This is a genomic window from Candidatus Magnetominusculus dajiuhuensis (assembly GCF_046044395.1).
Classification (GTDB): Bacteria; Nitrospirota; Thermodesulfovibrionia; order Thermodesulfovibrionales; family Magnetobacteriaceae; genus Magnetominusculus; species Magnetominusculus dajiuhuensis.
On the sequence record NZ_JBJUSG010000010.1, the window covers coordinates 1 to 48723 of the forward strand.

43 protein-coding genes and 1 pseudogene are annotated in these 48723 nt (G+C 48.5%); 28 read left to right on the top strand and 16 right to left on the bottom strand.

Annotated elements, in window-relative coordinates:
- Nucleotides 1–152 precede the first annotated feature (152 nt).
- Nucleotides 153–1424 carry a phosphoribosylamine--glycine ligase gene (gene purD, locus AB7D94_RS02680; protein ID WP_420264178.1) on the top strand — a complete coding sequence of 424 codons (1272 nt, stop codon included), beginning with the start codon at nucleotides 153–155 and terminating at the stop codon, nucleotides 1422–1424.
- Nucleotides 1425–1475: 51 nt separating this feature from the next.
- Here purD and AB7D94_RS02685 read toward each other — a convergent pair whose 3' ends face one another.
- Nucleotides 1476–2096, bottom strand: coding sequence for a hypothetical protein (locus tag AB7D94_RS02685; protein WP_420264179.1), 621 nt, complete (start codon nucleotides 2094–2096; stop codon nucleotides 1476–1478).
- A gap of 254 nt (nucleotides 2097–2350) precedes the next feature.
- Here AB7D94_RS02685 and AB7D94_RS02690 point away from each other — a divergent pair, with 254 nt between their 5' ends.
- On the top strand, nucleotides 2351–4639 hold the full coding sequence (locus AB7D94_RS02690) for an InlB B-repeat-containing protein (RefSeq protein WP_420264180.1): 2289 nt from the start codon (nucleotides 2351–2353) through the stop codon (nucleotides 4637–4639).
- 69 nt (nucleotides 4640–4708) lie between these two features.
- On the opposite strand, the gene AB7D94_RS02695 is transcribed toward AB7D94_RS02690, so the two are convergent.
- Both AB7D94_RS02695 and AB7D94_RS02700 read right to left on the bottom strand, forming a co-directional pair.
- Nucleotides 4709–5968 (bottom strand): glutamate-5-semialdehyde dehydrogenase, encoded by a 1260-nt coding sequence (locus AB7D94_RS02695; protein ID WP_420264181.1) that lies wholly within the window; start codon nucleotides 5966–5968, stop codon nucleotides 4709–4711.
- Between the two features lie 10 nt (nucleotides 5969–5978).
- Nucleotides 5979–7082, bottom strand: a complete 1104-nt coding sequence (locus tag AB7D94_RS02700; RefSeq protein ID WP_420264182.1) for a glycosyltransferase — start codon at nucleotides 7080–7082, stop codon at nucleotides 5979–5981.
- A 154-nt stretch (nucleotides 7083–7236) separates the two neighbouring features.
- Between AB7D94_RS02700 and atpB the strand changes: the two genes are divergently transcribed.
- The 19 genes and pseudogenes from atpB (at nucleotide 7237) to AB7D94_RS02795 (ending at nucleotide 28062) form a co-directional block, all read left to right on the top strand.
- Nucleotides 7237–7911 (top strand): F0F1 ATP synthase subunit A, encoded by a 675-nt coding sequence (gene atpB, locus AB7D94_RS02705; protein WP_420264183.1) that lies wholly within the window; start codon nucleotides 7237–7239, stop codon nucleotides 7909–7911.
- A gap of 31 nt (nucleotides 7912–7942) precedes the next feature.
- The gene (gene atpE, locus AB7D94_RS02710) at nucleotides 7943–8281 is read left to right on the top strand and encodes an ATP synthase F0 subunit C (RefSeq protein WP_420264184.1); all 339 of its coding nucleotides are present in this window, start codon (nucleotides 7943–7945) and stop codon (nucleotides 8279–8281) included.
- Between the two features lie 56 nt (nucleotides 8282–8337).
- Nucleotides 8338–8955 carry an MBL fold metallo-hydrolase gene (locus AB7D94_RS02715; protein ID WP_420264185.1) on the top strand — a complete coding sequence of 206 codons (618 nt, stop codon included), beginning with the start codon at nucleotides 8338–8340 and terminating at the stop codon, nucleotides 8953–8955.
- A 67-nt stretch (nucleotides 8956–9022) separates the two neighbouring features.
- On the top strand, nucleotides 9023–9970 hold the full coding sequence (locus AB7D94_RS02720; protein ID WP_420264186.1) for a bifunctional 5,10-methylenetetrahydrofolate dehydrogenase/5,10-methenyltetrahydrofolate cyclohydrolase: 948 nt from the start codon (nucleotides 9023–9025) through the stop codon (nucleotides 9968–9970).
- Between the two features lie 1049 nt (nucleotides 9971–11019).
- Complete coding sequence (locus AB7D94_RS02725; protein WP_420264187.1) at nucleotides 11020–11553, top strand: hypothetical protein; 534 nt, start codon at nucleotides 11020–11022, stop codon at nucleotides 11551–11553.
- A 31-nt stretch (nucleotides 11554–11584) separates the two neighbouring features.
- Nucleotides 11585–11920, top strand: coding sequence for a two-CW domain-containing protein (locus AB7D94_RS02730; protein ID WP_420264188.1), 336 nt, complete (start codon nucleotides 11585–11587; stop codon nucleotides 11918–11920).
- Between the two features lie 49 nt (nucleotides 11921–11969).
- The gene (locus tag AB7D94_RS02735) at nucleotides 11970–13694 is read left to right on the top strand and encodes a 2-oxoacid:acceptor oxidoreductase subunit alpha (RefSeq protein WP_420264189.1); all 1725 of its coding nucleotides are present in this window, start codon (nucleotides 11970–11972) and stop codon (nucleotides 13692–13694) included.
- Nucleotides 13678–14529 (top strand): 2-oxoacid:ferredoxin oxidoreductase subunit beta, encoded by an 852-nt coding sequence (locus AB7D94_RS02740; RefSeq protein WP_420264190.1) that lies wholly within the window; start codon nucleotides 13678–13680, stop codon nucleotides 14527–14529. Before AB7D94_RS02735 ends, AB7D94_RS02740 begins: the two co-directional genes overlap by 17 nt.
- 122 nt (nucleotides 14530–14651) lie before the next feature.
- Nucleotides 14652–15125 (top strand): bacterioferritin, encoded by a 474-nt coding sequence (gene bfr / locus AB7D94_RS02745; protein WP_420264191.1) that lies wholly within the window; start codon nucleotides 14652–14654, stop codon nucleotides 15123–15125.
- Between the two features lie 87 nt (nucleotides 15126–15212).
- Nucleotides 15213–15743, top strand: a complete 531-nt coding sequence (locus AB7D94_RS02750; RefSeq protein ID WP_420264192.1) for a ferritin-like domain-containing protein — start codon at nucleotides 15213–15215, stop codon at nucleotides 15741–15743.
- Between the two features lie 72 nt (nucleotides 15744–15815).
- The gene (locus AB7D94_RS02755) at nucleotides 15816–16865 is read left to right on the top strand and encodes an FG-GAP repeat domain-containing protein (RefSeq protein ID WP_420264193.1); all 1050 of its coding nucleotides are present in this window, start codon (nucleotides 15816–15818) and stop codon (nucleotides 16863–16865) included.
- Nucleotides 16866–16995: 130 nt separating this feature from the next.
- On the top strand, nucleotides 16996–19542 hold the full coding sequence (locus tag AB7D94_RS02760; RefSeq protein WP_420264194.1) for a PAS domain S-box protein: 2547 nt from the start codon (nucleotides 16996–16998) through the stop codon (nucleotides 19540–19542).
- A 35-nt stretch (nucleotides 19543–19577) separates the two neighbouring features.
- Nucleotides 19578–21722, top strand: coding sequence for a CHASE domain-containing protein (locus tag AB7D94_RS02765; RefSeq protein WP_420264195.1), 2145 nt, complete (start codon nucleotides 19578–19580; stop codon nucleotides 21720–21722).
- Between the two features lie 13 nt (nucleotides 21723–21735).
- A complete protein-coding gene (locus AB7D94_RS02770) occupies nucleotides 21736–23040 on the top strand; it encodes a diguanylate cyclase domain-containing protein (protein ID WP_420264196.1) in 1305 nt (434 codons plus the stop codon).
- Between the two features lie 35 nt (nucleotides 23041–23075).
- Nucleotides 23076–24140 (top strand): CopD family protein, encoded by a 1065-nt coding sequence (locus AB7D94_RS02775; RefSeq protein WP_420264197.1) that lies wholly within the window; start codon nucleotides 23076–23078, stop codon nucleotides 24138–24140.
- Nucleotides 24141–24450: 310 nt separating this feature from the next.
- The gene (locus tag AB7D94_RS02780) at nucleotides 24451–25911 is read left to right on the top strand and encodes a catalase (protein ID WP_420264199.1); all 1461 of its coding nucleotides are present in this window, start codon (nucleotides 24451–24453) and stop codon (nucleotides 25909–25911) included.
- 97 nt (nucleotides 25912–26008) lie between these two features.
- Complete coding sequence (locus tag AB7D94_RS02785; protein ID WP_420264200.1) at nucleotides 26009–26137, top strand: hypothetical protein; 129 nt, start codon at nucleotides 26009–26011, stop codon at nucleotides 26135–26137.
- A gap of 12 nt (nucleotides 26138–26149) precedes the next feature.
- Nucleotides 26150–26551 (top strand): annotated as a pseudogene (locus tag AB7D94_RS02790) (AhpC/TSA family protein); the annotation flags it as partial.
- Nucleotides 26548–28062 (top strand): phytoene desaturase family protein, encoded by a 1515-nt coding sequence (locus AB7D94_RS02795; RefSeq protein WP_420264201.1) that lies wholly within the window; start codon nucleotides 26548–26550, stop codon nucleotides 28060–28062. The pseudogene AB7D94_RS02790 and the gene AB7D94_RS02795, both read left to right, overlap by 4 nt.
- A 144-nt stretch (nucleotides 28063–28206) precedes the next feature.
- On the opposite strand, the gene AB7D94_RS02800 is transcribed toward AB7D94_RS02795, so the two are convergent.
- Nucleotides 28207–29457: an Nramp family divalent metal transporter gene (locus tag AB7D94_RS02800; protein WP_420264202.1), complete on the bottom strand. Its 1251-nt coding sequence runs from the start codon at nucleotides 29455–29457 to the stop codon at nucleotides 28207–28209.
- A gap of 425 nt (nucleotides 29458–29882) precedes the next feature.
- Between AB7D94_RS02800 and AB7D94_RS02805 the strand changes: the two genes are divergently transcribed.
- The 4 genes from AB7D94_RS02805 to AB7D94_RS02820 all read left to right on the top strand — a co-directional run bounded on the left by AB7D94_RS02805 (nucleotide 29883) and on the right by AB7D94_RS02820 (nucleotide 33565).
- A complete protein-coding gene (locus AB7D94_RS02805; protein WP_420264203.1) occupies nucleotides 29883–31475 on the top strand; it encodes a B12-binding domain-containing radical SAM protein in 1593 nt (530 codons plus the stop codon).
- Nucleotides 31476–31669: 194 nt separating this feature from the next.
- The gene (locus AB7D94_RS02810; RefSeq protein WP_420264204.1) at nucleotides 31670–31894 is read left to right on the top strand and encodes a hypothetical protein; all 225 of its coding nucleotides are present in this window, start codon (nucleotides 31670–31672) and stop codon (nucleotides 31892–31894) included.
- Nucleotides 31895–31919: 25 nt separating this feature from the next.
- The gene (locus tag AB7D94_RS02815; RefSeq protein ID WP_420264206.1) at nucleotides 31920–33302 is read left to right on the top strand and encodes a B12-binding domain-containing radical SAM protein; all 1383 of its coding nucleotides are present in this window, start codon (nucleotides 31920–31922) and stop codon (nucleotides 33300–33302) included.
- Between the two features lie 47 nt (nucleotides 33303–33349).
- Nucleotides 33350–33565 (top strand): type II toxin-antitoxin system HicB family antitoxin, encoded by a 216-nt coding sequence (locus AB7D94_RS02820; RefSeq protein WP_420264207.1) that lies wholly within the window; start codon nucleotides 33350–33352, stop codon nucleotides 33563–33565.
- Nucleotides 33566–33630: 65 nt separating this feature from the next.
- Here the strand turns inward: AB7D94_RS02820 and AB7D94_RS02825 are convergent, their stop codons facing one another.
- The 6 genes from AB7D94_RS02825 to AB7D94_RS02850 form a co-directional block, all read right to left on the bottom strand.
- A complete protein-coding gene (locus AB7D94_RS02825; RefSeq protein WP_420264223.1) occupies nucleotides 33631–33864 on the bottom strand; it encodes a type II toxin-antitoxin system PemK/MazF family toxin in 234 nt (77 codons plus the stop codon).
- A 94-nt stretch (nucleotides 33865–33958) separates the two neighbouring features.
- Complete coding sequence (locus AB7D94_RS02830; protein ID WP_420264208.1) at nucleotides 33959–34165, bottom strand: hypothetical protein; 207 nt, start codon at nucleotides 34163–34165, stop codon at nucleotides 33959–33961.
- 95 nt (nucleotides 34166–34260) lie between these two features.
- A complete protein-coding gene (locus tag AB7D94_RS02835; RefSeq protein ID WP_420264209.1) occupies nucleotides 34261–36486 on the bottom strand; it encodes a transglycosylase domain-containing protein in 2226 nt (741 codons plus the stop codon).
- A gap of 7 nt (nucleotides 36487–36493) precedes the next feature.
- On the bottom strand, nucleotides 36494–37567 hold the full coding sequence (locus AB7D94_RS02840) for a disk-shape morphogenesis protein volactin (protein ID WP_420264210.1): 1074 nt from the start codon (nucleotides 37565–37567) through the stop codon (nucleotides 36494–36496).
- 220 nt (nucleotides 37568–37787) lie between these two features.
- Nucleotides 37788–37955, bottom strand: coding sequence for a rubredoxin (locus AB7D94_RS02845; RefSeq protein WP_420264211.1), 168 nt, complete (start codon nucleotides 37953–37955; stop codon nucleotides 37788–37790).
- A 47-nt stretch (nucleotides 37956–38002) separates the two neighbouring features.
- Entirely contained in the window at nucleotides 38003–38548 is a 546-nt protein-coding gene (locus AB7D94_RS02850) for a hypothetical protein (RefSeq protein ID WP_420264212.1), read from the bottom strand.
- A 250-nt stretch (nucleotides 38549–38798) separates the two neighbouring features.
- Between AB7D94_RS02850 and lysA the strand changes: the two genes are divergently transcribed.
- Genes lysA through dapA form a run of 3 tightly spaced genes read left to right on the top strand, consistent with a single transcriptional unit; the run spans nucleotide 38799 to nucleotide 41781 of the window.
- A complete protein-coding gene (gene lysA / locus AB7D94_RS02855; RefSeq protein WP_420264213.1) occupies nucleotides 38799–40055 on the top strand; it encodes a diaminopimelate decarboxylase in 1257 nt (418 codons plus the stop codon).
- Nucleotides 40052–40888: a diaminopimelate epimerase gene (dapF, locus tag AB7D94_RS02860; protein WP_420264215.1), complete on the top strand. Its 837-nt coding sequence runs from the start codon at nucleotides 40052–40054 to the stop codon at nucleotides 40886–40888. Before lysA ends, dapF begins: the two co-directional genes overlap by 4 nt.
- 20 nt (nucleotides 40889–40908) lie before the next feature.
- The gene (dapA, locus tag AB7D94_RS02865; RefSeq protein WP_420264216.1) at nucleotides 40909–41781 is read left to right on the top strand and encodes a 4-hydroxy-tetrahydrodipicolinate synthase; all 873 of its coding nucleotides are present in this window, start codon (nucleotides 40909–40911) and stop codon (nucleotides 41779–41781) included.
- A gap of 106 nt (nucleotides 41782–41887) precedes the next feature.
- Here dapA and AB7D94_RS02870 read toward each other — a convergent pair whose 3' ends face one another.
- The 6 genes from AB7D94_RS02870 to AB7D94_RS02895 all read right to left on the bottom strand — a co-directional run bounded on the left by AB7D94_RS02870 (nucleotide 41888) and on the right by AB7D94_RS02895 (nucleotide 48513).
- Nucleotides 41888–42094: a type II toxin-antitoxin system HicB family antitoxin gene (locus AB7D94_RS02870; RefSeq protein WP_420264217.1), complete on the bottom strand. Its 207-nt coding sequence runs from the start codon at nucleotides 42092–42094 to the stop codon at nucleotides 41888–41890.
- A 147-nt stretch (nucleotides 42095–42241) separates the two neighbouring features.
- The gene (locus AB7D94_RS02875) at nucleotides 42242–42766 is read right to left on the bottom strand and encodes a GNAT family N-acetyltransferase (RefSeq protein WP_420264218.1); all 525 of its coding nucleotides are present in this window, start codon (nucleotides 42764–42766) and stop codon (nucleotides 42242–42244) included.
- Between the two features lies 1 nt (nucleotide 42767).
- Nucleotides 42768–43055 (bottom strand): type II toxin-antitoxin system TacA family antitoxin, encoded by a 288-nt coding sequence (locus AB7D94_RS02880; protein WP_420264219.1) that lies wholly within the window; start codon nucleotides 43053–43055, stop codon nucleotides 42768–42770.
- Between the two features lie 77 nt (nucleotides 43056–43132).
- Complete coding sequence (locus AB7D94_RS02885; protein ID WP_420264220.1) at nucleotides 43133–45970, bottom strand: Hsp70 family protein; 2838 nt, start codon at nucleotides 45968–45970, stop codon at nucleotides 43133–43135.
- Nucleotides 45970–47790, bottom strand: a complete 1821-nt coding sequence (locus AB7D94_RS02890; protein WP_420264221.1) for an Hsp70 family protein — start codon at nucleotides 47788–47790, stop codon at nucleotides 45970–45972. The genes AB7D94_RS02885 and AB7D94_RS02890 overlap by 1 nt, the downstream gene beginning before the upstream one ends.
- An 81-nt stretch (nucleotides 47791–47871) precedes the next feature.
- Nucleotides 47872–48513 carry a DUF2760 domain-containing protein gene (locus AB7D94_RS02895; RefSeq protein WP_420264222.1) on the bottom strand — a complete coding sequence of 214 codons (642 nt, stop codon included), beginning with the start codon at nucleotides 48511–48513 and terminating at the stop codon, nucleotides 47872–47874.
- Nucleotides 48514–48723 lie beyond the last annotated feature (210 nt).

The following is a 48723-nucleotide window of genomic DNA, read 5'->3' on the forward strand; positions in this document are numbered from 1 at the left end:
TAGGGATGCCCTCGCAGGGAAATCAACGGGTGTAGTTATTTAGACGCTTACAAAGTTCGGTTAGAAATGTCGTGGGGTGAGATGCCTATTGGAAAAACCACTGCCGTTGCTATATACTACGTCAAAAATATGTCAACAGAAGAGGTAATCGTATGAAGGTTCTTGTAATAGGTGGCGGAGGCAGGGAACACGCCCTTGTGTGGGCGCTGAGGAAATGTAAACGCGTGGACAAGGTGTACTGCTGCCCCGGCAACGCGGGGATTGCAGGGCTGGCCGAATGTATAAACAATACTGACCCATACAACATAAAGGCCCTTGTTGACCTTGTAAAGTGCGAATGGATAGACTTGACCATTGTCGGGCCTGAGGTGCCGCTTGGACTAGGGATTGTTGATTTGTTTGAGCGCGAGGGCCTTAAGATATTCGGGCCGAACCAAAAGGCCGCCGCCCTTGAGACCAGCAAGGTTTTTGCCAAGGATTTTATGCGACGGCATGGACTTCCAACCTCCCGGTATAAGGTGTTTTCGTCATATCCTGAAGCGGAGGATTATATCCACTTAATGGGTGCCCCTATCGTCATCAAGGCGGACGGCCTCGCCGCTGGCAAGGGTGTTATCGTCGCCCCGACATATGAGGAGGCAGAGGGTGCCCTGAGATTAATTATGATAGACCGCGCGTTTGGAGACGCCGGCAACAGAGTTATCATTGAAGAGTGTCTTACCGGCGAGGAGGTGTCTTTTATGGTCGTCACCGACGGCAAAACCATTGTCCCCATTCCCACCTCGCAAGACCACAAGCGGGTTTTTGACAACGATAAAGGGCCAAACACCGGCGGTATGGGTGCTTACAGCCCGGCCCCTTTAGTGGACGGCGCGCTGCAAGACACCATTATGGAGACTATCATGCGCCCAACCATATCGCTGCTTGCCAAAGACGGCATTAAATATAAGGGCGTCCTCTACGCGGGGTTGATGATAAATGAGGGCAGGCCCTATGTGCTTGAGTATAACTGCCGCCTCGGAGACCCTGAGGCACAGGCCATCCTTATGAGGCTGGACTCCGACATCGTTGACATCTGTCTCTCTGTTCACGACGGAACGCTTGACGCTGCCGCGATTCAATGGAAACCGGAGGCGGCAGTTGCCGTGGTTATCGCCGCGGGCGGCTATCCTGGCGCTTTCCAGCGCGGGAAGGAGATTACCGGACTTGAGGCGATTACGCCGTCTGACGAGGTTGTTGTCTTTCACAGCGGGACGGCCTTCGATAACGATGCCCTTGTTACCGCCTCCGGAAGGGTGCTTACTGTTGCCGCCCTTGGCGAAGACATCGCCGCGGCAAAGGACAACGCCTATAAGGCCGCCGCCAAAATCCACTTTGATGATATGCACTACAGAAAGGACATCGCCGCGAGGGCGTTGAGGTAAGCCGCTGGCCGGCCATGCGGTAATGGCCGGCCAACTCAGGAATTTATCCCATTATGATGATGTTGTCCATGTCATCCCTATAGATTTCCATGTGCCGCCGAGATAGTAGTACATGTTGCCGTCAGGGGCGGCGAACAAAACGATACCATTTGCAAAGTACATGGCGTAATATTCCTGGCCACCTGATGTTGTTGCGTGAATCAGAGCGCCGGACGGAGGGCCGAAAAACGAACTGTACTGGTATATCAGCGTATTGAATATCAAATAAACATTGGCAATTGCGCTACTCCAGGTTGTGCCAAGCGACTGCCACATGCCGTTATAATACAAATACACAGAGCCGTCTACCCAAGCCATCAATGCCATTCCGTTGTCAAACCATTGGGTATAATAGTTTCCACTAAAACCATATGTGTTTGTCTGGATACCACCGGCTGGACTGCCTAAAAACGCGGAGTACCTCGTTATCAGAGACGTAATAGCGGTAGAAGCAGCAGTATAGTAAGGGTCAACAGTGGCATTGTCGGCTACTGGCGCTGTGCTGCCTGCCAGTAGAGATGTATGCGGCTGCTCAACTCCTGAGCTTACATTGAAATCCGCGGCCTCCACCCGTTGCAAGGCCAGCAAACATAAAGACAGGACGATAACACATATACCCGTGAATTTCTGCATCTTCAAAGCCCTCCGCTTATTAAATAATATACGCTTCACAGTCTGATGTTACCATAGTATTATCGTACGTGTAAAGAATATACTTTAATGCTGCCTCTAATTTTTTCTTTAAACAGAAATCGTTCCTCCAGTCAATAGAAAGTGATGGTTTAAATCAGTGGAAAATATGCCAGGGCGTATGTTAATATTAAATTATGACGAGGTCAAGGCCGATAAGGATATGGAGATGAGTAAACTATACAGGAGGGGCAAATATGCCAACGCCGCAAAACATTGTCAAAGCGATTAATGAAAAGATAAAACGAAGGGGTTTTTCATCAGCCGTGGGGCTGCCGTTGTTGCGCGTCCTGTTGGCGGCGATAATTATGTCTATGGCCGGGTACGCGTGGGGCGCCGCTGTTTCTTATAACTGTGGTTATACATGGACAGAGCAGACGAGCTCCGGCCAGAGATACTGGTGGAAGATAGCGTCATCCAGAGACGGAGTACACCTTGCCGCGGCAGAATATAACGGGTATATTTATACATCAAGTGACAACGGCACCACATGGGTACAGCAAACGAAATCGGGACAGAGGGCGTGGTACTCAATAGCGTCGTCAATTGATGGAAGCCACCTTGCCGCTGTTGACAATACCCCGAATGGATATATTTATACATCAGCGGATTATGGCGTCACATGGACAGCGCGGACGGCGGCCAAAAGTCAGGACTGGATGGCCGTGGCGTCCAACGCCGATGGAAGCATTCTCTTTGCCGCCGACTACTCCGGTAGCTCAAGTATTTATAAGTCTCAGGACGGTGGTGCCACATGGGGTGCGCACTCTACGACCTGTAGCCCAAGCGGCTGCGGCAACATTGGCGGTGCCTATTGGTACACCGTGGCCACATCGGACAATGGAACGGCAGTCGTTGCCGGACCTTCAAACGGAGATGTTTATACGTCCTCTGACAACGGCACCACATGGACGGCGCAAACCTCCGCCGGACAGAAATTCTGGTGGAGCATCGCCTCGTCGTGGGATGGCGTAAAACTCGCCGCAGTAGAGGGGTACGGGGGATATATTTATACATCAGTAGACTCTGGCACCTCATGGACACAGCAAACCGGCCCGGGCAGCCTGAACTGGACGTCTATATCGTCCGGCCCCGATGGATATAATCTCGCCGCCACTAGTTTTTCCACCGATGGGTATATTTATACGTCAGGGAATTCAGGGGACAACTGGACAAAGGAAACCGGGGCCGGCAGCAGATTGTGGACATCGTCGGCGGTAGCGGCAGGTGGAGATAAAATTGCCGCCACGGTTTTTGGGGGATATATCTACACTGCCACTCGTCCCAAATATAGCGTAAACGTTACGAAAACAGGCACAGGCAGCGGCACGGTGGTGTCATCATCCGGCCCTATCACATGGGCAGGCAACACCGGCACGGCCACTTATCTATGCCCGCAGTTCGTAACCCTGACTGCGCTACCCAGTCCCGGCAACAGTTTCTCAGGCTGGACTGGTTGTGATTCCTCAAGCGGCGCGCAGTGCACCGTTGTGATGGCGGTGACAAAGAATGTTACCTCCGTCTTTGGCGTGCCTCTTACCGACAGGACGATGATTGTAACCTCAAACGGCAATGGTACTGTATCAAGCAGCCCCACAGGTATAAACTGCGGCACACAGGGGGCCTCATGTAAGTCCACATTTGCCGACAACACCACGGTAACCCTGACGGCGATGGCCGACCCAGGCTACGGGTTTAAGAGCTGGACCGGATGTGACTCAATTAACGGCACGCAATGCACCGTGTTAATGTCGTCAAATAAGTCTATTTCAGCCGTGTTTTATAACAGCCATATATTTACTGTCAACAATGCCGGATATGGTACGATAACAAGCAATCCTGCAGGGATATACTGCGGCTCTTCATGTGCGGCCTCATTTACCGACAATACTACCGTAATACTTTTGGCGGTGCCTAATCCGGGCTATGGTTTTAAGAGCTGGACAGGCTGTTCCTCGTCCATTGTCGAGCAATGCACTGTGCTGGTGTCATCAGACAACCTGACCGCCACGGCTACTTTCGACACCACCGCCAATCTCACATACACCGCCGCCTCGGCCGCCATCAGCGGTGTCTATTCAAAAATGAGCTCATTTTTTGGAACTCCGCTGGGAAGCGTTACAACGGGCACTGACACCTATGGCACAAATTACGTCCAGTGGTACACAAGCGGCACTGCCCTGCTGGCATGGTCTGACGGGTACATATACTACTACTATTCCCAAACGTGGTATAACACAGGAATTAAGTGGAGGCCTGATACGCTTGACGATTTTCAGAAGGCCAGCACTATCATAAACGCCATCTACAGTCAAAACAGCTCGTTCTTCGGCGCTCAATCAGGCAACGTAACGGCCTATTCCAGTTCAAGCGGCACATATTACATCCAGTGGTACAGCAACGCAGGTATTTTAGCCGGTTGGAACAGCTATATCTATGTCTACTATAACGGCTCATGGGTCTACACCGGCGTCGTGTGGAAGTGAAGCTGAATAGATTTAAGGATTAACAACGAAGGGGGATAATCCCCCTTCCCCAGTATTTTCACGTACTTTCTACATTCTCAGTTGGCCGTTGCCGAATACGATGAATTTCTCTGTTGTCAGCTCTTGCAACCCCATAGGGCCTCTGGCGTGGATTTTGTCTGTGGAGATTCCGATTTCAGCGCCAAGCCCAAACTGCCCACCGTCGTTGAGACGGGTTGAGGCATTTACTAACACCGCCGAGGAGTCAACCTCGCGTAAAAATCTCATCGCCCTTTGATGATTGTTTGTGACAATTGCCTCCGTATGCGACGAGCCGTACTTTGCTATGTGGGCGCACGCCTCGTCAATTCCGATTACAACCCTGACGTTCAATTTGAGAGATAGGTACTCAAGATAATAGTCCTCTTCTTTGACAGGAGCGGCCTGCTCAGAACATATCTCCATTGTTAAAGGGCAGCCTAAGATGCTTACACCGGCCTCACTGAAACGCTTTATCATCGGTGGCAGAAACTCCTTCGCTATCACCACGTCCACAAGCAGCGTCTCCATGGCGTTACATGTGCCGGGGCGCTGCACCTTAGAATTAAAACATATCTCCATGGCCATGCCCTGGTCGCAGTCACTGTCAACAAACACGTGGCATACCCCCTTATAGTGTTTCAGCACAGGGATTCGGGAGTTTTCTGTAACTGCGCGAATGAGGCCCTCGCCCCCTCTTGGGATTACTAAATCTATGAGGCCCTCAAGCTTCAACATCTCCATGATGACTTCCCTTTGCGTGTTATCAATGAATGTTACCACACCTTCGGGCAGGCCCTCGGCGTGTAGCGCCTTGCGCAAAATGGACACGATTGCCTTGTTCGAGTTTATGGCCTCTGAGCCGCCTCTGAGGATTACCGCATTGCCAGCCTTAATACACAGGCCAGCGGCGTCAGCGGTAACGTTGGGGCGAGACTCATAAATCATGCTTATCACCCCTATGGGCACTCTCATCCTGCCGACGAGCATCTCGTTTGGCCTCTTGCGCATATTAGATATTTCGCCCACAGGGTCTGCCATCTGTGAGACCTCTATGAGACCGTCAGCCATCTCGTCTATTCTTTTTTCATTGAGCGTCAGCCTGTCTATCATCGCCTCGCTGAGGCCTTTCTCTCTGGCCGCGGCGATGTCCTTTTGGTTTTCGCTTATGAGATAGTCTTTGTCTGCACGCAGGCCGCCGGCCATGTTGGTCAATATACTGTTTTTGCGTTGTGTCTCGGCCACCGCAATCGCCCTCGCGCCCTCGCGCGCCTCATGCGCCTTGTTTTTTACGTATTCGATAATATCCATGATTACCTCCTTAGTTAGCGGATTTTAGTTTTCTGTCATAAGAGGCCTTATATGCCGCCGTGCAGGAGGCATAGATGTCCTCAGCGGTCTTTTCCCATGAAAATCTGTTTACGTACTGCAGACCCTTGTCAATCATCTCCTGTCTCAGGGGCTTATCTTTTATTGCCGAAAGGATAAGTCGGCTTAGTGAGATTGAGTCCGAGGGGTTAAACAGCACCTCGGGGTCGCAGACAAACTCAGGCAGCGCCCCCGTGTTTGAGACTATGGCCGGTGTGCCAGAGGCCATGGCCTCTAGTATGTTGCCAACAGTGGACGACTCTATGAGCAGATCCGCGCATGAAATCAAGGGTGGCATCTCCACAAAGTCAACGCTTTGGAGGTATTGAATATTATACGTCGGCTCTCTGTCCAGCCCAACTATCAGCAGTGAATGCCTGATGCGCGATGAAATATCGTTGAAGGCAGCTATAACCGTGTCGCATATCTCAGGGTTGTCCGGCCCTGCACAAAAAAGAATATAGGGCAGGGAAACCCCAAGATGCTCTGCAAACTCAGACAATAAATCATATCGCATATCTGACTTCGCCACCCTGAACGCCTGGGAATCGAAGCCGTGGCCGATTATATCAATATTTGACATATACGTGCCGGTATTATTTAAAAGCTGCTCCCGGAGGAAATTCGACACAACGAGCGCCCTGATGTCCCTCCTGTGGAGATGTCCAAGGGCGGTTTTAAAATACTCACCCCTGAGACCAAAGCGCTCAGGATAAAACAATGGGTCTAAGTCGTGAATCATAACCGACATCGGCAATACATCCACAAAAGGAAACTCCGTAACAGGGCAGAACAACACATCAGCTTTGTGCAAGGCCAGTTGATACGGCAAGATCGTATTGTTGAACATCAAATTGCTGAAATAACTAACAGCCGGAGCACCGGTTGCCTCAGACGTAAGCACGAGATTCGATTCATTGACGCCAGGGACAACAGTGGGGGAAAAAACAATCGTATTGTCATCAATACGGCAAAGCCACTGGATGACTTCCCTCGTAAATATCGCCAGTGCGTCGGTCTTTGCGCCCAGGTACGACGCGTTTACGGCCAATCTCATAGAATCGCTCCCACAGCGTATTATAATATATCAGGGGGGGTGTTGTGTTAAACTGGTGTGGCGCTTTTTTTTCGACAGAAAAAAATAAACTCCTTAGCCCTTGACATTTAGGTGTGCCGGTTAGTAATATAGATTCATTTTTCAGGAGGTACTAGTGGAATCGTCGCATGCGTTGGTGCACATACCGGGCGTGCCGGAGTTTGTAACATACTCGTGGCTCGCTATGGCGCTCCTTATAGGTGCGGCCCTGATTGTAAGGTCGTCTTTGAAGTTAATCCCCCGCGGTCTGCAAAACGTCGTCGAATCTGTTGTTGAGGGTATATATGATTTTTGCGGCGAAAACATAAACCACCACTGGGTGGATTCCATGTTCCCGCTTATCGGCACACTTGCCCTGTACATCCTCGTATGTAACCTGTTCGGGCTTATACCCGGGTTTGACGCGCCTACGTCAAATATAAATGTTACGGCTTCGTGCGCAGTGCCGGTGTTTTTTGCCACGCACTACTTTGGCCTGCGTGTACACAAGTTTGCCTATATTAAGCAGTTTATCGGCCCGATACGCTCAGTAATCGCGCTTCCATTGATGATTATGATGTTTTTTATAGAGTTAATAGGACATTTGGCGAGGCCGATTACCCTTTCGGTCAGGTTGTTCGGAAACATGCTGTCCAAGCACATAATCCTGACGGTGCTGCTGTCTTTGGCTCCGGCGATTTTACCGGTCATCTTCTTAGGACTGGGGGTGCTGGTAAGCGTAGTGCAGGCCTTTGTCTTTGTACTCTTAACAACGCTGTATCTGTCGGGTGCCGTTGAAGAGGCACACTAAAATATCTCAATATAAAGGAGGATAGACCGTTATGAAGAAATCAGTATTTATGTTGGCCTTGACGCTGCTCGTCGTATCTGCCCCTGCGGCCGTTGTGTACGCGGGTGAGGCAGCCACGGCACAGGACTCAGGCACGAAGGCGATGGTGGCGCTGGGTGCCCTTATAGGCATCGCCATAGCCGCCCTGGGGACTGGCATTGGCCAGGGTCTCGGACTAAGCAAGGCATGTGAGGGTGTTGCCAGAAATCCCGGTGCCTCAGGCAAGATTACCACTACGCTGATAGTCGGCCTTGCGATGATCGAATCACTGTGTATATATGCCTTTTTGCTGTCTTTGGGTGTGCTGATAAACCAGAAAATGTTCTTTTAGCAAACGCTGATACATTTAATGAAGACTAAGCTGGCAACTGGAGATGTGAAATGGGTATGGCAGTAGGACGAATTACGGTTGGGCAGCTTGAAGTCAACTGTTACATCGTCAGTGATGACGCAACAAAAGAGGCAATAGTAATAGATCCGGGAGACGAGCCGGACAGAATCCTTGGCTATATCGCCGAAAAGGGCCTTGTGCTGGTCAAAATAGTGTGTACTCACACGCATTTTGACCACATAGGCGCGCTTCCTGAGCTGAAAGAGGCGTCAAAGGCCTCGCTGCAAATGCACAAGGATGAGCTTGCCGTTTATAAAATGGCCAAAGACATGGCCGCCGTTTGGGGTTTTCAGATTGATACCATGCCGGCACCGGATGTATTTCTTACAGACGGGTCTGAGGTTGCCGTCGGTGGTGTCAGCTTTAAAGTCTTGCATACGCCGGGACACACGCCGGGAGGTATGTGTTTATTCGGCAATGGAATTGTGATTACCGGAGATACGCTGTTTGCGGGTTCTGTTGGCAGGACTGACCTGCCCGGCGGGAGTATGTCGGCCCTGAAGGCCTCGTTTAAGAGGCTGATGACCCTGCCCCCCGATACGAAGGTCTTGCCCGGACACGGACCGGCCTCTACAATTGCCAATGAGCTGCGTGACAATTTTTTTAACGATTAAACGCGGCGGCGCACATAAGGGTTGAAGTGGGGTTGTTGTGGGATTGAAGCGGGATTGAGGGCATATCGTGAGTAATTTAATGTCAGGAAAGATGCTGGCCGCCGATATAAAGGCAGGTGTCAAACAGCGCGTCGAAAGTCTCGGCCTGATGGGTATAGAGGTCGGGCTGGCCCTGATGCAAGTTGGGGGCACCGCCTCAGACGAGCAGTATTTAAGGACAACCATCTCCGTGAGCAAGACCGTAGGGATACAGACATATGAGTACAGGTTCCCCGAAACGGCCTCATTAAATGAGATAATAAATACTATCAACAATATAAACGCGGACGAACGAATCAACGGGTTGCTTGTCCTGTTCCCCATAGCGCGCCGAATCAATCCAAGAAGGGTAGTGAATGCCATTTTGCCGGAAAAGGATGTTGATGGACTTGGCTCTATCTCCGTGGGGATGTTTGCGGCTGAGGAATCTATGTTTCAGATATTCGGCAAAGATGGCGTTACGTCTGCTGACGGAGTGAGTCTTGCCTCTGCCTGCGCCCCTCATGGGTTTCTGCCGTGTACGCCGTTTGGGGTGATACGCCTGTTAGAGTACTATGGGGTTAAGATAAAGGGAAGCAACGCCGTCGTAATCGGGAAGAGCCTTGCCGTTGGCAAGCCGCTAGCCCTGATGCTCCTTGCCAAGGAGTCAACTGTGACTATCTGCCACAAGTCGTCTGACGACCTGGCGGCGCACGTAAGAAATGCCGACATAGTCTGCTCGGCAACTGGTGTTTCCGGCCTGATTAAAGGCGATATGATAAAGGATGGCGCTGTGGTAGTAGATATAGGCATCAACATAATGCCTGATGGCTCATTCGCCGGGGATGTGGATTTCGGGAGTGTTGCCCCCAAGGCCTCGTTCATTACCCCCGTGCCAGGCGGGGTAGGCCCGGTAACGATAGCCACGCTGTTAGAAAACACGCTGCGTTCGGCGCAAAACAGCGTACTTCTGAAAACCCCGTTAATCTTGCCCTGAAACAAACCCTCAACTTCAAACTCCGGCTGATTGCCCCAAATTTTCACTCTCCAGACAGCCCAAACGCCCCCTATAAAAATAGAATCATTTTGACAGCGACGCAACCTGTAGCCGGAGTACCCAAGCCGCCAACGGGCGGCAGCCCAAATTCAGGGGATAATCCCCCTTGTCGATAAATAAAACATGTACGAGAATACGAGGGGGCGTTAAGGGCTAATATCGGGCCTGACACAGTTTAGTTAACAGACCCCTGCAAGCCGGAATGACAGACTAAGAAAAGGACAGTCCAGAAATCATTGCAACTTCCAATGAAAATTGTTTTATCCGTCAGAACAAATTTACCGTGGCTTTGATACCGGCAACATAGGTAAATTCCCTATACGTATTCTACATCTTCCTATATAGATAATAGCCTTATACCGATTGATTCAATTTTTCATTCATGTAATAATTAACCAAGCTGTTTTATAACCTGGTTTATGGAAGACTCTCAGAGTACCGCGATATTTTATCGCACAATTTACCGGTGGAGGTGGCAAATGTCAGAACTTATGAACTTAAGAGCATCGGAGTTGGAGAAGGATTCTCAGATATTTAACCCTTCCCTGTCAGGAATGTCTTCTCATACAACTAAACCTTCCTATGATTGTAATTGTTTAATGATTACCCTTTTGGGGTTCGATTTTATATTGTGTTTCCCCGAGGAAGTTAACGATGATTATATGGAATGTGGCGACTGCCACACTATTGTCTGCAAGTTAAGCATTTATCCCTCTTATGGGGGTATAAATATATGAAATGTCCTTTTTATAAAAGACGTATGTGCAGTAAAGTTGTTACGTATGAATACTATCCAAGTTTCTTTCAATTAAAAGAATACTGCATGTCAGAGATGGATAGTTTCAAAAAATGTCCCTTCTATAAATTCGGCCCAATATCAATCGGACTGCAGAAACCAGTCGAGGTGAATATGAGCGGGGAATAAACTGTGATAAACAGGGAGCCGCTTAACAATACTTTTCGCTAATCTATATAAAGGAGGCCATGCAATGAGGAAAGAGGATACAAATAACGGAGCGTCAGACGAGGTAGTAAACGAAGCCGCAAGTCAAACCCGCATTCAGGGTGCCAAAATCGTGTATAAACCGCGGGAAATGACGGAATATGTTCAGTTCCGAATAAATGCTATCAATGAAAAGGCCAGAAACTTATACGATGTCATGGTAACTGAAAAAAGCATCAGTGATTTTAAGGCAGAGGCGTCGGCCATAACCACGGGGTTCATGGCAAAAGTCAGGGGCATCTTCGATGTATCAGATGCGAAGCAGCTTGTTGACGATCTAAAAACCAGACCCAAAGAACTGAAAAAGGAAACCTTATCTTTTTATAAAGAGATGACGGATTCCCTGAAAAAGACATATTACTCATTGGTCTGGTTATACGTAAACTACCCGAACTCGGAGTTAAAGTTGAATCCCAACGATGGATTCGGTGCCGCCAATGTTAATAGCGATGAAGGGGCGTGCTTAAGAGAAGCGGAGCAAGTCCGTGAAACTTCGAAGATGTCAACTGTAAACCAGTAAGAAGCACTTAAATCGGCAGGGGATGCCCTGCATGGAGGATGTTATGGGAATGAACAGCGATGGCAGGATTATTTCCAATGTGATAAGAGACTTATGTACAGACTTTCTGGCTAAAACCGAATCTTTTACCAGAGAAAAGACGGCGGTCAAATGTTGGAAGTTCATAGATTGTCCACAAGAGATTATGAACGTGTGTCCGGCTGTGCTTCAGAACTCAGAAAGGTGGTGCTGGTTAGCGGCGGGAGCCCTTAGAGGAAAAAATCTCTCTACCATCCTCATGAAACCAGTACTGTCCTGTACTCAGTGTGACTTCTATAAAGCCGCCCAACACATTCGTGGCGGGGAACTCGACAAGATTGCGGTATAGGCGCTTTGCTATATGAACAAAACAGTCAGCATGAACTATGGAGGAGGATATGGACTATACTATAGTAATTGGCGGTGAGGCCGGCCAGGGACTGCAGACAATCGGGGGGGTTTTGGCGCGGTTATTTTCCCGTATGGGCTATCACGTATTTTCGCACCAGGACTACATGTCGCGCGTAAGGGGCGGGCATAATTATTACAAGGTGCGGTTTGGCGATGAGGAGCTGTCCTCATCAAGGGAAAAGGCGCATATTATAGTAGCCCTTGACCTTGCCACGATAAAGCTGCACAAAGGCGGCCTTGAAGAGACCGGCATAATAGTCTATGACGCCCAGTTCATCAGGAAGACGTTTACCGGTCCGGAATACCTGAACGTGCCTTTTGAGAAAATAGCAATCGAAACCGGCGGGGATAAAATAATGTCAAACACCGCGGCTGTAGGAGCGGTACTGGGGATGCTGAGGCTGGAGATGACATTGCTTGAGGAAATCATCCACGCCAATCTGAAGAAAAAAGGCAGCGATATGATAGATAAAAACATACTGGTGGCGAAGGCCGGATATAATTACGCGGTGAACGCCTGCGGCCAATGCGGCTTTTCCCCGCATATGCAGGACAAAAACGGGCATATGCTTATTGATACATCACAGGCGATAGGGCTTGGGGCGGTCATGAGCGGCTGCAAGTTTTACTGCGGATATCCCATGACGCCCGCAACGGCCGTAATGAATTACGTCGCGTCAAAGGCCCATGAGCATTCCATCGTAGTGGAGCAGACGGAGGATGAGATAAGCTCCATCAATATGGCCCTTGGGGCGTCTTTCGCGGGTGTGAGGGCGATGACCGGAAGTTCAGGCGGAGGGTTTGCCCTGATGGCCGAGGGGGTGTCTTTGGCAGGCATGGCGGAGCTGCCGGTTGTTATAACGGTGTCTCAACGCCCGGGACCTGCCACAGGACTTCCGACACGCACAGAACAGGGAGACCTGTTATTTGTGCTTCACGCCGGACACGGCGAGTTTCCGCGGGTGGTATTTGCCCCCGGCAATCCCACGCAGGGTATTCATCTGACAAACAAGGCATTTGACCTTGCCGAAAAGTATCAAATTCCTGCCTTCATTGTAACTGACCAGTACATAGCCGACTCGCAGTGGACTTATGAATCTATAGATACAGAAGACCTGGTCTATACGGATTACAGATTAAGAGAGGAGAAAGGGAACGAAATGGAGGATGCGTATAAAAGATATGACTTCTCAGAAGGCCCTGTGTCGCCGCTGGCCGTGCCAGGCATCTCAAGACGTCTGGTCGTAGTGGACAGCGACGAACACGACGAGGATGGGCATATGATAGAGGACTCTGATACGCGCGTTAAAATGGTACAAAAGAGGGTTATTCAAAAGTTTTCTTTAATTCAACAAGAAATAGACCCGCCCCTATTCTATGGAAGTGAAAAACCCGACATTGTTGTAACCGGATGGGGCTCAACATATGGGGTTATAAGAGACGCCGTCATGTCGCTTGGCAAGACGCATAATATAGCCATGCTTCATTTCTCGCAGATTTATCCGTTTCCCTTAACCGAAAAGTTCGATTACCTGAGGGTACTATCAGAAGCAAGGACGACAATCTGTGTGGAAAACAACGCAACCGGCCAGTTTGCTTATCTTATGCGTGGTGAGACAGGGTACAAGTTTACCCACAATATTAACCATTTTGACGGAAGGCCGTTTTTGCTCGAAGGTCTTATGGGAGAGATAAATGAACGCATTAGATGATTATAAAGGCCAGGAACCCGCATGGTGCCCGGGCTGCGGCAATTATGCGATATTGCAGGCATTGAAAGGCGCCCTTGCCGGGCTGGGGATAAAACCGCATGGCGTTACAATAGTCTCCGGCATCGGGCAGGCGGCCAAGCTGCCGCATTATATGAAATGTAATACGTTTAACGGCCTGCACGGGCGCGCCCTGCCGCCTGCCACAGGGATAAGGCTTGCCAACCATAAAATGCCCGTAATCGTGGTATCCGGCGACGGCGATTGTTACGGTGAGGGAGGAAACCACCTTATTCACGCGATAAGAAGAAACATAGACGTTACACTGTTAGTGCATGACAATCAAATATATGGGCTTACAAAAGGCCAGGCCTCCCCAACCACCACGCAGGGAGTAATAACGAAGACACAGCCATTTGGCGCTAACGCCTCAGCGCTCAATCCGATTGCCTTTGCTATTGGATTGGATTGCAGCTTCGTGGCGCGCGGTTACGCCGCCGATGCCGTTTTTCTCAAAGCGATAATGGAAGAGGCTATCAACCACAAAGGATTTGCGTTTGTGGATATACTTCAGCCATGCGTTACATTTAACAAGTTAAACACCTATAAATGGTACACGGAGAGGGTCTATCGGCTGGACGACTCCTATAATCCCTATGACCGCGTTGGGGCATTTAAACTGGCTGTAGAACTGGCAGACAAAATACCAACGGGGATTATCTACGTAAATGACAAGCCGACCTTTGAACAGCGCATATCAATACTGAAAGAAGTCCCGCTTGTCAGGCAGGGCTTTTCCATGAAAAGCACATTAAAAGAATTGGATAGGTTCTATTAAAAACGTACACAGAAATACAGGAGGTATAAACGAGGAGGCAACCTAAGCGTAAGTTTTATGGATTCCTGCTTTCGCAGGAATGACAAAACTAATTAAATTAGATTATTCTAAAGGAGGAAGACGTGAAAGGTGACGAAAAAACTATTGAGCTGTTAAATGCCTTGCTTGCTGATGAGCTGACCGTGATAAACCAGTATATAGTTCACGCGGAGATGTGCAGTAACTGGGATTACGAACGCCTGCACAAGAGTGTGGAAAAACGCGCCATTGACGAGATGAAACATGCCGAGAAACTGATTGCCAGGGTCCTTTTTCTTGAAGGTATCCCAATAGTCAGCAACTTAAACAAAATTCAGATAGGTGCCGATGTGGAAAAACAGCTTAATAATGACAGAGACGCCGAACAAAGGGCTATTATGGCGTACCGCGCGGCAATAAAGGCCTGCTTCGACCTCGGCGACCACGGCACAAGGGAAATTCTGGAACATATACTTGAGGACGAGGAAGACCACATAGACCATATTGAGGCTCAGATAGATCAGGTAGCCCATATGGGCATAGGCACATACCTGTCTGAGCAAATCGAAAAGGAATAGGCTGCCGGGTGCTTGTTTCTTGCAACCGGCTTTGTTAAACGGTGAATATGATGAAGGTAATAAATAAGATTCACGGAGGAGGAAGATATGAGAGGTGACAAGAAAACTACGGTAGTGTTGTTAAATTGTATACTTGCCGATGAGCTGACCGCGATAAACAGGTATATAGTTCACGCGGAGATGTGGGCAAGCTGGGATTACGAACGCCTGTACATGAATGTGGAAAAACGCTTAATTGATGAAATGAAACACGCAGGGAAACTGATTGCCAGAATTATTCTTCTTGAAGGTATGCCCATAGTTGGCACTTCAAACGAGATCCATGGGTCTGCCAGTGTGGAAAGGCAGCTTAATGACGAACGCAATGCCAAAGAAAGGGCAATCAGGACATACCGCCCGGCAATTAAGGTCTGCTCTGAACTCGGTGACTTTGGCACAAGGAAAATGCTGGAAGATATACTAAAGGATGAGGAGAACCACCTGTCCCAAATTGAGTCTCAGATACATCAAATAACCCATATGGGCATAGGTTCATATCTGTCGGTACAAGAAGAGTGCCACATAGACCATATTGAGTCGCAGATATATCAACCGAGCCATATGGGCATAGGCGTATAATAGGTGCATATCTGTCAACCCGAAAGGGAACAGGCTGCTGCTTAAATGTTAACAATTAAAAAAGGAGGACATATGAAACATAGCAGACTACTATTAGTACTGGTTATGGCCGCAATAATTTACACGGCGGCTAGCCAGGCAACCGCAAGCGCGGACAGCGCGGGCGGCACGCTCTTTTCGACGTATTGCATATCATGCCACAACACGGTGCCCACAACCGACCCACGGCTTGTAGGCGCCTCCGCCTCAAAGATAACCAACGCCATAGTGACAATTCCACAAATGATAGGCAACTCCGCAATTCATTCCCTGACCTCCGCACAGATTCAGTCTATCTCTGGCTACATCACCGGCGCAGGGCTATCTACAAACTGGACGATGGTTGGGGTTGGCGATTTCAACAAGGACGGCAACATTGAGATATTGTGGCGGGATATGATAAACGGTTATAACTACTTGTGGTTGATGAATGGTACCAGCGTAACGGGTGGAGTATTTCTTCCAACCCTCGCCGACACAAATACGTGGCTTGTTGAGGGAGTGGGCGATTTCAACAATGACGGCTACGCGGATATCTTATGGAGAAACGTCTCAACCGGCGAAAACATGATATGGCTCATGAACGGCGCGACCGTACAAAGTTATGTATCCCTTCCGACGTTAAGCGACAGGAACTGGATAGTGGGCGCCATAGGGGATTTTAACGGCGACGGGTACCAGGACATCCTCTGGAGGCACCTGGTTAATGGTTATAATGCAATATGGTACTTAAACGGTACCACATTCTCCAGTGCTGACTCTCTGCCCGCGTTATCTGATGAGAGCTGGGTAATTGGTGGTGCCGCCGACATGGACCACGATGGACATACGGACGTACTGTGGAGAAATAAGACCGCCGGTTATAACCTTTTTTGGGATCTCATCGGCACTAACGTTGGCAACTATTATCTGATGACCCAGGTGACAGACCCAGGCTGGACGATGATCGCGGCAACAAAACCTGATTCAAACGGTTACGTCAGGATTTATTGGAGAAATCAAAATGCGGGCAGCACCGTAATCTGGACGATGAACGGGGCAACGCTCGTGAGTTCTGCGGCGCTTCCGGCATTCGGGCCGTAAGATTGATTCATAATACATTAGTTAAGAGCGGGAAAATACCCAATCTCTCCGCCAGAAAGCAGATGTATTATAAACAATCGAACCATATAGAGGTGGCAGCAGTGCATGTTTTAAAAGTAATAGCAGCGCTATGTGTGATAGTTTGATAGCTAAACGAAATCAGCTATGGACTATCGTCATAGTATTGCTCAGCGCTGCTGCTGCCATTGTGGTTTATTACACAGCCGTTCAGCGAATAGATGCCGATAACTTTGCATTGTTCAGGCAAGCGGTTGATGAACAGGCAGGGGATATCAAAAGAGACCTCAGTGATAGCTTTCACATGATATATGATATAGCAAGGCTTTTTGATTCAGTGGAAAATATAACCGCCAAAAATTTCTATGGCTTTATTAAAAAGGAGGATTTTAAAGACCATCCTTCATTTTACAACATTGGGTGGGCACCTCGCGTTATATATTCTAAGAAAGCAGAATTTGAACTGACTGCCCGCCGCGAGGGAATACTGCCGGATTACTTTATATTTGAGCAGTCGGGAGGTAAAGATGTTCCGGTTCAGGCAAGAGACGAGTACTTTCCCTTTCATTACAGAAGGCAGGATAACGAGGGGGATATCAGGATCAAAGGTTTCGATATTGCGTCTTCTCCAATAAGACGAAAGGCTCTCGAAAAGGCCCGTGATACCGGAGATATGGCTGCCACAGAGCCGATCAGGCTTATAACCGAACCTTCGGGAGATGCGAAGTCATTGCAGATATATATGCCGGTTTACTATGGCAACCCTAAGACTGTACAGGACAGACGCACAAATCTCAGGGGATTTACTTTTGGTACATTTCGGGTCAAAAATATTTTTGAAAAGAGTTTTAACGCACATGACGATCTGAACAAACGCACGGTATATGATATCAGGCTTCAGGGACTGCCCGATGATGAGGGTCTGCTTTACCGGCACACCCCACCTGGCGTTGATAATTTGTCGAAACTGAATTATATCAGGACCATTGAAGCGGTTGGACAGACCATTGAAATCAAGGCCGTGCCTGACGTGAAATATATTGCTGAAAGGCGTGGTCGGCAGCCGTATTACTATGGGGCTGCGGTTTTTATAATAATTTGTTTGTTCGGTGTATTTGTTGTATCTGCCGGGACATACACTGCTCAAATGAAGACCGAGGTTGCGTCAAAAACCGTGAAGTTGCGGGAAAGTGAAAAAAAGTATCGCCAGCTCATCGAGCTGTCTCAGGAGGGTATATGGCTCATTGACCAAAATGCCTTAACCACATATGTTAACCACGCAATGGCCGACATGCTTGGCTACACGGTTGAAGAGATAATGGGGAGGAATTTTTTAGACTTTATGGATGAAAACATGAAGCCTATTGCGATATCCGCCATACAAAACCAGATTAAGAAAGAGGGAAGTGCGCGTTTGGAATTTTCCTTACTGCACAAGGATGGCTCAACGATACATGTGTTTGTGTCCGCGTCGGCTCTTATTGATGAGCAAGGACATTACATTGGGTGTTTTGCCGCTGTACTAAATATTACCGAGCGTAAAAAATTGGAACAAATACTGCTTGAAAGTGAAAAAGAATACCGCCAGCTCGTTGAGCTGTCTCAGGAGGGCATATGGGCTGTGGATAAAGACAACCTTACCACATTTGTTAATCAGGCGATGGCCGACATGCTCGGTTACATGGACGATGAGATGAAAGGAGTGCTTTTTTTAGAGTTTTTGGACGATACGTCGAGGCTCAAAGCGATAAACAGCTTAAAACATCAGGTTCAATCAGGAGAAAAAGACCGTATCGAGCTTGTATTTCTTCATAAGAGTGGCAAAGCTGTCAATGCATCCGCCTCAGTGGCGTCCATTATTGATGGCAAAGGTGGCTATGCCGGATCAGTCGCAGTCATATCGGATATTACGAAACGTATGGAGTTAGATGCTCAATTAAGGAAATCCCTTGCGGAGAAAGAATTGCTTCTAAAGGAAGTCCACCATCGGGTTAAGAACAATCTTCAGATAATTTCAGGGATGCTTGGTATGCAGATGGAATATGTATTAGACCAGAATTACCACAATATGTTTGAAGATTGTCAGCTTAGAATACAATCTATTGCCCTCATCCACGAGAGGCTGTACCGCTCAGAAGGTCTCACGAATATTGATATGAGAGATTATGTCGTTCAGCTTGTTGAAGGATACTCAAAGAATCTCATCCTTGATGATACGATTGCGATTAAAACCGATATAGACCATATCTCAGTAGGAATAGATATCGCGATTCCATGCGGATTGATAATGAATGAACTTTTAACAAACGCGTTGAAACACGCCTTCCCCATAGGCAATCCCTGTATTACAAACAAGACATGTGAAGTAACTGTTGCTATCCACTCGTTAGATGACAACATCGGTATGGTAGTCCAGACTGAAAACTGGTCAATGACGGAGCTGCCTGGATGGATGCCGCCTTACTCTGCAGCGTTAGAAATAGTCGTATCTGATAACGGTGCCGGGTTTCCGGAAGGCAAAGATTTCAGAAAAAGTAAAGGGTTGGGTATGCAGATAGTGCTGATACTTGTAAGACAACTTGGAGCGACTATCGAGTTAGACGGCACACACGGAACGAAGTTTAGCATTAAGTTTCAAAATAGCATAAAAGAGCAGTAGAGCCGGAGGATTTGAGATGTATAGTGAGGTCTTTTATGCAGCGCATAAGTAAACTATGGATTACTGTCATAGTATTGGTCAGCGCCGCTGTGTCCTGCGTGGTTTACTATGCTATTGCCGCCAATATAGACGCGGGTAACTTTGAACTTTTCAAACGCGCTGTTGATGACCATGCGGCAGTCATTGAAGGCGAACTGGATAATAACTTTGATCAGGTATACGATTTGGCGAGGCTTTTCGATTCAGTAGAGGATGTGACAGCAGATAATTTCTCCAGCTTCATGAAGGACATTTTTGAAAAACATCCCTCCTTTTACGCCTTTGAGTGGTTACCTCGCGTGGAGTATTCTAAGAAGACAGAATTTGAACTGACTGCGCGCAAGAAGGCAATCCTGCCGGATTACTATATATTTGAAAAGTCGGGAGATAAGAATATTCCAGTTCTGGCAAGAGACGAATACTTTCCAGTTTACTACAGACAGTCCAGAGCCAGGAGGGATTTTAGGGTTGAAGGTTTTGACCTCGCCTCTGAGGCAGTGAGACGAAAGATTATCGAAAAGGCATGCGACACAGGGGCAATTACCGTCTCAGAGCCGATTGTACTCATAAGCGAGGTTGAAAAAGGCGTTAAGGCAATCATGGCATTGATGCCGGTTTACCACGGCAACCCAAAGACATTGCAGGCCAGACGCGCCAATCTAAGGGGTTTTACCGTCGGCTTGTTTCGTGTCAAAAATATTTTTGAAGAGAGTTTTCGCCGAAAGGACTCGTTATATAAATCTACGGTATTTGACATTCAGATTCAGGGGCTGCCTCAGGATAAGCGGATGCTCTACCGGCATGTCCCTTCCGGCATAGTTGAACATTCGAAACTGAATTACGTAAAGACAATTGAAGTGGCAGGGCTGACCCTTAATATCAAGGCCGTGCCGGCTATGAGTTATTTCAGCGAAAGGCGTGGCTTGGCAGCACTTTTCGGAGCAGCAGGGGTTTTTACAATCGTTTCTTTGCTTGGCGGATTTATTGTGTCCATCAAGACATACAACGCGCAAATGGAGATTGAGGTGGCAGAGAAAACCATGTATTTACTGGAAAGTGAAAAAAAATACCGCCAGCTCGTAGACCTGTCAAGAGAGGGCATATGGGCTGTGGACAAGGATAACCGAACCACGTTTGTCAATCAGGCAATGGCCGATATGCTTGGCTACACGGCTGATGATATGGCAGGAGTGAGTTTTTTTGATTTCATCGGCCAGGAGTCAGACATCAATGGCCAGCACAGCTTAAAATATCAAACTCAGCCATGGGAAAAAGACCGCATGGAAGTTATACTCATGCGTAAGGATGGCAAAGAAATCACCGCGGCTGTCTCCATGGTATGTATCACCGATGAGTCGGGCAGGTATGCCGGGTCTGTCTCCGCTATATCTGATATTACAAGGCGAAAGGAAATGGATGATAAATTGAAAAAATCCCTTGCGGAAAAAGATATACTCCTGAAGGAAGTCCACCACCGCGTCAAGAACAATCTCCAGATAGTTTCAGGGATGCTTGGTATGCAGATGGACTATGTGTCAGATAGCCGTTATTACGGGATGTTTGAGGATTGCCAGCGCAGAATACAGGCAATTGCCCATGTCCATGAGCAGATATACCTGTCGGAGGGGTTTACTAATATCAACATGAGAGAATATGTTACACAGTTGACCGACGGGTATTTCAGGAATTTCACCATACATAATAAAAGTGTTGCTGTTAAAATCGCCATAGATAATATTGACCTTGGGATAGACATAGCGATTCCATGTGGACTGATAATTAATGAGCTTGTAACTAATATTTTAAAACACGCCTTCCCCGCTGAATCTGTCTGCATGGAGAACGAGCAATGCCATGTTGATATCGCTATCCACTCTCTTGATGAGAAAATTGACAAGGCAGCCCCGGAAGAGAAACTGTCGCAATCAGAAATGATTCCGCCGTATGCACAAATGTTGGAGCTGATAATATCCGATAACGGCGCCGGTTTTCCAGAGGCTGTAGATTTCAAAAACTCAAAAGGTTTAGGTATGCAGATAGTAAATATACTCGTAGAGCAACTCGAAGGGACTATATGGCTGGACAGTTCTGCGCAAGGGAGTAAATTCAGTATTAATTTTGAAAATAAACGAACGGTATAAGGAGGTATTAAAGATGGACAACGCGCGAATCATGATAGTAGAGGATGAAGGGATAACCAGTGCATATATAAAAAAGAGGCTGGAGAAATTTGGATATATAGTCACGTCAATATCGTCGTCATCAGCGCAGGCAATAGAAAACGCGGAGAGAGATAGGCCAGACCTGATACTCATGGATATAAAAATTAAGGGGGAGCGCGACGGCGTTGAAACCGCTTATGAAATCCAAAACAGGTTTAACATACCAGTCATTTATCTCACCGCCCATTCAGACCCCAAAACATTGGAACATGCCAGGATGACCGAACCCTATGCTTATATTACTAAACCATTTGAACCTGAATTGACTAATTTCACTATTCAAATGGCATTGTATAAGCATAAAACAGAAACTAAACTAAAAGAGCTGGTACATTATGATTTCCTGACAGGACTTCCAAACAGGGCGCTGTTTATTGACAGGTTTGAGCAGGCCTTAAGGCAGTCTAAACGTAATGGAACGATTATTGCGCTGCTACTGATTGATATAGACGAGTTCAAGTGTATAAATGACAGAATGGGGCACGACGCGGGGGATGTTGTACTGAAGGATATAGCGGCGAGAATACAAAACCACATACGTGATACTGACACGGCAGCCCGTTTAGGCGGCGACGAATTCGTCGTCATACTTACCAACCTCACCAACCCCAGGGATGCGGAGACGGTTGCGCTAAATATAATTGTGTCAATTGGAAAACCCTTCCGTTTTGACGTCCCCTACTGTGCAATTGGCGCCAGTATCGGGATAAGTTTTTATCCAGAGGACGGTTTCGATACCCAGACACTGATGAAAAAGGCGGACGCCGCAATGTATCACGCAAAGGAAAATGGAAAGAACACTTACCATCTATACACCGGGTCAAACAAAACAGATAGTGGAGATCTAAGGGTGTTGCTTGCCTTGTCGTTAAAATTCGTTGCAAAGCACAAAGGGAAATGGGCGCCTGATGATTGGATTGATTTCATATTAGAGCTTAAGAAAAATGGGATTGTAATTCAAAGGCATTTCGAGGCCATACTCGGTACAATGCTTGATACCCTGAAGAGATTCTACTTAGTGCAGCATCCAATTGGCGACATAGAGGAAGTCCTGCCGCTTGTTTGCGGGAAAGTTGTGGATTTCATCTCAGAAACTAAGGGCGCATGGACAGTACAAGACTGGGAGCAATTTATGGGCAGTATCAAGTCAATGGGTCTTGAGATGCCAGAACAAATGTCAGCGTTGCTGTATGATGTTGTCGAATCGGTAAAGGCTCTCTGTAGTTTATGTCGTTGAGAGGCATATAGAAATCGAACAAGGAGGAGGTCACAATGCGTGATGGGATATCTTTTTGCGTATCAATAAACGACGAGGACATATATGAGGCAATGAAGGCCATAGACTGTTATCATAATCACGCGCGGCGATATTCTGAGGTCGCCGCTGTTTCAAATAAATGTTCAGTGATGGATAGTTGGGTATATAGATATGCTTTAGCCTGTTTGATATTGCTGATGCTATTGGCATTATCGCCGCCATTGGTATTGGCAACCCCTGAATATGCTGAAAAAACTGGCCTTCAATGTGCCTCATGTCATGTCAACCCCGCCGGAGGCGGTGTCCTCACAAAGGAGGGCGAAAAGTTCCGGCAAGCCAGTGGCAGCCCGTTCAGGCAGCCAACAAACCCTCAGCGCGTAATCAGGCTGATTGCCGGATACCTGCACCTGATAACCGCCATAGCCTGGTTTGGGACTATTATATACGTCCACCTGTTACTGAAACCAGCATATGCTTCAAAGGGGCTTCCCCGCGGGGAATTAGCCCTCGGCTGGATTTCTATTGTCATAATTGCCATCACCGGCATAGTGCTTACTGTATTGAGAATTTCGTCTTTCAAGGCGTTTTACCAGAGCAGGTTTGGAGTTTTACTGGCGATAAAAATATTTCTTTTTATTGTGATGGCGGCAACGGCAGCCATTGTTACATTTGTAATCGGCCCCATGTTAAAAAAGAAAAAATCATCTGAGGCCCTGAACCTAAAGCCGGAGATGACCATTGATGAGGTTTCTCTCATGGATGGTTCAGAAAATAGCCCTGCCGCATGTATTGTTTATAAGGACAATATTTATGACGTTACGGGCAGTAAACTCTGGAAGGGCGGCAGACACATGACAAAGCATCTTGCCGGCGTTGACCTCACAGACGCCCTGAAATTAGCCCCGCATGGGGAAGACAAGGTCATTGCCATGCCGTTTGTTGGAAAGTTGGTTCATAAGACTGATACCCCCGCTGCCGCAAGGCCGACACATGAGAGGGTTTTCTATGTATTTGCATACTTGAATCTCGCGCTGGTGTTTTTAATAACAGCCCTGATTGCCCTTTGGCGCTGGTGGTGATACAGGGCAAACGCATTTGAAAAATAAAGCGGGAGATACCTATGCAATCATTCCGGCTTTGTCCCTTTCCGTCATTCCGGCTTGTCTGGAATCTTCCCTTTAGTGGGAGTTTCATGATGATTGTGCATATTCTGAGACATAAGGACAGATTCCGGACAAGCCGGAATGACAAAAATAAGGGAGGTGACAGAAATAAGGGAGACAATTTCTAATGCGTTTGCCCTGGGTGGTGATATGTAACTTGTATTTTTATACATAAGGGACAGAGTAAAATATTTGGAACTTCGTAAAGCAAAAAAGGAGGATTAAAATGGAAGACAAAGACAAGAAATTGACAACCAACTCAGGGGCACCTGTTGCCGACAATCAGAACGTTATGACCGCAGGGCCACGCGGCCCAATGCTGTTACAGGACGTGTGGTTCTTAGAAAAACTTGCCCACTTCGATAGGGAGGTTATCCCGGAGAGGAGAATGCACGCAAAGGGTTCAGGTGCATACGGGACTTTCACCGTAACCCATGACATAACGAAATACACCAGGGCGAAGATTTTTTCTGAAATCGGTAAGAAGACAGAACTCTTCGTCAGGTTTTCCACAGTGGCAGGGGAACGTGGCGCTGCTGATGCGGAGCGAGATATTCGTGGCTTTGCCGTGAAGTTCTATACAGAGGAAGGCAACTGGGACATCGTGGGTAATAACACGCCGGTATTTTTCTTGCGTGATCCTCTTAAATTCCCTGATCTGAACCATGCGGTAAAACGTGACCCTCGTACTAATATGCGCAGCGCTAAGAACAATTGGGATTTTTGGACGTCACTGCCAGAAGCACTACACCAGATCACAATAGTTATGAGTGACAGGGGTATTCCTGCAACCTATCGCCATATGCACGGCTTTGGCAGCCATACCTTCAGCATGTATAATGCTAAAAATGAGAGACACTGGGTAAAGTTTCACTTTACCTCACAGCAGGGCATTAAGAACCTGACAGACTCGGAGGCAGAGGCCATCATTGCCAAAGACCGTGAGAGCCATCAGAAAGACCTGTACGAAAGTATTGAAAATAAGGACTTTCCCAAATGGACACTGCACATCCAGGTGATGCCGGAAAAAGAAGCTGCCACGTGTCCATATAATCCCTTTGATCTTACCAGGGTGTGGCTTCATAAAGACTATCCACTTATCGAAGCAGGCGTAATGGAACTGAATAAAAACCCTGAGAACTATTTTGCCGAGGTTGAACAGTCAGCCTTCAACCCGGCTAACATAGTACCCGGCATAGGTTTTTCACCGGATAAGATGCTGCAAGGCCGCTTATTCGCATATAGCGACGCTCAGCGCTACCGGCTTGGAGTAAATCACCACCTCATCCCAGTCAATGCGCCACGTTGTCCTGTCCACAATTATCATAGAGATGGAGCCATGCGTGTAGATGGCAATCACGGCAGTACCATCGGCTATGAACCCAATAGTTATGGGCAGTGGCAGCAACAGGAGGAGTTTGCGGAACCTGCGCTTGGGTTAGATGGTGCCGCCAACCACTGGGACCATCGCACAGACGATGATTACTACTACCAGCCTGGTAAGTTGTTTAATATAATGAACGCTGAGCAGAAGAAGGCTTTGTTTGAAAATACAGCGCGTGCAATGGGAGATGCCCCCAGAGAAATAAAAATCCGCCATATTGTCAACTGTCTGAGGGCAGATAAGGCGTATGGTGAAGGAGTGGCAAAGGCGGCAGGTATCCCTATGAGCGAAGTGCCGAAATAGATGAGATGCCATGGGACGGGTGAACACCGTCCCTTTTCGCTTCACTTGACCTGTTGTCAGAGGCTTGATTAAAATTACGATACATAAGGAGAAAGAAATGATGATAAAAACAGGGGATATGGCAACGGACGCAAGGGTACATCTTTCAGATGGAAGTGAAGCCAGCCTTAGCGGCCTGTTGCGGCAGGGTAATACGCTTCTTGTTTTTTTGCGCCACTTCGGCTGACCGTTTTGCAAAGAGCTTGCTGTGCAGTTGCACAGAGAAAAAGACCGGCTTGAAGGGCTTGGGATAAAGATAATCCTCGTGGGGATGGGCACTCCAAAACAGGCGGAGGCATTTCGTAAGAATTACTCGCCCTCTTTTGTTATTATTTGCGACCCGCGAAAAGTCCTCTATAAGGCATATGGACTTATTGAGGCAGGCATAACAGGTATAGTGTCGCCAAAGACTATTATGCGCGGGCTTGGCGCATTAGGACGGGGATATCTGCCTGGCATACCTTCGGGGGATATCTTTCAGTTGTCTGGAGTCTTTATAATAGACAGGGATATGGTTGTACGATATTGCCATTACGCAAGGGATATTTCGGATAACCCGTCTATTGATGAGATTGTACGGCAGGCGTCAGCGCTAATATGAAAAAGAAGATTGCGATTATAGGGGCAGGCCCTGGCGGCCTTGCAGCCGCGATGCTGTTGTTAAGCAAGGGCTACGAGGTGGCCGTATATGAAAGGGGAGGTACAGTGGGTGGCAGGACGGGACGATTCCTGCTTGGCGATTATATATTTGATATAGGGCCGACATTCCTGATGCTTCCCCATTATATAGAGGAAATTTTCAGGTTAGCCGGTAAAAATATCCATGATTATGTTGAAATCACACCGCTTGACCCGTTATACAGACTAAGATTTGATGATGGCACAGAGTTTTATCCATCAATGGACACAGAAAAGACAATATCTGAAATAAAACGCGTATTTGCCGGCCAGGCCGAAAACTATCTTAGATTTCGGCACGATGAGCGGTATAGATTCAATCGAATAGAGCGATGTTTTAAAACCCCTTACAACAGTTTAACCGATTTCCTAAGGCCGTCATTTATAGAGGCGCTGCCGCAGATGAATGTCTCTGGCAGCCTTAGAGGCAGGCTCGAAAAATATTTTACAAACGAGAAGATGAGACTTGCAATGTCATTTCAGACAAAGTACATAGGCATGTCCCCGTGGCAGGCGCCTTCCGCTTATTCGTTGATTTCTTTTATAGAGCACAGGTGGGGCATTCATCACGTAACGGGCGGACTTAACCAGCTAACTCTGGCAATGGCAAAGGTTGTCGAAGGATATGGAGGCAGGATTTTCACATCGGCAAGGGTTAATAACATTCTGACAAATGGAAAAAAGGCAGTTGGAATTGTCCTTGAGGACGGCACAAAGGCAGAGTCAGATTATGTGATAATAAACGCTGACTTTGCCTACGCCATGTCAAATCTTCTGAAAAACAGGAACAAGTACACAGACGCCAACCTGAAGAAACGGCAATACTCGTGCTCAACGTTTATGTTATACCTTGGCGTTGATAAACAATACGACATACCCCACCATAATTTGATTTTCGGAGAGGATTTCAAAGAATATATGGATGATATTACGATGACAAAGAGACCTTCGGCGTCATCTCTGGTGTATATTCATAACCCCGCGGCCACAGATTCCACACTTGCCCCACATGGAAAGTCCGCAATCTATATACTCGTGCCGGTACCCAATAACAAGACATCCATTAATTGGAATGAGATAAAGCACGGCTTCAGAAGGCAGGTTCTTGACTTTGTCACCGCTAAAACCGAACTCAAAGACATTGAAAGACACATCGAACAGGAGAAAATCGTAACGCCAATGGACTGGCAGACAGCTTTCAATGTTTATAACGGGGCAGTATTTAATCTGAGCCATGATTTAAACCAGATGTTTTACTTTAGACCACATAACAGATCAGAGGAACTCTCAAACTGTTATATAACCGGTGGAGGTACACATCCGGGGAGTGGGCTGCCCAATATCTGCATATCCTCAGTAATCACATCGGAACTTCTCATAAGGGATGACACCGGCAACCAGCAATGGAGATTTGACGGTAAGAAATACCTTTAATTGGTATCATAGTTTTTTCCCAGAGGCCAGGTTGTTTGATCTTCAATTTCTATCAGCAGAATAAAATAGGTTTCACGTTTATTTGTAATCTGAAGTTTTATCTCCCTAAAAAAATCTTATTGTTTCTATGAACGCCACTTAGTATTATATGCTATCAATAATAAGTAGTATGTTCAGAATGGTTACAATTGCCGCCATAAGAAAGAGTGAAATCTTGTTTCTTGTTGAGTTTGCATATTTTCCCATTACCTTTTTTGACGAGGTTAGGTAGATGAGGCCAAAAATCGTCCAGGGCAGTTGAACACTAAGGGCTATCTGGCTCCATAGCAGGCCCTTAAACGGGTCATTCAACATGAATATCAAAAACAAGCCCCCAAGTAGTGTAATACCTATACCAACGCGCGTGTGTTTGTCTGTGATTTCAAGGGGTTTTTGATACAGCCCTGATAAAATGCTCCCTCCCGCCATCGCCGCCGTAATCGAAGAGGCAAGGCCGGCGGCCAACAGCGCCAGTGCAAATATTACCGCGGCGGCATTGCCAGCAATCGGCCTCAGCACTGCCTGAGCCTGAGGAAGCTCTGTTACGGCAATCCCGCGGCTATAAAATACGCTTGCCGCTACCACTATCATAGCGCCGTTGATTACCCAGCCGATTACCATTGCCGTCATTGTGTCCATGAATTCATATTTTAACTGCTTATTAATTACCTCGTCCCCCTGGAGATTCCACTTCCGGCTCTGAATCACCTCAGAGTGCAGAAACAGATTATGCGGCATCACAACCGCCCCCAACACACCCATGATAACCGTAATTGATCCGGTGGGAAACTGCGGTATAAAACATCCCTTCAACACCTCGCCCCACTTTATATCTACGACGGCAAGCTCAAATAAAAACGAAACGCCGATTATCGCGACAAACCCGATGATCCACGCCTCTAGTCTCTTATAACTGTTGGACAGAAGCATCGCTGCCGCAAATGCCGACGTGATTACAGCCCCGGCTGCAATTGGAATTTTAAAGAGCATCTGAAGGCCAACTGCCGCCCCCAGCACCTCGGCCAGGGCGGTTGCCACGGCGGCCAGCATCGCAGTTCCAATAAATAAAGAGGCCGTCAGCCGTTTAAAATATTTTCCCGCCCCTTCGGCTATGCAGAGGCCGGTTGCTATCCCCAGGTGCGCTGCGTTGTGTTGGAGCACGATAAGCATTACCGTAGAGAGCGTTACTACCCATAGGAGTTTGTATCCATAAGCAGCGCCTGCCGCCATGTTTGTCGCCCAGTTGCCTGGGTCTATAAACCCTACGGTGACAAAGAGTCCCGGGCCGATATATCTTAGAATCTCAAATGTCTTAGGTAATCTGCCGCTTGGCAGTGGGATATTATCGTCGGCCATTTTCAATTATATCCCAACAAACGCTGCTGTCAACTATTATAAGGTGCCAAGCCCCGTTTCGCCGTGTGCATGAAGTGAGCAGTGCCGTTATGATAATTACTAATAGATAGTACACGATCAGATTATATCACCGCACGCATGATTATTACAATTTTCCCGAATGTTGTCAGGGCAATACCCCCTCATCAAGGGAAAAGCCAGAAAGACTGTTAATCGGCAAGCCACAAGAATCCAAAGTAGACCATTATCCTAAAAACGGCAGTTATTAATCAGTGCCAAGTCCAATACCCGATAGAAAAATATACGTCAGTAGTGTATACTATTACCTTGCGAATGTTAGATTACAGATTGCGAATGTTGATTGCCCGGTATCTTATGTATCTGCGTAATGAGACAAGGGCGTTCATTACAGTGGGGCTTGACGGGTGACGATTACCCTGTTAGCGCCAACGTCTCCTGACATATCGGCCTTTGGCGTTCGAGCCCTGTCCGCGTATCTCAAACGGCACGGCAAGGATGTCAGGCTTATCTTTCTGCCCGGCGGGGTTGAGAAATTCAAATACCGCCATGGGTTTAAATACGAATATGACAGGCATGTCATCGAACAGGTCGTGGAACTTTGCCGCGGCTCCGGCCTTGTCGGCATCTCCTTTATGAGCAACTATCTCGACAGGGCTATGCAGCTTGCCGGTGCCGTCAGGGCTGCCCTTGACATCCCCATTGCAGTCGGCGGCATCCATCCCACCGTGATGCCCGAAGAGTGTCTTCATTTTGCCGATATCGTCTGCGTTGGAGAGGGGGAGGAGGCCGTCCTTGACCTTGTCAACCGTCTTGAAGAGGGCGGGGATTACTCCAACATTATGAACCTCTGCGTCAGAAAGGACGGCGGCATCATTGTCAATCCCCTGCGTCCTCTCATACAAAACCTTGATGCCCTACCCCATTACGATTTCACATTAGACGGGCATTTCGTCTATGACAATATCAAAAAATCCATAGAGCCTATGACTAAAGACCTGTTAAAACGCTCATTCCCGCTTGAGCCGCATGTAGAAGGCTCGTTTAATGATTCATACCGCCGCACGATTTCATATAAGACGCTCACTACGCGCGGCTGTCCGCACCACTGCACGTTTTGCGCCGAGAAGACGCTTGCCGACATGTACTCAGGGCAGCGATACCTCAGAAAGCGCGGCTTTACCCATATTATGGAAGAGCTTCTATGGGTCAGGCGTGAGCTGCCATTTGTTGAGAGCATATTTCTCTTTGACGACACATTTTTAGTTCGCAGCAACGAGGAGATTAAGGAATTTTCTAAAATTTACAAAGAGACCATCGGGCTGCCATTTCACATTCAGGCAAGCCCCTCGACTGTTACCGAGGAAAAGATGCAGTATCTTACGGAGGCCGGCCTCGTATTCGTGGAAATGGGGATTCAATCCATGAGCGGCACGGCCAAAGACCTTTATAAGCGAAACGTCTCCGGGGAGGCAATACTTAGGGCGGCGGCGATTTTTCATAAATACCGCGACAAAATCTATCCACCGTGCTATCATGTAATCCTTGACAACCCGTGGGAGAGGCCGGAGGACGTAATCGAAACCCTTGAGCTGATACTAAAACTTCCCGCTCCGTTTTGGCTGAAGAGGGCGTCGCTGGTCTGTTTCCCCGGCACCGACCTTTACGAAAAGGCAAAGCGCGACGAGTTGATTGTAACTGAGGACGAGCAGTGGCGAGAGATATACGCCAAGCACCTGCACACGCCGCACGGCTCATACGTCAATTTTCTAATGTACCTCGCAGGGTTTTCGCACCTGCCGCGCGCTATTGTAAGGCTGCTGTCGCGTGGGATATTCATTAAAACGCTGGAAAAGGAAAGGCTCGCGGGTCTCTATAACAATCTGAACAAGCTCGGAGAGACATCAATCATCACCGCGAAGGGGCTTCACTCCCTGTTCAAGGGGGATTTCCGGCGGATATACAGGTATTTTATTAAGGTAACGTCGAAGACGTCATAGGGCGGGTGCGCGCGTGCGCTGTTGCACGCGGTCAGGTTTTTTTCTATAGGGTTATGTGAAATCGTTAAAGATGTTATCAATCATTTCGATATTGAAGGACGTAATCTTCCAGCTCCCCGTACCCGCCCCATGCAGGAAGTTGTTTGACACTACTGTACCCCAAATGTGATACAATATAGACTAAGGAGAACAGTATGTCAAAAACAGCAATGATTCAGAGCGCGTACAGAACCAGCCCTAAAGAAAGAAGCGGTAGGCATCTTCAAGGATTAAAGACGAAGGGGGATAATCCCCCTTCACCCGTAAATCTCGCCACGTTTTGTCTATTGGGTTTGGGCTGCCGCTCGTTGGCGGCTTCGGTACTCCGGTGCCCATCCACCCCGCAGATAGATAATTATACGTCAATAATGATATACTGAACCACTTAGTCATGGAGATTACTATATGAAAAACATATCGTTCATTGAGATACGCTCGCCGGATTCTAATATATTCAGGCGATTTCCTATTCCGCGTGTTGGGGCGGTGTTGCTCTCGACTATTCTCAAGGGTCTCGGTCATAACGTCAGGGTGTTTATTGAGGATATCGCACGGCCAGACTGGCAGTTCATCGAAAAATCTGACATCGTCTGTATCTCCACCATTACATCAACCGTCCACTACGCCTATGCAATCGCTGACCGGCTGAAAAAACTCGGCATTGTCGTTGTAATCGGCGGCGCCCATACGACTTTTATGCCCGATGAGGCCATGAGCCACGCAGATTTCGTCATTCGCGGCGAGGGGGATTTATCCCTGCCTGAACTTGTGGATTATATCGAAACCGGTTCGCCCTCAATCGAATCAATCGGCGGCCTGACATACAAAAATGCGGCGGGCGATATTGTCCATAACCCGCAGGGCGAGTTCGTCAGAGACCTTGACGCGCTGCCGCTTCCAGATTTCAAACTCGTTCACAGGTGGAAGAACTCCAATATCCTGCCCATTGCCACATCGCGGGGTTGCGCTTTTAACTGCCGGTTCTGCCTTGTGTCACCCATGTTTGGCAGGAAATACCGCTTCAGGTCGGTTGAGTCCGTGATGGGTGAACTAAAAATAAGGGTAAAGGCATCGCAATCCCCAATATTTTTCGTTGATGACAACTTCGCCGCTAACAGAAAAAGGACAAAACTAATCCTTCAGGGCATGGCAGAGATAGGTCTAAAACCCCGCTGGTCAGCAATGGTGCGCCCCGATATCGCCAAAGACGACGAGCTGCTTAAGGTAATTGCATCTGTCGGAAAGCCCACCGTATGTATCGGCTTTGAGTCCATCAACCCGGAATCACTCAAGGCATACGAAAAGAAGCAGACATTAGAAGATAATATTACAAGCATAAAAAAAATAAAGGCGCACGGGATAAAAATCCACGGCATGTTCGTCTTCGGGGCTGACACAGACACGGTAGATACAATAAAACGCACCACAGAGTTCGCAACATCAATGGGCATTGACTCCGTGCAGTTCATGATACTGACCCCGCTTCCCGGCACGAAGATATATGACGATTTTAAGGCGCAAGACAGGCTTCTGCACACGGACTGGGCCAAGTACGACATTCACCACGTGGTATATAAACCCACGCTGATTACCGCCAATGACCTTCATTTTGAGACACTTAAGGCGATGAGGGATTTTTATTCGTGGGATTATATATTGCGGCGCGTTAGCAGGCTGGATTGGTTTTACACTGGGTTTGGTATATACAGCCGCAGCGTCATAGGAAGGGCAATAAAGAACGCAGACGGCTGTGTTGACGGCCTTTGCAATCTGAAATCAGCGGGATAGCGACGCTCAACAAATGATATAAATAAATTACTAAGGAGATTTTTGTTATGAAATTCAATATAATCCTTGAACCTGAAGATGAGAGCGGTTTCAGCGTGACAGTCCCTGCTTTGGACGGTTGTTTTACACAAGGTGATACTGAGGAGCAGGCCGTTGAAAATGCCAAAGAAGCCATACATGCTTACATAGAAGGACTTGAAAAACTGAATCAGATAAAATCAAGACCCGATGCCATTTTGAAAGAAGTGGAAATGGCACTTTGAGCAAAACATTCTTAGGAAGGGCGGCGCGGGACAGTGCACATGTAGGCGGCCGATTTTCTCCGGGGCTATCGCTTTGTCGCCAAAGCCAAAAGTATTTTTTTATCCACCTCTCTTAAATCCAAAGGGCTTAAACTGCCAATGCGGTGACGCACTAAACTTGGTTGCAGAGTAGCTAATTTAATCCTCACCCACGACGGTAATAAGAGATTAGCTCCCTGCCAGTCCTTAATCTCATAGTCATAAACTGTGGTTTGAGGCATAGAAGTAATCATTGCGATAATGACATTCCCTGTTTCTATTTCATAATTGCCTTAGCTAACAACTAAGGCCGGTCTGGTTTTAGCAGCCGTTAAATCAGTGAAAGGGAAAGGAACTAAGACTATATCCCCCTTTCTATACATGATATTTTTCGTGCCAGTGGTCATAAACAGAGTCTTTATCGTTATCCCAATCACCAGTAAAGCTGGGTAAAGACAAGGCTGCCCACTCATCAGGCAGATCTGACAACGGGGGAACCGCTCCTTGTTTTAATACATCTACCAGGTCTTTTATCTTCCTGGCTGTTTCTTCAGGCAACCCTTTGACATCAATAACCTCCATTTTTTATATCCTCCTTGGCTTAGTATAACAGGTTTCATATTTTAAATGGGGAAAGGCTGCTATTGCGTCATGACAAACCCTCGTTAAAACACTGTCTATTGTAACATTAACTCTTCCTTCATAAAATTAATCCATATAGGAAGGGCGGCGTGAGACCCGGACATATCATCGCCTATGGGGTGGTTGTTGTCCCTGCCGACCCACACGCCTACGGCCAGTTTATCATCGAATCCTATGAACCACGCGTCTTTGTACTCGTCCGTTGTGCCCGTCTTGCCATATACCGGCCTGTTCAGCGACTGTGCCGCAATTGATGTGCCCTCGGTGACTACCGCGTTAAGTACGTCGCGCATCTTTGCGACATTGGCCGGGTCTATGGCCTGTACCCCCTTAGGGGCGTTGTCCTCGACTTTTATATTATATCTGTCGGTTATTTTTTCGTAAACCATCGGGTCAAATCTCCTGCCGTTTGCGAATGTCGTATACGCGTACGTCAATTCTATGAGTGTCATTTCGGAGACCCCTATGGCGGCGGGCAGGTGTGGATAGATATTGCTCGTTACCCCAATTGAGCGGGCGGTCGCAATTACCTTGTCCATCCCGATTGCATTTGCCAGGGCCACAGTAGCCGCGTTCAAAGAGTGCGAAAGAGCCGTCCTTAGCGTTACCCTGCCGTAGAATCTCCTTGAATAGTTGTGCGGGGTCCACTGCTGCCCCCCATCTTTCGATAAGTAAGTCACCTCCGTGTCATCAACTGTGCTGTCGGCGGAGTAGCCATTCTTAAAGGCTGTTAAGTAAACTATGGGCTTGAAGACTGACCCTGTCTGCCTCATCGCCTGGGTTGCCCTGTTGAACTGAGATTTTTGGAAGTTCGTTCCTCCAACCATTGCCCTGATAGCCCCTGTGTTTAAATCTATCGCTATGAGGGCGGCCTCAACTCCGGGCATCCCGGCCCTGCCCAGTGCCCCTACCCCCTTTGCCACTGCTTGTTCCGCCTTTTTCTGCAACGTAAGGTCAAGCGTTGTGTATATCCTAAGGCCGGCAGTGTAGAGCCTGTCGCCAAATTTTTGTTCCATCACATTGCGGATATATTCGACAAAATATGGGGCGGCGTATTTTTTCCTGCTGATATATTCAGGTACCGGCTCCTTTATAGACGCCGCATAGACTTCCGCGTCTATAAATCCCCTATCCAGCATCAACCTGAGGGCAAGGTTTCTCCTGGCGAAGGCCTTCTGAGGGTTTTTAAACGGAGAATAATCTGTCGGCGCCTTAGGCAGCGCCGCAAGCATAGCGGCATCAGTTATGCTCAGGTCCTCGGTTTTCTTCCCGAAGTATGTCTGCGACGCGGCCTCTATCCCATAGGCGCGAGCGCCAAAGTACGCCTGGTTCAGATAAAACCCCAGTATCTCGTCTTTCTTATACCGGCCTTCTATCTGCATTGATATGGCAGCCTCTTTTATCTTTCTTGACAGGCTTTTCTCCGGCGTCAGAAACAGCATCTTGGCAAGCTGCTGCGTAATGGTGCTGCCACCCTGGACAGCACCGCCCGCCCTGATATTATTTATAAAAGCCGCAATAGTCCTAAAGAAATCTATCCCGTGGTGTTCATAAAAATGCGCGTCCTCAACCGCTATAAAGGCATTTTTGACGTGTTTGGGTATCTTATAAAATGGCACAAACTTTCGTCTTTCTAAATAAAACTCGGCTAACTCTACCCCATCGGAGGCATATAAAAAGGATGATTCAAACGGAACATAACTCTCCAGAAGTTGTACCTTTGGCAGGTCAGACATGTTGTAAAAAATGAATCCCCCGGCTATCCCCACCACAACGGCCACGGCCATTGCAATCGCCAGAATGATCTTCTTCGTGAAAATGATATAGGGATTGTCACGGGTTCCCTCAAACAGGCTGCATAATAATAAGAAATACGTCTTAATCTTCAGGAATGCCTTATTTTTTATAAAATATATCTCCCTGATTTTAAGAGTAACCTCGTCGGGGTTGATGGGGTCGGAGAAGCAGCACTCTTTTTTTATACCCGCGGCTATAAACGATGGAATCTCGGCGGGGTCGGCAAATAAGATAATCTCAGCATCTTGAAACCTGCTGTGGAAGGCGCTTATTATCTTGAATTGCCGCGATTGATAATGCTTGGTATCAAAGACAATGATAGGCGGCCTGCGCCGCCTTACCGCATACTCAAGTTCAAGGCTGTTGTCAAAGAGCTTCGCCTTAAACCCGCTGTTTTCAATTATCTTTAGTAATAAGCTACCCCGCGTCTTGTCCACTGAAAAGACCAATATGGGAACGGCCATTCAGGCACTATTTCTCTTCGGCAATGGCCAGTTGCAGGGCACCCTTTGCCGTAGTGTTAAGTGGGTCTTCCGCCATTCGCACCGATGAGAACTGCAGAGGTAAACGGTTTGCCTTCAGCAGTTTTTCAAACTTCTCCCGCACACCGGCAGGCATGGCAGTGCCGCCGCTTAGGACAACCGATATGGGTTTCGATAGTCTCGGTACGCTCTCCGAGGTCGTTATAACGCGCTGAATGCTCAGAATCAGGCTTTCAAGGAGGTCTTCATAATATATAGACAGTGAGGTCTCAACTTTATTTTTAGGTTCTTTCAGGAGATTAAGCTCTTTTTCTTTAATAAGTTTAATCCTCGTTGCCGACTCCCCGACAGCCGCCCCTACCATGGTGTCAACATAGTCGCCACCCTTTTGAATGCTATAAGAAAACACCGGCACGGACAGATATGAAAAACACACATTGCACATCCCTCCGCCCATGCTTATCCCTATGCCGGTGTAACTCTCGTCGGCAAGTTCAGACATAATGACGGCAAATCCCTCATTTATCGCTATGGCCGTGTATCCCATGTCCTGCAGGGTGCGCTTTAAGATGGTATCATGGTGAAGTACGGATATCTTGGTGTCTATGGGGTCGCCAGGGATGCTGTAACAGACAAGTTCGCCCTGATTTTTGGGCGGCGGGACAAGCGTCTTGATTATAGACTGAATAACATTTAACGCCTCATCCTCTTTGGCACTTAACAAGCCGCTCTCTACCGGCCTTCTGGTGTCGGTGTTAAATGTGTTGGCAAATGTATCTGCCGCATTGCCGATTATATAAAAACTCCCGTTTTGCGAAAAATACAGGACATCGTTTTTGAGCAGTGTCATACCGGTTATCTTGGACGCGGGGACTGTAAAAAACGCGTTTAATTGTTTAGTTATCTGAATGCTTGTCCCCCTTGCGCGGGCAGAAACGATGTTAGTTGTACCAATATCAAGACCTATCGGCCCGCCGAAGTGTTCAATCTCTTTAGGGCGCTCAGGGTTCTGTCCGCCTTTTTGATTTGCCGCCGCCTTTGCGTCCTCGTTTTTATCGCTCATACTATTGCCTCCTATACTGTCGTTTTATTTCAACACTATCATAACGCTGGCATCACGCCGGACTACAGCCGGTGATAACCTAAAACACATGGGTAATGTAACAAAATTTATACACTGTTGTCAATACGCAGTCAGGCTGTGTGTCAGGCAAGGGCAGAAATATCCCCATGGGTTGATAATCATAGCTCATATTAAAAAATATCCCGGGAGGCGCAGGGGCCTACCAGAGTACGAACTCGTCCTTGCCAACTCCGCAGATGGAGCAGCGCCAATCCGACGGCAGGGCATCAAAGGGCACTCCCTTAGGAACACCCATTGACGCGTCTCCCAACGCCGGGTCATAGACGTATCCACATCCCCTGCACATGTATTTATCAGTCGTGGCCATTTATAACACGCAGCAGCAGCCAGAGGCGATACACACTCGTCGGCCCCCTATTGATTTGTCTTTATTTTCGCGACTAATTCCTTTACGGGAATATTGTTGTCAACGATATCCATGTTCTTTTCGCACGTGAAGCCGTTCTTTGAGGCAATACCGTTTTTAATGGTATATTTTCCCTGTGCCGCGCCCTCAATTACAAACACTGTACCGTCGAGTTTGCTCTGGCCTGTCTTGAGAAACAGGATTATCTCCTCTCCCTTGGTAAGAGAGACCGCATCACTTAACTTTAACTCAAGATCGCCTACCTTGCCGCCCTCATACTCGACGATTATATCTTTCTTGTCAATGTTTCCCGCCAGAACCTCGTTCACCTTCACCGTTGCCCTTGTGACAACCGTTCCCTTAGTCCAGTGGCAGCTCGCCTTCTCTACTTTGCCAACAACGATGACCTCTGACGATTTTACCAGATCGTCGGTACTGATTCCCGGCACTGCAAACACCTTTTGAGACAGCACCAACGAAAGACATGCGAGGCACAAAAACATCAGTCCCATCTGTTGTATAAACCCTTTCATCTTTGTCCTACCTGCTACCATAGCCACACCCTCTCTATACTAAAATATTTTTAATCCTCATGTCGGATTAAATTACTACCTAGTCGGATGATATGATAATAATGTTTAGTCTGTCAATGTTTATTATTTTCAGGGGGTGGCGGCACATGCCGAACTCAGGTAACCGCTCAGGCAGTCTAAGATAATTATTTGGCACGTCTATTGCCTAAAATCAGGGAATAATTTTATCATAGCCCCAGAAGTTAATTCGTTTTGAAAGTGAGGGCTTAGATTGCATTACTTCGATTACAACAACGGTGTGCTCCACGCCGAGGATGTTTCAGTGGAAACCCTTGTCGAGGCGTATGGCACGCCTCTGTACGTTTACAGCTATAAGACCCTGCTGCGGCATTTTAAGTCCTACGACGAATCATTTAAGGACTTCCCGCACATCATTTGTTACGCGCTGAAGGCCAACTCAAACGCCGCAATTTTGAGGACGTTCGCAGCGGAAGGCGGCGGGGCGGACATCGTATCGGGCGGTGAGCTTTTCAGGGCGTTGAAGGCCGGTATCCCGCCAGAGAAGATCGTCTACGCCGGCGTCGGTAAAAAAGAAGACGAGATAATCTATGCCCTGAGTGAAAACATCCTGATGTTCAACGTGGAATCTGAACAGGAACTGATGGCCATTGACAAGGCAGCCGCAAAGCTTGGCAAATCGGCCCCTATAGCCCTGCGCATAAACCCGGGCGTTGACCCTGCCACCCACGCTAAAATTACCACAGGTAATAAGAAAAATAAATTCGGGATACCCTTTGAGGGTGCCCTAGAGTTTTACAAACTCGCCCAAAAACTCAAACACGTTAAGATTGTCGGCATACACGAGCATATCGGCTCTCAGATTATCAGTCTGCAGCCGTTTCTCGTTGCGCTGCAGCGCCTGGTATCACTCATAGGGCAGTTGAAGGCCGAGGGAATCGAAATAAAATACCTTGACATCGGCGGTGGGCTTGGAATCCAATATCTTGATGAAATCCCGCCCCACCCCTCCGAGCTGGCCGAGAAAATTAAACCCATTTTTCAGGGCATGAACCTGACAATCGTCATGGAGCCGGGCAGGACACTCGTAGGCAACGCCGGGATGCTCATAACAAAAGTCCTGTATACCAAAAAAGGGCACGACAGGGACTTTATAATTGTGGATGCCGGAATGAATGACATGATAAGGCCGGCCATGTATGACGCCTATCACCATATCCAGCCCGTACATAAAAGGAAAAGGAAAGACGTGTTTGCCGACATCGTCGGCCCAATCTGCGAATCAGGCGATTTCCTTGGAAAGGACAGAGAACTGCCTGCCATCCTGCAGGGGGAATATGCCGCCGTGATGAGCGCCGGTGCCTATGGCTACTCAATGAGTTCCAACTACAACAGCAGGCCACGGGCGGCGGAGGTGCTTGTAAATGGCCCCGAACACTTCCTGATTCGCAAAAGAGAGACATACGAAGACCTCGTAAGAGGCGAGCTTGTCCCCGAGTTTATAAAATGAAGGTTGATTTCACAAAGATGCACGGCATAGGCAACGATTTTCTTGTCGTTGACTGTATAGCCGACAGCAGGCTTGCTGATATTTCCCACGAAGCATGGGGCAACGCCGCCATAAAACTCTGTAACCGCCGCTATGGGATTGGGGCAGACCAGATGCTCCTTCTTCTGCCATCGAAGACGGCCAACGTTGGTATGAGGATTTTCAATTCCGACGGCTCTGAGGTGCAGATGTGTGGAAACGGTATCCGGTGTCTTGCCATGTATGCCTGGGACAAGGGCATAGCAAGGGGTCTCATGATAGACGTGGAGACCCCAGCGGGAAACAAGACTATCAATAAAATAAACGATATGGTTCGTGTTAACATGGGAGAGCCGCGGCTTTCGGGAAGGGAAATCCCGGTCAATGCCGACGGGCAGATAATGGATTATCCTATTGAGGTAGGAGAGAAAAAGATTAAAGTTACATGTGTGTCCATGGGCAATCCACACGCCGTTGTCTTTGTGTTCGATGTGGATAGCTATCCAGTCGGCGCGTATGGCCCAAGGCTTGAGACAAATCAGTTTTTCCCCGGCAGGACAAACGTGGAGTTCGTTGAGATACTAAACCGCTGGGAGATAAAGATGCGCGTGTGGGAGCGTGGAGCCGGTGAAACGCTTGCCTGTGGGACAGGGGCGTGCGCCGCTGTGGTTGCCGCGCAAATGAAGGGATTTGTTGATACACACGTGACGGCTCACCTCAGAGGCGGCGGCCTTGAGATAGAACTTGCCCCTGACGGCAATGTTTATATGACAGGCCCTGCGGCATACGTGTTTACCGGCACTGTAGAAATATAGCATATATAGGAGGAATATCAATGTTCAAAGGCTCAATGGTGGCCATAGTAACACCCTTTAGTAATGGACGTTTTGACGAGAAGACCTATTCCGGGCTAATAGAGTGGCATATCGAATCCGGGACAAGCGCTATAATCCCGTGCGGCACTACGGGTGAGTCGGCCACGCTGGAATATGACGAACACTACAGGGTCATCGAAACCGCGATAAAGACCGTAAACGGCAGGGTCCCGGTAATAGCCGGTACCGGAGCTAACTCCACAGAAGAGACGATAAAGATGACCAAAGAGGCAAAAAGACTTGGAGCAGACGCGTCGCTTCTTGTCTGCCCGTACTATAATAAACCCACTCAGGAGGGCGTATATCGCCATTATAAAGCGGTTGCAGAGGCCGTAGATATACCTATCGTGCTTTATAACGTGCCGGGGCGAACGGCGCTGAACATACTGCCGTCAACGGTTGCCCGCCTCGCGGCAATTGAATCAATCGTTGCGATAAAAGAGGCCACAGGCGATATGAAACAAACCAGCGAGATTATAAGGCTCTGCGGTGATGCGATAACGGTACTCTCAGGGGACGACTTCACCACATTTCCACAGATGATGCTTGGCGGCAAAGGGGCTATCTCTGTAACGGCAAACGTGATGCCTAAGGAATCTGCCCGTATGTGCGCACTTATTGAGCAGGGCAATATAGACGAGGCCAAAAGGCTCCACTATTATCTTGACCCGTTAAACGCGGCTATGTTCATAGAGACGAATCCAATACCTGTGAAGACCGCCCTTGCGCTGATGGGCAAGGTGAAAGAGGAGTTTCGTCTGCCGCTTTGTGAGATGTCGGTCTCAAACAAAGACAAACTCAAAGACGTACTGCGCTCATACAAATTGATATAAGGGGCGTGGGGGGCGGCAACGGGTGTGAATGCTTGGGGCAAGGCACCGGAGTTCACAGTTTTAGATAACGGGGTGAAGGGGAGTTACTCCCCTTCGTCGTTGATCCTCAGGCTATTATGAAATAGTCTGATGGTGCGTTTGCCCTGCGTGGCAATGATTCTAAATCATAAGGTTTTTGCATCTCATTTATTGCATCAAAAAAATTTTCTCTTGCCTCTTCTACTGTTTTTCCCTGAGTTATTGCACCCGGCACATCATCTGTCCATGCTACCCGCCAATCACCGTCTTTAATAAATACTGCTTTTATTTTCATGTCTCGTCCCTCTTCTTGTATTTATAAGAGAATCTATTGGATGGTTATGTTGTTTCTTGTACCATCCCTGCAATACCCTATTATATCCATTTCTTAAATCCGAAAGCTATAATAATCTTCCTTTTGTTCAATCTTGCGGATGTCAAGCTATTCGGCGAAATAATCCTCAATGGCTGCCATCGGCAGGAAAAGCCGGTGCGAATAACTAATCAGCGGTATGAACTGGAAATGTTCATAGAAGGCTCTGGCCTTATCGTCCTTGGCATCGACAATCACCGCGGCTGAACCTATCTGTTCCGTCAAGATTAGAGACCGCCGCAGCGCGTCCACGAGTAATAATTCGCCATAGCCTCTGCCCTGATAATGACGGTCAACCGCCAGCCTACCAATCAACGTCGCAGGTATCAGGGGATAGCGCGGCAACTTCCTAACGACCTGCTCCGGCAACTCCCCGACATTTACACTGGTGGAAGAAAGCGTGTAGTACCCAACTATAGACTCAGGCCGGTCACCGGTGAGGACAAACGTGGCGGCAATTTTCCTTTTTGCGTCCTGCATGGCCTGTTGCCATATATAGCGCCCCAGAGCCTCCACTCCGCAATCAAAAGCCGCCCTGTTGTGATACTTACTGAGAGGTTCGATTACTGGCTTAGAATGGAACGACGTCGGCACGTCAATCCATGATCTTTTTATAGCGTGTTACCGCTTTTTTTAACCGGCCAGAGGGTAACTCGGGGTTCAGCAGCGCCGAGAGAAAGATTTTGCGGTCTTGCTCATCCAGCACCATGACCTCATCGTGGTCCTGAATGACTTTTGTTGCCACGACTTGCAGCGTGGATACCACAAAATCAGTCAATGTGCTGCCCTGCAGCTCTGCCGCCCTTTTAAACAAGCGTTTTTGTTCGCTGCTGACCCTGGCCTCCAGACGTTTGTATTTCGGATCAAATTCCGTTGATGGCATGGGATTTCCCTCCTATATCCTGTATTGTAACGACCTTGAGCCGTATACGTCAATAGGCATCGGGGCACATCGCGCCATTACAAATCAGCCTTAACTATAAGTCCTATCGGGAGGGATTCCCCAAATATTTCGTTTTCGTCGGCGTTATCAAGCGGGGTCAGCTCCTCTATCTGCCTGATAAAACGCCTTGCCCATCTGGCCGGTGGCTGCCCCTCGGCATAGGCCAGAAGTCTTCTTATGATTTCGGCACGCAGGGTCTCGTATATATCCCTTGCCCTGTCTCCGGTTTTCCTGGCAAGCTGGGCAACCGCATACGCCGTGTCCTCCGGTCTCGCCCAGCTCATATCAAGGCATTCCCTAATCCACCCCTGTACCACATCCACAGGGACCTGCCTGTCCAACTGGCCGTAAAAGCTCACCCTTGCCCCTATTCGTGACAATGACCAGAAATGGCTCCCAAGCACCCTGCCCTTTTCTTTTTTAATTACAAGAAGAAGCTCATTCCCAAGTTCAGTCTTAACCTGAGGCGTAAGGTGCTCAAGGCTCGATGCAAGCATCCATAGCTCCACTAACTCCGAACTCTGAAGGCGCGGGCCTTTCTTCTTCTTAGATGACATTATCAGTGGTGCTATGCGCTTGTATATGATGTCCTGATGTTGCGCGCTCAGCCCTCCGGCAACACGCCTCCACAGTATCCACCACTCGCTGCGGCACTGCCCGTCGCGTGAAAACCTCACCCCCTCTGAAAACTGCTTCCACAACTCCTTTACCCTCCAGTCATCCAGTGGATGCCCAAAACCGGGTCTCAGCAAAAATCCCGCAAGATTAAGCCACCGTGCCTCATGCCCCGGCGTAACAAGACGCCTCTGCCTAAGTGCAATCAGCGCATCCCACATCCTTCTGATAACCGCCACCGGCCAATTGGCCTTATTAGCAATGCCAAGGGCCTCCGGCAAGGCCCTCGGTAGGTCTTCGGGACTGTTACCGGCAAAGGCGCTTTCTATAAGTCTGACGGCGTCGTCAACATTGGATTCGTTCAGGGTATGGGTTGCGCCACCCGGTGCCATCTCCGGTGCCTTTCTGATGTCAAAGGCAAGTTTCCACTTATGTGTAGAGTTTTTCGATTCGCACCACACGTCAAGCGTACCGTATTCGTTGAGGCGTATGCCAAGCGACACCGGAAGCGCCGTGGCGACGGCCTTCTTCCCGTAATGCAGGATAGTCTTTATCTGGGGAAGCTCAACAAAGGAATCCCTCTGCGCGCTGATAATATCCCCCGGCCTGTCACCTGCCCTGTACGATGAGCAATATACCGAAAAAGAGACGGGCGTATTGGCGGCAACATGAAACTCCGGCTCAAGTATGTGCAGCTCTCCACCCTCTTCAAACCCCCGCGGCACTATGCAGGCGGCCACAATGAGGCCGTCATCAGAGGGTTCGCCGGTTTTGACCGCTATGTAGTAGGCCTTGCCAAGCCCGCCTGAAATCTTTATTTTCTTTGTATCAGAGCCTGATGCCGTTTGCCTCTTTACAAGCCCATAGTACGCCGCCCCTAAAGAAACCGCGTGGTCAAACCTGTTGTTTTCAAGTATGTCAATCGTCCAATCAGGCTGCCCTCCAAACCAGTGTCTTAGTCCATCAATCGCGCACTGCCTTATAAGCGATGCCTTAAAGACCCCGCCGTTGAATAATATAATATCTGGCCGTACTATGTTAACTCCTACATCGCTGTCAACGGCAAGGTCAGGATTGACCGCGTGTCTTTTTAAAAACGAGGCAAGGTGTTTCATTACCGCAGTGTCTGTTACGTATGGAAGGCCGAGTTCCTGAAATCCTGAGCGCTTGTCCTTATTTATCTCCTCCGCCTTGTCAACTTGCCGAAAAAATCCTTCAATGATTACGCGCCTTACGTCGTCGTAGGTGAGTTGTCCTTTCAGCGCACCGCCTATGACGCTGCGCCCCGTGCCAAGGATGGCAATGTCAAAGGCCTGTGCGCCGGGGGTATCACAGAGAAGCCCCTCTTTGGCAGACCTGCACTGCTCAGACAACGACACCCATCCCGCAATGCCAAGCGTGCGCCTTCCACCCAACATGCGGCCCTCCATCGCCATTGCCAACGCCAGGTCCATGTTATCGCCGCCAAGCATCAGGTGGTCTCCAACCGCCATTCTCTGAAACACCGGACACACGCCAGGCCCCTTCAGCGTGATAAGGTTAAAATCCGTAGTCCCACCGCCAACGTCAAAGACAAGAATCAACTGGTTTGGTTTAATAATAGACTGCCAGTCGTCCTCATGCTCAGAAAGCCATGAGTAAAACGCCGCCTGCGGCTCTTCAAGCAATGTGAAGGTCTTAATGCCCGCCATTTGTGCGGCCTCTGAGGTCAGCTCCCTCGCCGATTCGTCAAATGACGCAGGTATGGTGATTACTACCGCCTGATTTTCAAATTTTTTCTTCGCATCTCCACGGGCTATGACATAATCCCACGCCCCTGCGATGTGCTGTAAATAGCGGCAGGACGCCTCAACGGGGGAGAGTTTTCCACCGCCGTCTGAGTCCTGCCTGCCCCACGGTAAAATCGGGGATTTGCGCCCAACGCGACTGTGGCAAAGCCATGATTTTGCCGATGATACGAGGTTTAACGGGGCAGTGGCGCCTTTGACCCTCGCATACTCACCCACAATATAAGACACATCTTTCGACCACGGCAGGGCGCAGCTAGCCGCGCGTTCGTATTCGGTTGGCAGATATAAAAACGACGGCAGTTGAGGGCGTGCATTTACTTGCCCTTCGCCTGTGAGCTGCGGTATTTCAAATATATGAATCTCCTGCCCTGCCTCTGTGTCAACATATGCGGCAGAGGAGTTTGTAGTGCCAAGGTCTATGCCTACGATATATCGCGAGTGTCCAGACACTAAACCTCTTGCCGGACACTAAACTCAAGCTTCCACTTCCTCTGGCCCTCAATGGCCTCACACCATAGCTCAAGCGTACCTATCTCTGTCAGATAGCTGTGAATCTTCACGGGCACTACCGCGCCTTCGTCGCCATCCGCCTCCAGGGCGGTCTCCAATGAGGCAAGCTCAGCAAGCTCGGTCTCGTCCCATTGGTCAAGCACCTGGCCGGGCGTGTCTTCCTTTCTGATGTTTGAACCAAAAAACCTGAACACCGACTGCTCACCAACAACGAGGCCAAACACATGGCCGGCAATAGTGGCGTCTGTCCCCTCTTCCATCCCAAACGGCACCACGCAGACGGCCTTAACCGGTGCCGCCATACCGGGCACCGCCGGCATAGAGGTCTCAACCCCAATGTAGTAGGCACGTCCCGCACCTCCCCTTACACGTATGCCCTTCCCCCTTTTCGTATAACCATAGTAGGCCGCCCCAATGGCAACGGCCGTATCGGGGTCATCTCCAGCAAGGACAGTTACCGCCTCAGCGCCCTCTGCCTCTAACCACCCGCTCAGTACCTCGCTGACACGCTGCCTCAGAGATTGGCCCTTTGTCACGCCGCCGTTAAAGAGTATCTTCGTGGGATGGATGAATGTCTTTGATGTCTCTTTCTGCCCAAGGTGCTGCTTCAGAAATTTCGACAGGAATTTCGTCACCGCCGGGTCTGAGGAATATTGAAGGCCGAGTTCTTTAAACCCTGACAAACGCCTCTCGGCTGGATTGTCTTTGATAGCGCATTTGGGGAAGAAGCCTTCCACGATTGCCTGCTCTACCTCTTGTCTTTCAAGGACTGTCTTGATAGTGCCGCCAACAACCGACCGTCCCCGCCCAAGCACTACTATGTCGGCCTTAGTGCAGGATGGGCCGCTCAGAATTTTTTCTTTGGCCTCACGGCAGCTATGAGTAAGCCCCATCATTTGATATGAATCAATGGTTGTACCTTCGTCGGCAAATTTCTTCCTGACCGCATAGGCAAGCATGAGGTCCATGTTGTCCCCGCCAAGCAGTATATGGTCTCCTACGGCGATTCTCTTTAAGAGCAGTTCGCCGTCTTCCTCACGCACCTCAATAAGGCTGAAATCCGTCGTGCCGCCCCCGATATCGCAGACCACAACCACATCCCCTACCGTAACATCCTTCCTCCAGCCGTCCGGCTTCCCGTTTACCCACGCATAAAAGGCGCTAAGAGGCTCCTCAATCAGATTAACATCGGGAAGGCCTGCCATAGCGGCGGCCTTCACTGTAAGGTCACGCGCTACGGCGTCAAACGACGCGGGGACGGTCAGATAGATGTCCTGTGCCTCTAATTTTCGTGCCGCGTCCGCCCCTTCGGCCATCACCAGATTCCACGCCTGTCTGATGTGGTTTAAATATGCGGAGGATACCGCAACCGGAGACATCTTCTCAACCGTGTCCTGTACACCCCACGGCAGTATGGCAGACTGCCTGTCAATCCCCTCGTGGCACAACCACGACTTCGCCGAGGAAATGACGCGCGTCGGGGCCTGTGCGCCGCGCGCAAGGGCATACCTGCCGACAACATATTTTCCTGTCTCAGTAGTGTCCCACGGCAGCTTATAACTTATCTCCGGCCTTTCCGACTCCAGTGGCATATATAAGAACGACGGCAAAGACGGCAGCGTCTCCACCACCCCAATGTCTGTAACCTGCGGTATCTCAAAGAGATTGCACTGGAAATCGTCCTTTTGCGTATCTATATATGAAACGACACAGTTGGTCGTCCCTAAATCTATCCCAACTATAAACGGCGAATTTTTCATTGGCAACTCCTTATGTTATAAGAGTAAAAGGCAGGTAGCAACACATCTTTATCCCAATTAACGCTTATCCCGATTAACGCGTTAAAGAATTTCTACCTCGGCAGGTTCTACGACGCTGAGGTCATGGCCTTCTGAGGTCTCAGGCAAAGAGGTCGCAACGACGCGCCATCCGCAGTGCCTCAGTACGCCGCGAAACGGCGGCTGCCCTGTAACGTTGCCTGTAAGGCGAACGGAGGATGGGTCAAAGCCTGCCCCAACCGTTACCTCATGGCCTTCCTGTTCGTGCCTGACTGGTTCGATTTTCATATATTCCATCAGGGCCTCCCTGCATCCGGCGTGAATTGCCCTTATGGCGTGGCCGATTTGCTTATCATCGTATCCGCTTATGTCTTCCTGGAGGAAATCTATCAAACGGCCTTTCTTCTGTAATATCATAAGCGTTTGGGCGGCTTTAGGCTCGAACACGGGCGCCACCCGCTCCTCAGCCGTGGAGACCTCATCTGTATGTTTATCAGAATCATCAACTGAGGAGTTCGTAATCAGAGCACTTGCCGCGCCATAGACAAGCGCCGAGGTTATCAGCCCGACGGCGACAAAAATCCCGACAAGTACCATCCTTTGGGTGTTCATATTAATCGCGGCAATCGCCAACATCGCCATCATGGCCGCAGAACCAGTTGTAATGGCCGCAATAACTATAAACAGTTTTTTCTTGTCCAGCACGAAAGTACTATAACAACATCGCGTGGATATTGTCAATGTTGCGAGGGCAGCAGGGCAAACGCATTAGAAAAATAAAGCAAAAGATACCTATGCAATCACTCCAGCTTTGTCCCTTGCCGTCATTCCGGCTTGTCCGGAATCTTCCCTATTAGTGTGAGTTTCATGATGATTGTGCATATTCTGAGGCATAAGGACAATAGGGGTAGGGAA

Excerpts from the sequence above, each read along its gene's own strand:
- purD (WP_420264178.1), top strand. The coding sequence starts at position 153 with ATGAAGGTTCTTGTAATAGGTGGCGGAGGCAGGGAACACGCCCTTGTG.
- AB7D94_RS02685 (WP_420264179.1), bottom strand. The coding sequence starts at position 2,096 with ATGCAGAAATTCACGGGTATATGTGTTATCGTCCTGTCTTTATGTTTG.
- AB7D94_RS02690 (WP_420264180.1), top strand. The coding sequence starts at position 2,351 with ATGCCAACGCCGCAAAACATTGTCAAAGCGATTAATGAAAAGATAAAA.
- AB7D94_RS02695 (WP_420264181.1), bottom strand. The coding sequence starts at position 5,968 with ATGGATATTATCGAATACGTAAAAAACAAGGCGCATGAGGCGCGCGAG.
- AB7D94_RS02700 (WP_420264182.1), bottom strand. The coding sequence starts at position 7,082 with ATGAGATTGGCCGTAAACGCGTCGTACCTGGGCGCAAAGACCGACGCA.
- atpE (WP_420264184.1), top strand. The coding sequence starts at position 7,943 with ATGAAGAAATCAGTATTTATGTTGGCCTTGACGCTGCTCGTCGTATCT.
- AB7D94_RS02715 (WP_420264185.1), top strand. The coding sequence starts at position 8,338 with ATGGCAGTAGGACGAATTACGGTTGGGCAGCTTGAAGTCAACTGTTAC.
- AB7D94_RS02725 (WP_420264187.1), top strand. The coding sequence starts at position 11,020 with ATGAGGAAAGAGGATACAAATAACGGAGCGTCAGACGAGGTAGTAAAC.
- AB7D94_RS02730 (WP_420264188.1), top strand. The coding sequence starts at position 11,585 with ATGGAGGATGTTATGGGAATGAACAGCGATGGCAGGATTATTTCCAAT.
- AB7D94_RS02735 (WP_420264189.1), top strand. The coding sequence starts at position 11,970 with ATGGACTATACTATAGTAATTGGCGGTGAGGCCGGCCAGGGACTGCAG.
- AB7D94_RS02740 (WP_420264190.1), top strand. The coding sequence starts at position 13,678 with ATGAACGCATTAGATGATTATAAAGGCCAGGAACCCGCATGGTGCCCG.
- AB7D94_RS02750 (WP_420264192.1), top strand. The coding sequence starts at position 15,213 with ATGAGAGGTGACAAGAAAACTACGGTAGTGTTGTTAAATTGTATACTT.
- AB7D94_RS02755 (WP_420264193.1), top strand. The coding sequence starts at position 15,816 with ATGAAACATAGCAGACTACTATTAGTACTGGTTATGGCCGCAATAATT.
- AB7D94_RS02760 (WP_420264194.1), top strand. The coding sequence starts at position 16,996 with ATGTGTGATAGTTTGATAGCTAAACGAAATCAGCTATGGACTATCGTC.
- AB7D94_RS02765 (WP_420264195.1), top strand. The coding sequence starts at position 19,578 with ATGCAGCGCATAAGTAAACTATGGATTACTGTCATAGTATTGGTCAGC.
- AB7D94_RS02770 (WP_420264196.1), top strand. The coding sequence starts at position 21,736 with ATGGACAACGCGCGAATCATGATAGTAGAGGATGAAGGGATAACCAGT.
- AB7D94_RS02775 (WP_420264197.1), top strand. The coding sequence starts at position 23,076 with ATGCGTGATGGGATATCTTTTTGCGTATCAATAAACGACGAGGACATA.
- AB7D94_RS02780 (WP_420264199.1), top strand. The coding sequence starts at position 24,451 with ATGGAAGACAAAGACAAGAAATTGACAACCAACTCAGGGGCACCTGTT.
- AB7D94_RS02785 (WP_420264200.1), top strand. The coding sequence starts at position 26,009 with ATGATGATAAAAACAGGGGATATGGCAACGGACGCAAGGGTACATCTT.
- AB7D94_RS02795 (WP_420264201.1), top strand. The coding sequence starts at position 26,548 with ATGAAAAAGAAGATTGCGATTATAGGGGCAGGCCCTGGCGGCCTTGCA.
- AB7D94_RS02800 (WP_420264202.1), bottom strand. The coding sequence starts at position 29,457 with ATGGCCGACGATAATATCCCACTGCCAAGCGGCAGATTACCTAAGACA.
- AB7D94_RS02810 (WP_420264204.1), top strand. The coding sequence starts at position 31,670 with ATGTCAAAAACAGCAATGATTCAGAGCGCGTACAGAACCAGCCCTAAA.
- AB7D94_RS02815 (WP_420264206.1), top strand. The coding sequence starts at position 31,920 with ATGAAAAACATATCGTTCATTGAGATACGCTCGCCGGATTCTAATATA.
- AB7D94_RS02820 (WP_420264207.1), top strand. The coding sequence starts at position 33,350 with ATGAAATTCAATATAATCCTTGAACCTGAAGATGAGAGCGGTTTCAGC.
- AB7D94_RS02830 (WP_420264208.1), bottom strand. The coding sequence starts at position 34,165 with ATGGAGGTTATTGATGTCAAAGGGTTGCCTGAAGAAACAGCCAGGAAG.
- AB7D94_RS02835 (WP_420264209.1), bottom strand. The coding sequence starts at position 36,486 with ATGGCCGTTCCCATATTGGTCTTTTCAGTGGACAAGACGCGGGGTAGC.
- AB7D94_RS02840 (WP_420264210.1), bottom strand. The coding sequence starts at position 37,567 with ATGAGCGATAAAAACGAGGACGCAAAGGCGGCGGCAAATCAAAAAGGC.
- AB7D94_RS02845 (WP_420264211.1), bottom strand. The coding sequence starts at position 37,955 with ATGGCCACGACTGATAAATACATGTGCAGGGGATGTGGATACGTCTAT.
- AB7D94_RS02850 (WP_420264212.1), bottom strand. The coding sequence starts at position 38,548 with ATGGTAGCAGGTAGGACAAAGATGAAAGGGTTTATACAACAGATGGGA.
- dapF (WP_420264215.1), top strand. The coding sequence starts at position 40,052 with ATGAAGGTTGATTTCACAAAGATGCACGGCATAGGCAACGATTTTCTT.
- dapA (WP_420264216.1), top strand. The coding sequence starts at position 40,909 with ATGTTCAAAGGCTCAATGGTGGCCATAGTAACACCCTTTAGTAATGGA.
- AB7D94_RS02870 (WP_420264217.1), bottom strand. The coding sequence starts at position 42,094 with ATGAAAATAAAAGCAGTATTTATTAAAGACGGTGATTGGCGGGTAGCA.
- AB7D94_RS02880 (WP_420264219.1), bottom strand. The coding sequence starts at position 43,055 with ATGCCATCAACGGAATTTGATCCGAAATACAAACGTCTGGAGGCCAGG.
- AB7D94_RS02890 (WP_420264221.1), bottom strand. The coding sequence starts at position 47,790 with ATGAAAAATTCGCCGTTTATAGTTGGGATAGATTTAGGGACGACCAAC.